This is a genomic window from Pseudomonas brassicacearum, from assembly GCF_003732175.1.
Lineage (GTDB): Bacteria > Pseudomonadota > Gammaproteobacteria > Pseudomonadales > Pseudomonadaceae > Aquipseudomonas > Aquipseudomonas brassicacearum_G.
Genome location: NZ_MOBI01000028.1, coordinates 229,233 through 285,879, shown reverse-complemented (window position 1 = coordinate 285,879; position 56,647 = coordinate 229,233). Strand labels below are relative to the sequence as shown.

Annotated in this window: 52 protein-coding genes, 9 tRNA genes and 2 pseudogenes; 22 read left to right on the top strand and 41 right to left on the bottom strand. The window is 59.2% G+C overall.

Annotation, left to right across the window (positions count from 1 at the left end; all coding sequences use genetic code 11):
* Positions 1–169: 169 nt before the first annotated feature.
* From BK658_RS25905 to BK658_RS25900, 3 genes and pseudogenes are all read left to right on the top strand, one after another.
* Positions 170–364 (top strand): annotated as a pseudogene (locus BK658_RS25905) (S24 family peptidase); the annotation flags it as partial.
* A 52-nt stretch (positions 365–416) separates the two neighbouring features.
* Positions 417–578 (top strand): hypothetical protein, encoded by a 162-nt coding sequence (locus tag BK658_RS30080; protein WP_185019896.1) that lies wholly within the window; start codon positions 417–419, stop codon positions 576–578.
* Between the two features lie 186 nt (positions 579–764).
* Entirely contained in the window at positions 765–1,310 is a 546-nt protein-coding gene (locus BK658_RS25900; RefSeq protein ID WP_123584805.1) for an NADAR family protein, read from the top strand.
* Positions 1,311–1,809: 499 nt separating this feature from the next.
* Here BK658_RS25900 and BK658_RS25895 read toward each other — a convergent pair whose 3' ends face one another.
* On the bottom strand, positions 1,810–2,391 hold the full coding sequence (locus BK658_RS25895) for a hypothetical protein (RefSeq protein ID WP_259740142.1): 582 nt from the start codon (positions 2,389–2,391) through the stop codon (positions 1,810–1,812).
* Positions 2,392–2,588: 197 nt separating this feature from the next.
* A tRNA-Val gene (locus BK658_RS25885) sits at positions 2,589–2,665 on the bottom strand.
* Between the two features lie 184 nt (positions 2,666–2,849).
* Here BK658_RS25885 and BK658_RS25880 point away from each other — a divergent pair.
* Positions 2,850–4,133, top strand: a complete 1,284-nt coding sequence (locus BK658_RS25880) for an NAD(P)/FAD-dependent oxidoreductase (protein WP_123584774.1) — start codon at positions 2,850–2,852, stop codon at positions 4,131–4,133.
* Between the two features lie 196 nt (positions 4,134–4,329).
* Here BK658_RS25880 and BK658_RS25875 read toward each other — a convergent pair.
* From BK658_RS25875 to leuC, 19 genes are all read right to left on the bottom strand, one after another.
* A tRNA-Asp gene (locus BK658_RS25875) sits at positions 4,330–4,406 on the bottom strand.
* A gap of 94 nt (positions 4,407–4,500) precedes the next feature.
* Positions 4,501–4,577, bottom strand: a tRNA-Asp gene (locus BK658_RS25870).
* 56 nt (positions 4,578–4,633) lie between these two features.
* A tRNA-Val gene (locus BK658_RS25865) sits at positions 4,634–4,709 on the bottom strand.
* A 160-nt stretch (positions 4,710–4,869) separates the two neighbouring features.
* Positions 4,870–5,646 carry an SDR family oxidoreductase gene (locus tag BK658_RS25860; RefSeq protein WP_123584773.1) on the bottom strand — a complete coding sequence of 259 codons (777 nt, stop codon included), beginning with the start codon at positions 5,644–5,646 and terminating at the stop codon, positions 4,870–4,872.
* Entirely contained in the window at positions 5,643–6,854 is a 1,212-nt protein-coding gene (locus tag BK658_RS25855; protein WP_123584772.1) for an O-succinylhomoserine sulfhydrylase, read from the bottom strand. Before BK658_RS25855 ends, BK658_RS25860 begins: the two co-directional genes overlap by 4 nt.
* Positions 6,855–6,920: 66 nt before the next feature.
* Positions 6,921–8,426, bottom strand: coding sequence for an amidophosphoribosyltransferase (gene purF / locus BK658_RS25850; RefSeq protein ID WP_054596632.1), 1,506 nt, complete (start codon positions 8,424–8,426; stop codon positions 6,921–6,923).
* A gap of 41 nt (positions 8,427–8,467) precedes the next feature.
* Positions 8,468–9,028, bottom strand: a complete 561-nt coding sequence (locus BK658_RS25845; protein WP_103319170.1) for a CvpA family protein — start codon at positions 9,026–9,028, stop codon at positions 8,468–8,470.
* Positions 9,029–9,126: 98 nt separating this feature from the next.
* Entirely contained in the window at positions 9,127–9,789 is a 663-nt protein-coding gene (locus BK658_RS25840) for an SPOR domain-containing protein (RefSeq protein ID WP_123584771.1), read from the bottom strand.
* Complete coding sequence (folC, locus tag BK658_RS25835) at positions 9,773–11,080, bottom strand: bifunctional tetrahydrofolate synthase/dihydrofolate synthase (RefSeq protein ID WP_123584770.1); 1,308 nt, start codon at positions 11,078–11,080, stop codon at positions 9,773–9,775. The genes BK658_RS25840 and folC overlap by 17 nt, the downstream gene beginning before the upstream one ends.
* Positions 11,077–11,997, bottom strand: a complete 921-nt coding sequence (gene accD, locus BK658_RS25830; RefSeq protein WP_123584769.1) for an acetyl-CoA carboxylase, carboxyltransferase subunit beta — start codon at positions 11,995–11,997, stop codon at positions 11,077–11,079. The genes folC and accD overlap by 4 nt, the downstream gene beginning before the upstream one ends.
* Before the next feature lie 218 nt (positions 11,998–12,215).
* Positions 12,216–12,839 (bottom strand): phosphoribosylanthranilate isomerase, encoded by a 624-nt coding sequence (locus BK658_RS25825; RefSeq protein WP_123584768.1) that lies wholly within the window; start codon positions 12,837–12,839, stop codon positions 12,216–12,218.
* Between the two features lie 63 nt (positions 12,840–12,902).
* Positions 12,903–13,727, bottom strand: a complete 825-nt coding sequence (gene truA / locus BK658_RS25820) for a tRNA pseudouridine(38-40) synthase TruA (RefSeq protein ID WP_123584767.1) — start codon at positions 13,725–13,727, stop codon at positions 12,903–12,905.
* Positions 13,728–14,030: 303 nt separating this feature from the next.
* The gene (locus BK658_RS25815; RefSeq protein WP_123584766.1) at positions 14,031–16,673 is read right to left on the bottom strand and encodes a motility hub landmark protein FimV; all 2,643 of its coding nucleotides are present in this window, start codon (positions 16,671–16,673) and stop codon (positions 14,031–14,033) included.
* Positions 16,674–16,879: 206 nt separating this feature from the next.
* Positions 16,880–17,890: an aspartate-semialdehyde dehydrogenase gene (locus tag BK658_RS25810; RefSeq protein ID WP_123584765.1), complete on the bottom strand. Its 1,011-nt coding sequence runs from the start codon at positions 17,888–17,890 to the stop codon at positions 16,880–16,882.
* A 251-nt stretch (positions 17,891–18,141) separates the two neighbouring features.
* Positions 18,142–19,254: an aspartate-semialdehyde dehydrogenase gene (asd, locus tag BK658_RS25800; protein WP_123584763.1), complete on the bottom strand. Its 1,113-nt coding sequence runs from the start codon at positions 19,252–19,254 to the stop codon at positions 18,142–18,144.
* Between the two features lie 67 nt (positions 19,255–19,321).
* The gene (gene leuB, locus BK658_RS25795) at positions 19,322–20,404 is read right to left on the bottom strand and encodes a 3-isopropylmalate dehydrogenase (RefSeq protein ID WP_123584762.1); all 1,083 of its coding nucleotides are present in this window, start codon (positions 20,402–20,404) and stop codon (positions 19,322–19,324) included.
* Between the two features lie 65 nt (positions 20,405–20,469).
* Positions 20,470–21,237, bottom strand: a complete 768-nt coding sequence (locus BK658_RS25790) for a class I SAM-dependent methyltransferase (RefSeq protein ID WP_123584761.1) — start codon at positions 21,235–21,237, stop codon at positions 20,470–20,472.
* Between the two features lie 144 nt (positions 21,238–21,381).
* The gene (gene leuD, locus BK658_RS25785) at positions 21,382–22,026 is read right to left on the bottom strand and encodes a 3-isopropylmalate dehydratase small subunit (RefSeq protein ID WP_123584760.1); all 645 of its coding nucleotides are present in this window, start codon (positions 22,024–22,026) and stop codon (positions 21,382–21,384) included.
* Between the two features lie 11 nt (positions 22,027–22,037).
* Complete coding sequence (gene leuC, locus BK658_RS25780; protein ID WP_123584759.1) at positions 22,038–23,456, bottom strand: 3-isopropylmalate dehydratase large subunit; 1,419 nt, start codon at positions 23,454–23,456, stop codon at positions 22,038–22,040.
* A gap of 147 nt (positions 23,457–23,603) precedes the next feature.
* Between leuC and BK658_RS25775 the strand changes: the two genes are divergently transcribed.
* Both BK658_RS25775 and BK658_RS25770 read left to right on the top strand, forming a co-directional pair.
* Positions 23,604–24,494 (top strand): LysR family transcriptional regulator, encoded by an 891-nt coding sequence (locus BK658_RS25775; RefSeq protein WP_123584758.1) that lies wholly within the window; start codon positions 23,604–23,606, stop codon positions 24,492–24,494.
* A 68-nt stretch (positions 24,495–24,562) separates the two neighbouring features.
* Positions 24,563–27,853 carry a PAS domain S-box protein gene (locus tag BK658_RS25770; protein WP_123584757.1) on the top strand — a complete coding sequence of 1,097 codons (3,291 nt, stop codon included), beginning with the start codon at positions 24,563–24,565 and terminating at the stop codon, positions 27,851–27,853.
* Between the two features lie 202 nt (positions 27,854–28,055).
* Here BK658_RS25770 and BK658_RS25765 read toward each other — a convergent pair.
* From BK658_RS25765 to gltX, 10 genes and pseudogenes are all read right to left on the bottom strand, one after another.
* Positions 28,056–28,178: pseudogene (locus tag BK658_RS25765) on the bottom strand (heat-shock protein); the annotation flags it as partial.
* Positions 28,165–29,124, bottom strand: coding sequence for a tRNA dihydrouridine synthase (locus BK658_RS25760; RefSeq protein WP_123584756.1), 960 nt, complete (start codon positions 29,122–29,124; stop codon positions 28,165–28,167). The gene BK658_RS25760 and the pseudogene BK658_RS25765, both read right to left, overlap by 14 nt.
* Positions 29,125–29,155: 31 nt before the next feature.
* A complete protein-coding gene (locus tag BK658_RS25755) occupies positions 29,156–29,599 on the bottom strand; it encodes an acyl-CoA thioesterase (protein ID WP_123584755.1) in 444 nt (147 codons plus the stop codon).
* 47 nt (positions 29,600–29,646) lie between these two features.
* Positions 29,647–30,480: an alpha/beta fold hydrolase gene (locus BK658_RS25750; RefSeq protein ID WP_123584754.1), complete on the bottom strand. Its 834-nt coding sequence runs from the start codon at positions 30,478–30,480 to the stop codon at positions 29,647–29,649.
* Positions 30,481–30,509: 29 nt separating this feature from the next.
* The gene (locus BK658_RS25745) at positions 30,510–31,049 is read right to left on the bottom strand and encodes a TetR/AcrR family transcriptional regulator (RefSeq protein WP_123584753.1); all 540 of its coding nucleotides are present in this window, start codon (positions 31,047–31,049) and stop codon (positions 30,510–30,512) included.
* Positions 31,050–31,231: 182 nt separating this feature from the next.
* Positions 31,232–31,307, bottom strand: a tRNA-Glu gene (locus BK658_RS25740).
* Between the two features lie 80 nt (positions 31,308–31,387).
* Positions 31,388–31,463: transfer RNA gene (locus BK658_RS25735), tRNA-Ala, on the bottom strand.
* Positions 31,464–31,516: 53 nt separating this feature from the next.
* Positions 31,517–31,592, bottom strand: a tRNA-Glu gene (locus BK658_RS25730).
* A gap of 79 nt (positions 31,593–31,671) precedes the next feature.
* A tRNA-Ala gene (locus BK658_RS25725) sits at positions 31,672–31,747 on the bottom strand.
* A gap of 190 nt (positions 31,748–31,937) precedes the next feature.
* Positions 31,938–33,419, bottom strand: coding sequence for a glutamate--tRNA ligase (gene gltX, locus BK658_RS25720; protein ID WP_123584752.1), 1,482 nt, complete (start codon positions 33,417–33,419; stop codon positions 31,938–31,940).
* Between the two features lie 231 nt (positions 33,420–33,650).
* On the opposite strand from gltX, the gene BK658_RS25715 reads away from it, so the two are divergent.
* Both BK658_RS25715 and BK658_RS25710 read left to right on the top strand, forming a co-directional pair.
* Positions 33,651–34,697 carry an HlyD family secretion protein gene (locus tag BK658_RS25715; protein ID WP_123584751.1) on the top strand — a complete coding sequence of 349 codons (1,047 nt, stop codon included), beginning with the start codon at positions 33,651–33,653 and terminating at the stop codon, positions 34,695–34,697.
* Entirely contained in the window at positions 34,687–36,237 is a 1,551-nt protein-coding gene (locus tag BK658_RS25710; RefSeq protein WP_123584750.1) for an MDR family MFS transporter, read from the top strand. Before BK658_RS25715 ends, BK658_RS25710 begins: the two co-directional genes overlap by 11 nt.
* A 132-nt stretch (positions 36,238–36,369) precedes the next feature.
* Here BK658_RS25710 and uvrB read toward each other — a convergent pair whose 3' ends face one another.
* Positions 36,370–38,385: an excinuclease ABC subunit UvrB gene (uvrB, locus tag BK658_RS25705; RefSeq protein ID WP_123584749.1), complete on the bottom strand. Its 2,016-nt coding sequence runs from the start codon at positions 38,383–38,385 to the stop codon at positions 36,370–36,372.
* A 349-nt stretch (positions 38,386–38,734) separates the two neighbouring features.
* Here uvrB and BK658_RS25700 point away from each other — a divergent pair, with 349 nt between their 5' ends.
* A complete protein-coding gene (locus BK658_RS25700) occupies positions 38,735–39,931 on the top strand; it encodes an amino acid aminotransferase (RefSeq protein WP_123584748.1) in 1,197 nt (398 codons plus the stop codon).
* A 134-nt stretch (positions 39,932–40,065) separates the two neighbouring features.
* Positions 40,066–40,272 carry a hypothetical protein gene (locus BK658_RS25695; protein ID WP_123584747.1) on the top strand — a complete coding sequence of 69 codons (207 nt, stop codon included), beginning with the start codon at positions 40,066–40,068 and terminating at the stop codon, positions 40,270–40,272.
* A gap of 6 nt (positions 40,273–40,278) precedes the next feature.
* Here BK658_RS25695 and BK658_RS25690 read toward each other — a convergent pair whose 3' ends face one another.
* Positions 40,279–40,512 (bottom strand): hypothetical protein, encoded by a 234-nt coding sequence (locus BK658_RS25690; RefSeq protein ID WP_019692692.1) that lies wholly within the window; start codon positions 40,510–40,512, stop codon positions 40,279–40,281.
* Between the two features lie 253 nt (positions 40,513–40,765).
* Here BK658_RS25690 and BK658_RS25685 point away from each other — a divergent pair.
* Positions 40,766–40,841 (top strand) — tRNA-Asn (locus tag BK658_RS25685).
* Positions 40,842–40,952: 111 nt separating this feature from the next.
* Here the strand turns inward: BK658_RS25685 and nadE are convergent.
* The 3 genes from nadE to BK658_RS25670 are packed head-to-tail and all read right to left on the bottom strand — an operon-like array spanning position 40,953 to position 43,672.
* Positions 40,953–41,783: an ammonia-dependent NAD(+) synthetase gene (gene nadE / locus BK658_RS25680; protein WP_123584746.1), complete on the bottom strand. Its 831-nt coding sequence runs from the start codon at positions 41,781–41,783 to the stop codon at positions 40,953–40,955.
* A 1-nt stretch (position 41,784) separates the two neighbouring features.
* Complete coding sequence (pncB, locus tag BK658_RS25675; protein ID WP_123584745.1) at positions 41,785–43,014, bottom strand: nicotinate phosphoribosyltransferase; 1,230 nt, start codon at positions 43,012–43,014, stop codon at positions 41,785–41,787.
* 10 nt (positions 43,015–43,024) lie between these two features.
* Positions 43,025–43,672 (bottom strand): nicotinamidase, encoded by a 648-nt coding sequence (locus BK658_RS25670; RefSeq protein WP_123584744.1) that lies wholly within the window; start codon positions 43,670–43,672, stop codon positions 43,025–43,027.
* A gap of 188 nt (positions 43,673–43,860) precedes the next feature.
* Between BK658_RS25670 and BK658_RS25665 the strand changes: the two genes are divergently transcribed.
* The 3 genes from BK658_RS25665 to BK658_RS25655 are packed head-to-tail and all read left to right on the top strand — an operon-like array spanning position 43,861 to position 45,636.
* Positions 43,861–44,406 (top strand): adenylyltransferase/cytidyltransferase family protein, encoded by a 546-nt coding sequence (locus BK658_RS25665; RefSeq protein ID WP_123584743.1) that lies wholly within the window; start codon positions 43,861–43,863, stop codon positions 44,404–44,406.
* Position 44,407: 1 nt separating this feature from the next.
* The gene (locus tag BK658_RS25660; RefSeq protein WP_123584742.1) at positions 44,408–45,115 is read left to right on the top strand and encodes an NUDIX hydrolase; all 708 of its coding nucleotides are present in this window, start codon (positions 44,408–44,410) and stop codon (positions 45,113–45,115) included.
* A gap of 8 nt (positions 45,116–45,123) precedes the next feature.
* Positions 45,124–45,636, top strand: a complete 513-nt coding sequence (locus BK658_RS25655; protein ID WP_123584741.1) for an NUDIX hydrolase — start codon at positions 45,124–45,126, stop codon at positions 45,634–45,636.
* A 198-nt stretch (positions 45,637–45,834) separates the two neighbouring features.
* On the opposite strand, the gene BK658_RS25650 is transcribed toward BK658_RS25655, so the two are convergent.
* Positions 45,835–47,355 carry a nucleobase:cation symporter-2 family protein gene (locus BK658_RS25650; protein ID WP_123584740.1) on the bottom strand — a complete coding sequence of 507 codons (1,521 nt, stop codon included), beginning with the start codon at positions 47,353–47,355 and terminating at the stop codon, positions 45,835–45,837.
* Between the two features lie 223 nt (positions 47,356–47,578).
* Here BK658_RS25650 and BK658_RS25645 point away from each other — a divergent pair, with 223 nt between their 5' ends.
* The gene (locus BK658_RS25645) at positions 47,579–47,860 is read left to right on the top strand and encodes a BrnT family toxin (protein ID WP_123584739.1); all 282 of its coding nucleotides are present in this window, start codon (positions 47,579–47,581) and stop codon (positions 47,858–47,860) included.
* A 3-nt stretch (positions 47,861–47,863) separates the two neighbouring features.
* Positions 47,864–48,244, top strand: a complete 381-nt coding sequence (locus tag BK658_RS25640; protein ID WP_123584738.1) for a BrnA antitoxin family protein — start codon at positions 47,864–47,866, stop codon at positions 48,242–48,244.
* A gap of 23 nt (positions 48,245–48,267) precedes the next feature.
* Here BK658_RS25640 and BK658_RS25635 read toward each other — a convergent pair whose 3' ends face one another.
* From BK658_RS25635 to BK658_RS25625, 3 genes are all read right to left on the bottom strand, one after another.
* Complete coding sequence (locus BK658_RS25635; RefSeq protein WP_123584737.1) at positions 48,268–49,107, bottom strand: arylamine N-acetyltransferase family protein; 840 nt, start codon at positions 49,105–49,107, stop codon at positions 48,268–48,270.
* Between the two features lie 14 nt (positions 49,108–49,121).
* Positions 49,122–50,021, bottom strand: coding sequence for a class A beta-lactamase (gene bla / locus BK658_RS25630; RefSeq protein ID WP_123584736.1), 900 nt, complete (start codon positions 50,019–50,021; stop codon positions 49,122–49,124).
* Between the two features lie 65 nt (positions 50,022–50,086).
* Complete coding sequence (locus BK658_RS25625; RefSeq protein ID WP_123584735.1) at positions 50,087–51,658, bottom strand: sensor domain-containing diguanylate cyclase; 1,572 nt, start codon at positions 51,656–51,658, stop codon at positions 50,087–50,089.
* Between the two features lie 207 nt (positions 51,659–51,865).
* Here BK658_RS25625 and BK658_RS25620 point away from each other — a divergent pair, with 207 nt between their 5' ends.
* Entirely contained in the window at positions 51,866–52,402 is a 537-nt protein-coding gene (locus BK658_RS25620; protein WP_123584734.1) for a demethoxyubiquinone hydroxylase family protein, read from the top strand.
* A 52-nt stretch (positions 52,403–52,454) separates the two neighbouring features.
* Entirely contained in the window at positions 52,455–53,108 is a 654-nt protein-coding gene (locus BK658_RS25615; RefSeq protein WP_123584733.1) for an HAD family hydrolase, read from the top strand.
* Between the two features lie 95 nt (positions 53,109–53,203).
* Here the strand turns inward: BK658_RS25615 and BK658_RS25610 are convergent, their stop codons facing one another.
* Positions 53,204–53,866, bottom strand: a complete 663-nt coding sequence (locus BK658_RS25610) for a ribonuclease T2 family protein (protein ID WP_123584732.1) — start codon at positions 53,864–53,866, stop codon at positions 53,204–53,206.
* Positions 53,867–53,995: 129 nt separating this feature from the next.
* On the opposite strand from BK658_RS25610, the gene BK658_RS25605 reads away from it, so the two are divergent.
* The 4 genes from BK658_RS25605 (at position 53,996) to arsH (ending at position 56,580) form a co-directional block, all read left to right on the top strand.
* The gene (locus BK658_RS25605; RefSeq protein ID WP_123584731.1) at positions 53,996–54,607 is read left to right on the top strand and encodes an RBBP9/YdeN family alpha/beta hydrolase; all 612 of its coding nucleotides are present in this window, start codon (positions 53,996–53,998) and stop codon (positions 54,605–54,607) included.
* Between the two features lie 89 nt (positions 54,608–54,696).
* The gene (locus tag BK658_RS25600; protein WP_123584730.1) at positions 54,697–55,185 is read left to right on the top strand and encodes a hypothetical protein; all 489 of its coding nucleotides are present in this window, start codon (positions 54,697–54,699) and stop codon (positions 55,183–55,185) included.
* Between the two features lie 215 nt (positions 55,186–55,400).
* Positions 55,401–55,871 carry an arsenate reductase ArsC gene (locus BK658_RS25595; RefSeq protein ID WP_123584729.1) on the top strand — a complete coding sequence of 157 codons (471 nt, stop codon included), beginning with the start codon at positions 55,401–55,403 and terminating at the stop codon, positions 55,869–55,871.
* Between the two features lie 13 nt (positions 55,872–55,884).
* Positions 55,885–56,580, top strand: coding sequence for an arsenical resistance protein ArsH (gene arsH, locus BK658_RS25590; protein ID WP_123584728.1), 696 nt, complete (start codon positions 55,885–55,887; stop codon positions 56,578–56,580).
* Positions 56,581–56,647: the final 67 nt, after the last annotated feature.

Genomic DNA, 56,647 nt, shown 5'->3' with positions numbered 1-56,647 from the left:
TTCGCGATACGTGTCGTGACCTACCCAGCCACCTCAAACCCATGCCCGCGCCGAGCCCAAGCATAAGCCACCACTCCGGCATGAATCATCACGGTGAACGCGCTCACGTAATACCCGTGAACTGCCGTAGCGAAATCCCCAAACGCACAGATGGCCACCAGGTAGAACGAATGGGGACATGTACGCCATCAATCACAATGGCCAGATGCGCGTGAAGCAGGTCTACCGCCTCCCTACCGGCATTCGTTTGCGCAGCTTCAACCGCGATGAGCATCCGGACGAGGATTACAGCTTCGCCGAGATCCAGGATCAACAGATCGCGATCTTGGGGCATGTGTTTTGGTGGGGAATGTTTTCGCGCTGAGTCGCCTGATCCAGCGCGCACTTCCGATCAACACCAAGACTGAGAAGTCATCATGGGCGAACTGCTTGACATGATTTTGGCATGGCTCAACGCCCTCAATGGCTACACTCCACCGCGCAGAAAGCGGGTGTTCTCATTGGGCTTTGTGGTTTTTTCACTGTGTATGGTCATTCTTGAGCTCGTCATACTCAATGACTGGGTGAGCCGCCGCTAGGCAAGGGGCTGGATTAACTCACCCACCACTGTATCGCCCATCCACATCTGCTAACTCATGCCTGATCAGTTAAGTTTTCCAGCGCCGGGTACGCAGCCAAGCGCAAGTAAACCCTACAATCGAGATTTACCTTGATGCGTCGTGGTAAACCTCTCACGTCAAATGCTAATTGCTGAGGAAGCCTCATTGCACGATTCTAAGTATCTAGAAGATCTCCGCTCCCGCTTCAATTCTGGAGAGGGGCTGAAATATACCTTTTTCTGGGGACACCAGCGAAGTAAGAGTGGAATTACATCTTCGTGCTTTAGCCAGTGGTTCAACGCCGAATTCATTGTCGAGGGGCAACGCTACCCAACTGCCGAACATTTCATGATGGCAGAGAAGGCAGCCTTGTTCGGCGATCAAGAAATTCGTGCTCAAGTGCTCCAAGCTCCAACCCCCGACGCAGCCAAAGCTCTTGGCCGCAACGTGCGCGGATTCAACGATCACGATTGGCTGCAACACAGATATGCAATTGTCGTCCGGGCCAACCAAGCCAAGTTCTCCCAAAACCCGGAGTTGAACGCTTTCCTCAAGGAGACCGGTTCTCGCATCATAGTTGAGGCAAGTCCGGTTGATAGCATCTGGGGCATTGGGCTCGCCCAGGACGACGAAAACGCGAGTAACCCCAACCTGTGGCGAGGCCTAAATCTCCTGGGGTTCGCACTTATGCAGGTCCGCGACGAAACCTAATTTGCCCGTTAATGGGGCGTCGAAGTGTTCCGCATTTTCGTTCTCTCCGCTGCACACAAGGCGCGGAGCAAGACCCACGGTCGACTCCACCCTTCCAGAATCTATCAAGCCGCAATATGAAGCTCGCCATGGGCGGGCTTTTTTGAGTCTCAGGATTCGCTGGGAGGTCAGCCCCGGCCACACCTGTGGGGCGAGAGAAAGTCAGGCGAACAAAATCGCGCTGCCACTACTGCCGACCGGCGACAGACAGGCACGAAAGCCTGCCCACGACGGGATACCCCATACTGTCGAGGTGTTGACCGAACTGGCGGATGACCCAGTAAGCGGCGCGAGACAGATTCAAAAATTAGCACTCCGAGCCTTGGCCATGAGGAGCGCCGGACCTCATGTGGCATGCCGTAAAAATCACCCAGGCACAGGGCTGTACGCCGCATGTTGTAGATACCCGATAAGCCCACCGCTGCACCTATGCACCGAACAATCGAAGCGATACTCGAGCCTATGAGACCGGCTTCCGAGAGGCAATCATCTCCTGACAACGATGTGCGACTTTAGGGGTTGACTCACCCAGTGCCGAAAGCACTCGATACATCTCATGCGCATGCCGAAACGGATAGACCTCAAGATTCAGTGCAATGCGCACTTTGCGGATATCGCGCCCATCAAGCAGCCAGTTCTCAACGGAGCGAGTAATCGCCGCACCGTTGTCATCTGTTTGCCAGGCAAGCAGATCGAATAAGTCGGCAATCAACTCAAAAGGAACTGATCCAGGGATGTCGACGAAAAGCCTGCCCGCAAGATCTTCCTCGCCAAGCGCAACTACAACAGCCCGCACCGCCTCAAAGGAATCAGAGTATTCACTCTCATCGCGCTCGCTCGAGATGGAGCCGGACAGCGTAAACTGCAACTTATAGAGATTTGCAAGCGCCCGCCAAGATGCCAGCGGCGCATATTGGTCAGTACCAGCAAAAAGGTAGTGAAGCCGTATCGGCCACGAAAGTGAATGGTAAGTCGATGAGTACAAACGGACCGATGAACTGCGCGAACACGTATTCACCCTTGACACCGTCATAGCAATCATACGGAGGGTTCGTAACGGCCCCAAGCCAGGCGCAGCCACTCAGTTGTGACATGGCCAAAATCAAGATGAGCTTGCGTAGCACGTAATTTCCTTATTACTTTTCCGTTGTGTTTCCCATCGACGCTATCGCGAAGCAACAAAAAAGGGCCCACCTTTCGGTGGGCCCTTCTAGACCGCCCAGCAGAGCGGATTTTGTTTGGTAGGCGCGATTGGACTCGAACCAACGACCCCCACCATGTCAAGGTGGTGCTCTAACCAACTGAGCTACGTGCCTGCTGTGAGGCGGCATTCTACGGAATTCCGGAGGGGTGTCAACACCTTTTTTTCACCTAACCCTATGAATATGCAAAATATTTAATTTTGGTACGGCAAAGAACAGATTCCGGGTAGCTGGCAGTCGATTTTTAACTCAGGTAGGATCGGAGCACTCGTAAAATATATTAAACAGAGGTTGCAGGATGGCGAACATCCCTTATCCGGAATCCTATTACGCCGCGTCGGCCAACGCCGCCCCGTCGCGCCCATCGTTACAGGATGATGTAGAGACTGATGTCTGCGTCATCGGAGCGGGCTATACCGGCCTGTCCAGCGCATTGTTTCTGCTGGAGAGTGGGTTTCGGGTGACGGTCCTGGAGGCAGCCAAAGTCGGCTTCGGCGCGTCGGGTCGCAACGGTGGCCAGATCGTCAACAGCTACAGCCGCGATATCGATGTGATCGAACGTAGCGTCGGTCCCAAGCAAGCGCAAATGCTCGGGCAGATGGCCTTCGAAGGCGGCAAGATCATTCGCGACCGCGTGGCCAGATACCAGATCCAGTGCGACCTGAAAGACGGCGGCGTGTTTGCAGCCATCACCAGCAAGCAAATGGGCCATCTGGAGTCGCAGAAGCGCCTGTGGGAGCGCTACGGCCACACTCAGCTGGAACTCCTGGACAAGCGCCGTATTCGCGAGGTCGTCGCCTGCGATCAATACGTGGGCGGCATGCTCGACATGAGCGGCGGCCACATCCACCCGCTCAACCTGGCACTGGGTGAAGCCGCGGCCGTCGAGTCGCTGGGCGGGACCATTTACGAGCAGTCACCGGCCGTACGCATCGAGCGTGGCGCCAATCCGGTAGTGCATACGCCTCAAGGCAAGGTCAGGGCCAGGTTCATCATCGTCGCCGGCAATGCCTACCTGGGCAATCTGGTTCCAGAGCTGGCCGCCAAATCAATGCCGTGCGGCACCCAGGTGATCACCACTGAACCCTTGGGCGATGAGCTGGCGAAGAGTCTGTTGCCACAGGATTACTGCGTCGAGGACTGTAACTACTTGCTCGACTACTATCGCCTTTCTGGCGACAAGCGCCTGATCTTTGGTGGCGGCGTGGTGTACGGCGCTCGGGATCCGGCGAACATCGAAGCAATCATTCGACCGAAGATGCTCAAGGCCTTCCCGCAGCTCAAGGATGTGAAGATCGATTACGCCTGGACCGGCAATTTCCTGCTGACCTTGTCGCGCTTGCCGCAGGTCGGACGCCTGGGCGACAACATCTATTACTCCCAGGGCTGTAGCGGCCATGGCGTGACTTACACGCACCTGGCAGGCAAAGTCCTGGCCGAAGCCTTACGCGGCCAGGCAGAGCGCTTTGATGCCTTTGCCGACCTGCCGCACTACCCTTTCCCCGGCGGCCAGCTGTTGCGTACACCGTTTGCGGCGCTAGGCGCCTGGTATTACGGCCTGCGAGACAAGTTCGACTTCTGATTTTTCGCGCTCGCAAAAAAACCGCCAATTGGCGGTTTTTTTGGGAGGTGAACTCAAGCGTCACCTTGATATGGCGAAAACCAAATTCCAGAAACAAAAAACCCCGGTCTTTCGACCAGGGTCTTTGCTATCGACTCGAAGTAGCCAGTGGCTTTCTTCGTAGCTTCAAGGCGTTCAGTGGGCCTTGAAGCAGATATGGCGCAGCGGACGGGACTCGAACCCGCGACCCCCGGCGTGACAGGCCGGTATTCTAACCGACTGAACTACCGCTGCGTATCGCTCAGACTTGCGTCTGTGTGAACCTTTGTCGGATTGAAGAGCTGTAAGCTTTTCAATCTCAAACCGGGAAAACCCGATCTGGAAAATATGGCGCAGCGGACGGGACTCGAACCCGCGACCCCCGGCGTGACAGGCCGGTATTCTAACCGACTGAACTACCGCTGCGCGTCGGTGGAGGCTTTTTACAGCTTCCTTCCTGCTTTCGCAAGACTCTCAAGAAGTGGTGGGTGATGACGGGATCGAACCGCCGACATTCTGCTTGTAAGGCAGACGCTCTCCCAGCTGAGCTAATCACCCTTTGCTTCTCTGAGGCCGCGAAATTTACGCAGATACCGAAGCTAAGTCAATAGCCTGCTTGAAGTTTTTCTGAAAAAGACAAATTTATGTCATCTTCCTGGGCGCCAATCAGCGACACCCTCAACCTCAAGCCCCATCCACTGCAGCCCCGGCACCTCGGTTAATCGCTATAAATCATTTTCTTGGTCATGCCACCGTCGACCACAAACTCCTGGCCCGTGACAAACCCGGCATTCCTCGACAGCAACCAGGCCACCATCGCCGCCACATCCTCGACGGTCCCTACCCTGCCCGCCGGATGCTGAGCATGATCTGCATCACTCAGCGGTTCGGCACGCCGCGTCGCTGGATCACGCGTATCGATCCAGCCGGGGCTGACCGCATTGACCCGAATCTCTGGCCCCAGACTGATGGCCAAGGCGTGAGTCAATGCCAACAAACCGCCCTTGCTCGCCGCGTAAGCCTCGGTATCCGGCTCCGACTGCGCCGCTCGGGTCGAGGCCAGATTGACGATGGCGCCGCTATGAGCACGCAAGTAAGGCGCACAGTGCTTGGCCAGCAACATTGGCCCACTGAGGTTCACCGCCAACACCCGATTCCAGTACGCCAGATCGAGGCTTTCCAATGTGATGTTGTGCGGGTCGGCGACGGCTGCATTGCACACCAGCGCGTCGATGCGACCGAACCGCCCAAGCACCTCGGCGACGCCCTGAGCCACCTGCTGTTCATCGGCCACGTCCATGCCGATGAAGCAGGCATTGTCACCCAGCACCTTGGCAACCTTCGAGCCGCGCGCACGGTCCAGATCGGTCAGCACCACCTGCCAGCCTTCGCTGACCAGCCAGGCGGCAATCCCCAGGCCTATGCCGCGGGCAGCACCGGTGACCAGTGCAACCCGACCATTAGCGCCACTCGCAGGCGCGGACAACTCGATCACAAGGCAGCCAGCCCGCGCGCCAGATCTGCTTGCAGGTCAGCCACATCTTCCAGGCCGACCGCAATGCGGATCAGGCTGTCGCGAATCCCGGCCGCCTCACGCTCTTGCGGCGCCAGGCGACCGTGGGAGGTGGTGCTCGGATGGGTAATGGTGGTCTTGCTGTCACCGAGGTTGGCGGTGATTGAAATCAAACGCGTGGCATCAATAAAGCGCCAGGCGCCGTCTTTGCCACCCTTGACCTCGAAACTCACCACGGCGCCAAAACCCTTCTGCTGACGCTGAGCCAACTCATGCTGCGGATGGCTCTTGAGGCCGGCGTAATGGACTTTCTCGATGCCGCCCTGCTGCTCCAGCCACTCGGCCAGTTGCTGAGCATTGGCGCAATGCGCCTTCATGCGCAGGTTCAACGTTTCCAGACCCTTGAGGAAGATCCAGGCGTTGAACGGGCTCAAGGTCGGCCCGGCGGTACGCAGGAAGCCGACGATTTCTTTCATCTGCTCGCTGCGACCAGCCACTACGCCGCCCATGCAACGGCCCTGGCCGTCGATGAACTTGGTTGCCGAATGCACGACCACGTCCGCGCCAAGCTTCAGCGGCTGCTGCAAGGCTGGCGTGCAGAAGCAGTTGTCGACCACCAGCATCGCGCCCTTGGCGTGAGCGATTTTCGACAACGCAGCGATATCCACCAGCTCGGCCAAAGGATTGGACGGCGATTCGACGAACAGCAATTTGGTGTTGGCCTTGATCGCCGCGTCCCAGCCGGACAGTTCAGCCAGAGGCACGTAATCGACTTCGATGCCAAAACGCTTGAAGTACTTTTCGAACAGGCTGATAGTCGAGCCGAACACGCTGCGCGATACCAGCACATGATCGCCAGCACTGCACAGGCTCATCACCACCGCCAGGATCGCCGCCATGCCGGTAGCCGTTGCCACGGCCTGCTCGGCACCTTCAAGAGCAGCAATCCGCTCTTCGAACGAGCGAACGGTCGGGTTGGTGTAGCGCGAGTAAACGTTGCCCGGCACTTCACCAGCGAAGCGTGCCGCCGCATCGGCAGCGGTACGGAACACGTAGCTTGAAGTGAAGAACATCGGATCACCGTGTTCGCCTTCCGGCGTACGGTGCTGACCGGCGCGTACGGCCAGGGTATCGAACGCTACGCCATCGAGGTCGCTGTCCAGCCGACCGGCATCCCACTCCTGACTCATGCTGTCACTCCTTGCCTTGTTCTTTATGGGTAGATACAAAACCGGCCCCTCAGGGCCGGTAGAAACTCAGTTGTTGTAAAGATCGATGATCGCACTGACTGCCTGCGTCTTGACCTTGGAGGCATCGTTACGCGCCTGCTCGATCTTGTTCAGGTAAGCCTCGTCGACGTCACCGGTGACGTACTTGCCGTCGAATACCGCGCAATCGAAGTTCTCGATCTTGATCTTGCCGCCACCGACCGCTTCGATCAAGTCAGGCAGGTCCTGATAGATGAGCCAATCAGCGCCGATCAGATCAGCCACGTCCTGAGTCGTACGATTGTGAGCGATCAGCTCGTGCGCGCTTGGCATGTCGATGCCGTATACGTTCGGGTAACGCACGGCTGGCGCTGCCGAGCAGAAGTAGACGTTTTTGGCGCCGGCTTCGCGAGCCATCTGGATGATCTGCTTGCAGGTGGTGCCGCGAACGATCGAGTCGTCCACCAGCATCACGTTCTTGCCGCGGAATTCCAGTTCGATGGCGTTGAGCTTCTGGCGTACGGATTTTTTCCGTGCAGCCTGGCCCGGCATGATGAAGGTCCGGCCGATGTAGCGGTTCTTCACGAAGCCTTCGCGAAACTTCACGCCCAGGTGGTTCGCCAGCTCAAGGGCTGCGGTGCGACTGGTGTCCGGAATTGGGATGACCACGTCGATGTCATGCTCCGGACGCTCGCGCAGGATCTTCTCGGCGAGTTTCTCACCCATGCGCAGGCGAGCCTTGTAAACCGAAACGCCGTCGATGATCGAATCCGGACGCGCCAGGTAGACGTGCTCGAAGATGCACGGAGTCAGCGATGGGTTGGTCGCACACTGACGGGTGTGCAACTTGCCGTCTTCAGTGATGTAGACCGCTTCGCCCGGCGCGAGGTCGCGAATCAGGGTGAAACCGAGCACGTCCAGGGAAACGCTTTCGGAGGCGATCATGTATTCGACGCCTTCGTCGGTATGACGCTGACCGAAGACGATCGGACGGATGCCGTGCGGGTCGCGGAAACCGACGATGCCATAACCGGTCACCATGGCCACGACCGCGTAACCACCCACGCAACGGTTGTGCACGTCAGTGACGGCCGCAAACACGTCTTCTTCGGTTGGCTGCAACTTGCCACGCTGGGCCAGTTCGTGAGCAAACACGTTGAGCAGAACTTCCGAATCGGAGTTGGTGTTGACGTGGCGCAGGTCAGATTCGTAAATCTCCTTGGCCAGCTGTTCAACGTTGGTCAGGTTGCCGTTATGCGCCAGGGTGATGCCATACGGCGAGTTGACGTAAAACGGTTGAGCTTCGGCCGAAGTCGAGCTGCCTGCAGTCGGATAACGCACATGGCCAATGCCCATGTGACCGACCAGGCGCTGCATGTGACGCTGATGAAACACGTCACGAACCAGACCATTGTCCTTGCGCAGGAATAACCGGCCATCATGGCTGGTCACGATTCCGGCAGCGTCCTGGCCGCGGTGCTGGAGGACGGTTAGCGCGTCATACAGCGCCTGATTGACGTTCGACTTACCGACGATACCGACGATGCCACACATGCGACGCAACCCCTACTTAATGAAACTGAACTGAACACATCTCACTGCGGCGTTTTGGCCGTCGGCAAGAGATGCTCCTTGAACGGTATGTCAGCGGGTACGCTGATACCGCTGGCCAGCCACTGACTGCTCCACCCTAATATGAGGTTTTTGGACCAGTCTGCAACCAATAGAAATTGTGGCACGAGCCTTGACTCCTGCCACCACTTATCCTGCTGTACCGGGCCCAGGCTCAAGAGCCCGACGGCGGTGACCACCAGCAGCGCGCCACGCGCCGCGCCGAAGGCCATGCCAAGAAAACGGTCGGTCCCGGACAGGCCGGTGACACGAACCAGTTCGCTGATAAGGTAATTGATCATTGCGCCCACTATTAAGGTGGCGACAAAGATGATGGCACAGCCCGCGATCACGCGAGCCGACGGTGTTTCGATGTATCCGGCGAGGTACTCGGACAGTGAGCCACCGAACATCCAGGCAACGGCTCCTGCGATGATCCAGGTCAGCAGCGACAAGGCTTCCTTGACGAAGCCGCGGCTCAGACTGATCAAAGCGGAGATGGCGACGATCGCGACGATCGCCCAGTCAACCCAGGTAAATGGCACAGTGCAGCCTACAGACGGATAAGGCGGCGCATTTTAGCAGAGCCCATGGCTGTCGGTAAGCTGCGATTGCAAGTGCATTTGAAATCAGTCAGTTAGCGTCAGCCGCGTTCAGGCTGAAAGCGAACGACAAAGCCCTTGAGGTTCTGCTGACGACCCAGCAGGTCACGCAGGCGATCGGCTTCTGCACGCTCGATCAACGGCCCGACAAACACCCGGTTCTTGCCATCGGCGGTACGGATATAGGCATTGTAACCCTGGCTGCGCAGGGTTTTCTGCAAGCTTTCGGCGCTTTCACGGCTCGACAGGCTGGCCAACTGCACCGACCAACTGACCGACAGGCCATTGGCATCGACGCGACTCTGGTTGGTGTCAGGCTTGCTCGGCGCCGCCGCGACCGGTTGCGCCGGAGCCGGAGCCGGTGTCGGCTTGGGCGCAGGAGCCGGCGCTACCGGCTTGGCGACAACCGGCGCTGGCGCGATAGGAGCGCTGGGGGCAACCGGCTTGGAAGGTGCTTGCTCGGCAGCAATCTCATCATCGCCTGGAACCGGCTCCTGCGGCAACGCTTGCGGCTCCGGCACCACCACGGGCTCGATCTGTACCTGCGGCATTGCCGGGGCTTGAGGTGCAGCCGGGGCATGAACCACCACCTGACGCTGCTCATCTTCCCGGGAAAACAGCATTGGCAAGAAAATCACCGCCAATGCCACCAGAACCAGAGCCCCAACCATCCGCTGCTTGTACGCGTTATCCAGCAAAGCCATGTGCAGCTTCCTCCGTGGAGCGCCGAGCCAACCATTCGAGGGCCTCGGCAACACAATAAAATGATCCGAACAGCAGAATTTCATCTTCCGCCGTTGCCAGCGCGCATTGCCCTTCCAGGGCATCCGCGACACTTGCATAGGATGTTACCGACGCCCCAAGGTTCTGCAACGCAGCCTGCAAATCCGCAACCGGACGTGCGCGCGCAGAATCTAGCGGGGCGACAGCCCAATGCTGGACACTACCACTCAATTCGCCGACAACTCCATCGAGATCCTTGTCAGCCAACAAACCAAATACCGCCAACCGTCGACCTGCTATGGGTCGGCGAGCCAAACGCTGGGCCAGATACTCGGCCGCATGCGGGTTATGACCCACATCAAGCATCAGGTTCAGGCGCTTGCCGTGCCAGTTGAACTGGCGGCGATCCAGACGCCCGACCACTTTCGTCGCCTTCAATGCAGCGACAATTTGCTCAGCCTGCCATGGCAAACCCAGCAGCGCATATGCCTGCAGCGCCAGCGCGGCGTTTTCCATCGGCAAATCAAGCAGCGGCAAGTCGTGCAACTCTATCGCACGCCCTTGAGGATCGACGCCCCGCCACTGCCAGTTCTGCTCGGTAACGCCCAAATCGAAATCACGACCCCGCAGGAAGAACGGGCAATTGAGTTCGCGCGCCTTATCCAGCAGAGGTTGAGGCGGATTGAGGTCACCACAGAGCGCAGGCGCGCCCTGACGGAAGATGCCAGCCTTTTCGAAGGCAACGGATTCGCGGGTATTGCCGAGATAATCGGCGTGGTCAACACCAATGCTGGTGACCAGTGCGACATCGGCATCCACCAGATTGACGGTATCCAGGCGTCCGCCGAGGCCGACTTCCAGCACAACCGCATCCAGACCTGCACGCTGAAACAGCCAGAACGCCGCCAGAGTACCCACTTCAAAGTAGGTCAGGGAAATTTCACCGCGTCCGGCGTCGACTGCTGCAAAGGCTTCGCACAACTGCGCATCAGTGGCTTCGACGCCATTGACCTGCACCCGCTCGTTGTAACGCAGCAGGTGCGGAGAATTGTAGACACCGACCGTGAGCCCTTGCGCCCGCAGCAATGACGCCACGAACGCACAGGTAGACCCTTTGCCATTGGTGCCGGTGACCGTGATCACCCGAGGCGCCGGCTTGCCCAATCCCATCCGGGACGCTACCTCTTGCGAGCGCGCAAGCCCCATGTCGATGGCTGACGGATGCAACTGCTCAAGGTAGGCGAGCCAGTCGCCAAGGGTACGTTCGGTCATAGGTTTGCAGGCACCGGCGGAACCACGATGGGCTCGACTGGCGCAGCCACGAATTCAGGCGTCGGCAGACCCATCAGTTGTGCCAGCAGGCTACCCAGACGCGGCCGCAATTCATGACGCGCGATGATCATGTCGATCGCGCCGTGCTCCAGCAGGAACTCGCTACGCTGGAAGCCTTCCGGCAGTTTTTCACGCACGGTCTGTTCGATAACGCGCGGACCGGCGAAGCCGATCAGGGCTTTCGGTTCGCCGACGATGACGTCGCCGAGCATCGCCAGGCTAGCGGAAACACCGCCGTAGACCGGGTCGGTCAGCACGGAAATGAACGGAATGCCTTCTTCGCGCAGACGCGCCAGTACCGCAGAGGTCTTGGCCATTTGCATCAGCGAGATCAACGCTTCCTGCATCCGTGCACCGCCGGAAGCGGCGAAGCAGATCATCGGGCAACGGTTTTCCAGCGCGTAGTTGGCCGCACGCACGAAGCGCTCGCCGACGATCGCGCCCATCGAACCGCCCATGAAGGAGAATTCGAATGCCGACACCACCACCGGCATGCCCAGCAGGGTACCGCTCATGGAGATCAGTGCGTCTTTTTCACCGGTCTGCTTCTGCGCAGCGGTCAGGCGATCCTTGTACTTCTTGCCGTCGCGGAATTTCAGACGGTCAACCGGCTCCAGGTCAGCACCCAGTTCGGCACGGCCTTCGGCATCCAGGAAAATATCGATCCGCGCACGCGCGCCGATGCGCATGTGATGGTTGCACTTGGGGCAAACATCCAGGGTCTTTTCCAGCTCCGGACGATACAGCACCGCCTCGCAGGACGGGCACTTGTGCCACAGACCTTCAGGCACCGAGCTTTTCTTCACCTCGGAACGCATGATCGAAGGGATCAGTTTGTCTACTAACCAGTTGCTCATGCTTTCTTTCTCCAGTACCAGCGGCCCGAACGCTTTGGTTCGCAGCCCCGTGTATGCCCTTGAGCTAAATTCATGTGTGCGGCGATGATCGATGGATGGCCGGGTCAGCAAGACTGACCTTCGTACAACCCAACAACCCTCAGCCATGCCTGCCTTATGCAGTACACCTGTTTCGTACAGTGCAATGGACGGCGGCAGACTGCCAGCCGTCACATCAACTACACGCTACTGCGCACTGCCTGTATAAACGCGCGAATCTTCGCGTGATCCTTGATGCCCTTGCTCTGCTCTACCCCACCGCTGACATCCACCGCGTAAGGGTGAACCCGGGCAATGGCCTCGGCCACATTGGCCGCCGACAGCCCACCGGCAAGGATGATCGGCTTGCTCAAACCTTGCGGTATCAATGACCAGTCAAAGGCCTCGCCGGTTCCGCCGGGAACACCTTCGACATAGGTATCGAGCAAAATGCCGCTGGCTTTAGCGTAAAGATTGCAGCCGGCAGCGATGTCGTCGCCCGCCTTGACTCGCAATGCCTTGATGTACGGCCGATGGTAACCCTCGCAATCGGCCGGGGTTTCGTCGCCGTGGAACTGCAACAGGTCCAGCGGCACCGCGTCGAGAATCTCACCGAGTTCGCAGCGGCTGGCATTGACGAACAAACCCACCGTGGTCACGAATGGTGGCAACGCGGCGATGATCGCCCGGGCCTGCTGCACCGTCACTGCTCGCGGGCTTTTGGCATAGAACACAAAACCAATCGCGTCCGCCCCGGCATCAACTGCTGCCAACGCATCTTCAATGCGGGTAATCCCACAAATTTTGCTGCGAACGGCTGACATGTCGTTTGAACCTCAGGGCAAATCCGGGAAAGTCCCGGATGGTAGCAAATGCATTCGAGGGCGTCAGCCGTCAAGTTCCGAGAAGCCGGTCAGGAAGTGCGGACCGATGTAACGCTCGGGCAACTCGAACTCGTCGCGATACTCGACCTGGACCAGGTACAGCCCGAATGGATGAGCCGTGACGCCACCCGTACGGCGGATCCGGCTTTCCAGCACTTCTTTGGCCCATTCCACCGGACGCTCACCGGCACCGATGGTCATCAGCACACCGGCGATGTTGCGCACCATGTGATGCAGGAACGCACTGGCGCGGATATCCAGCACGATCATCTTGCCGTGCCGGGTGACGCGCAGGTGATGGATTTCCTTGATCGGCGACTTGGCCTGGCACTGTCCGGCGCGAAAAGCGCTGAAGTCGTGGGTACCGATCAGATGCTGCGCCGCGTCGGCCATGCGCTGGACGTCCAGCGGCCGGTGATTCCAGGTGACCTCTTCGTTGAGGTGCGCCGGACGGATCTGATCGTTGTAGATCACATACCGATAACGCCGGGCAATCGCCTTGAAACGCGCATGAAAGTGCGCCGGCATGACCTTGGCCCAACTAACGCTGATGTCGTGGGGCAAGTTGATGTTAGCGCCCATGACCCAGGCCTTCAATGAACGGTCGACCTGGGTATCGAAATGCACCACCTGGCCACAGGCGTGCACGCCGGCGTCGGTGCGACCCGCGCAGTGCAAGGACACCGGCGAGTCCGCGACCTTCGACAGGGCCGTTTCGAGGGCTAGCTGCACGGTGGCCACACCGGACGCCTGACGCTGCCAGCCGCGATAGCGCGAGCCTTTGTATTCAACGCCCAACGCGATCCGGAAAAAGCCGTCGGCCGCCATTTCGGCGGCCGGGTTATCTATATTTGCCAAGGAGTGACAGCCTGCTGATCTACGCAAAGGCGGGCATTATAAGGCTGCAGTGCCGGGACGCCATGTTCATGGTGCTTTTTGTTCGAGCCCCGATAAGCAATTTGACATTTGCACGCGTCGCCGCAGTTTCGCTATATAGATAAACACATAACGGCAAGCCGGATAAAACCCGGCATGCTGGAGTCCGAAGCCCCGTTTTATGAGGACTTGCTGACCTGAAACAAAAACGGCAGCCTCAATGGGCTGCCGTTTTCGTTATGCGTTACTGGTCAATCAGGCCATACGCGTCAGCATTTCCTTGGCTTCGCTCTTCTGACCGTCATTACCCTCGCTGAGCACCTCACCAAGGATGTCCCGTGCGCCGTCGTTGTCACCCATGTCGATGTAAGCCTGCGCGAGATCCAGCTTGGTCGCGACTTCGTCGGTGCCCGAGAGGAAATCGAAATCGGGCTCACCCATCTCCATCTCCATCCCCGCCGCCGCATCTTCAGCGGTGAAGCTTGGTTCGGCGATAGGCGGGTGCTCCAGGCTACCGGACAGACGATCCAGCTCGGCATTGACGTCGTCCAGCTCGGACATGAAATCGTCCGGCTCAGGCTTGGCGTGAGCATCGATTTCATCCGCCAGCGACAGATCGAAATCGGCCGGCAACTCCAGATCATCAAGCGCCGCTTCGGTGACCGCAGGCGACTCGACCACTGGCAGGTCTTTCAGATCGTCGTCGAGGTTGAGCAGGAACTCGTCGTCGGCCAACGTCGAATCCGGCACGTCGCCGCCCAGATCAAGGTCGAAATCCGACAGATCATCCAGGCTGTCCTTGGCTTCGGTCTGCTGTTGCAGAACAGATTCGAAGCTCAGATCGTCATCGAGCGGAAAAGCCTCCAGATCCAGCGCCGGCTCTGACTCCGGCTCTGGCTCTGGCGTAACGACCGTTGGCGATGCTGCTTCCAGATCATCCAGACTCAGATCGAAGGCACTATCGAAGTCATCATCGGCCGGTGCAGCTTCAGGCTCCGGCGCCTTGGGCTCCTCGTGCAGCAGGTCCTTGACGTACTGCGCATCCAGCTCGGCGGCAACCGCTGCGGCGGCGATGCCGCCAACAGCTGCCACGGCAACCATCGCCGGAAAGCGGCTTTTCAGCTGTTCAACGTCAGCATGATTTTTGCCATTGGCAACCAGCTGACGCTCTTGCGCCACGAACGCACTGCGATCGCCTTGCTGGCCGTAGACTTCCATCAGCTTCAAGCGCAGATCACTGCGTTGCGGCTCTTGCTTGATACCGTCTTCAAGCAGGCTGGCTGCCTGATTCAAACGCCCGGCATTGATGTGCGACTGGGCTTGCGCCAGAACGTCATCCGAACGCTCGGCCGCAGGCGCCACCAATGGCGCGGCAATCGGCGGTGTCACTACCACCGGCGCTACGACTGGAGCTGGAGCTGGAGCTGGAGCTGGAGGCGTTGCAAGTTTGACGACTGGCGCCGGCACTTCAAGGCCCTCGAAGCTGCTTTCCGGCAGATCGAGGTCTTGCGTCAAGTCCGACTCTTCAGCCAGCGCCTTCGCCATGCGCTTGTGCTTCTCGGCTTCCTGTTGAGCCTTGCGCCGACGCGCCAGCAACAACAGCAGCAACAGCACCACCACCGCACCGCCACCCACCAGCCCCAGGAGTACCGGATTGGTCAGCAGTTCGTTGTACTTTTGCTCGTCACTCGCTGCCGGAGCTGCCTGAATCGGCGCCTCGGCAGGCACTGCGGCCGGCGTTGCATCCGAGGCTAGCGCGGCTGCAGGCGCCGCCGCTGGCTGGGCAACCAGATCAGCCGACATCGCCGCCGAAGGTTGAGCAGCAGAATCCGCCCCCGCGCCTTCTGCCTGCATCTTGGCCAATTGATTATTTTTCAGCTCGATCAAGCGCTGGAGTTTGTCCATCTGACTCTGCAAGTCAGTTATGCGGCTTTTCAGCTCGGCATTGTCGCGACGGGTCGTATCGAGGCCTTCCTGGGCTACCGCCAGCTTGTTGCCGATGGCCTTGCTATCGCCCGCTGCGCCTTTACCACCTTTCTTGCCGGACTCGGCCGAGACCAGGCTCAGCTTGTCCTTGGCAGTGCCTTGCGGCGCGACCACATCATGCCCGCGCTTGGTTGCATCAAGCTGTTGCGCTTGCACCCGGTGAACCGAGCGACGCCCTTGACGCCAGGCCGTGTTCTGCGCGGCGACTTCGGCGATGGCTTTAGGTTGCGGCAGGCTGGCGCTTTGTGCAGCGTCCGGCAGACGCAGAACCTGACCGGTTTTGAGCCGATTGATGTTGCCATCGATAAAGGCGTCCGGGTTCAGCGCCTGAATCGCCAGCATGGTTTGCTGGATCGAGCCGCCATTGCGCGCTTTCGCGGCAATTTCCCACAAGGTGTCGCGCGGCGTCGTGACGTGCTGCACAGGCTTGCTCGCGCCAGTCACTGGTGCGTTGACCGCTGGCGCTTGAGCCGGTGCGGGTTGTGCAGCAGCGTCAGCCGTCTGCGGCGAGAATTTGGACGGATCGAGCAGCACGCTGTAGTCGCGCAGCAGTCGGCCGCTTGGCCACATCACCTGAACCAGGAATTTCACCATTGGCTCGGAGAGTGGCTGACTTGAAGTCACCCGCAGGATGCTTTTACCGTTGGCATTGAGCACTGGCGTGAACGTCAGGTCATTGAGGAACGCCTGACGATCAACCCCCGCCTTGGCAAAATCGTCGGCCGACGCCAGGCTCGGCACCACTTCGGCAGCGGTGAGGTCCTTGACGTCGAGCAATTCGATTTCTGCCACCAGGGGCTGGTTCAGGGTCGACTTCAGGGTCAATTCCCCAAGCCCGAGGGCATGCGCCATACCGGAGGACAGCGCCGAGGCGGCCGCTATTGCTAACACCAGTTTGCGAACTTGAACCATAGCCTCATCCTTTGTTGAACTTTCCTCGGCAAGCGAGAAGGTGTTGATACCGCTGCCGTAAGGCATTGCGCGCAGCCTCGAAGAGTCTCTGCGCGCGCTTATTTCACTGATGCCCTTGGAAGCCCCTGATGGCGGCTCGCCTCCAGCATTCAGGCCTTGCGGCCTGTACGACTAGAATAAATTTGCAAATTGTTGCCAAGTATCTTTTACACAAGGTCTTTTATCAACAACTCAGCCACCTGCACCGCATTGAGTGCGGCGCCTTTGCGTACGTTATCTGACGTCAGCCACACATTAAGTTCCGCCGGGTCGTCGATACCGCTGCGAACCCGACCGACGTAGACCACGTCCTGCCCTACCGCATCACCTACCGGCGTCGGGTAATCGCCCGCCTCGACCAGCTCGACACCCGGCGCCGCCTCAAGCGCAGCATTCACCGCCGCCAGGTCGACAGCCTTGGCTGACTGCAAGGTCACGCTAAAGCTATCGCCGAAAAACACCGGGGCTTGAATGCAAGTGACAGAAATCTTTAATAAAGGCTGCGCCATGACCTCGCGCAGCTCTCGAACCAGGCGTTTTTCCAGCAGCGTATGGCCCTGAGCATCCGGGGTGCCGACTTGTGCCAGCAGGTTGAAGGCCATTTGCCGATCAAAGAAACGCGGTTCCAGTGGGCGAACATTCAGCAGTTCTGCTGTCTGCCGTGCCAACTCGGAAACTGCTTCGCGGCCCTGCGCGGAAACGGCCAGGCTGGCAGTGACGGTCACTCGCTGCAGGTCGAGCAATTCGCGCAATGGCGCCAGCACCACGGCCAGGGTGGTGGCCGATGCACTTGGACTGCTCACCTGAAACGGCTTTTTCAAACCGGCCAGCACTTGGCTGTTGGCTTCCGGCACCACCTGCGGTGCTTGTTCCGCTGGCAAGGCGCCGGACAAATCGATCAGCGCGCAACCGGCGGCCGTGGCACGCGGCGCAAAGCTCAGGGTGACCGCAGGGCCGGCGGCGAAGAACACCAGCTGGACCTTGCTGAAATCAAATTCGTCGACTTCCCGCACCCGTACGTTCTTGCCACGAAACGGCACCGAATGCCCTGCCGACTCACTGCTGGCCAGCAGGTGCAGGTCGGCTACAGGGAAGTCGCGCTCTTCAAGAATCTGGACGAGTGTTTCGCCGACAGTACCGGTGGCGCCGACGACGGCGATATCAAAGGACTGGCTCATGGATCTACCTCAGGCGAAACGGGGGGAGCGGCACTTTACCGGTCGACGGATGCCTAGGCAATTCGTCACAACACCGATCGTTCCCACGCTCTGCGTGGGAACGCCTCAATGGACGCTCTGCGTCCGCTGTTGGGACGCGGAGCGTCCCGGGCTGAATTCCCACGCGGAGCGTGGGAACTATCAACGATCATATGCTCATAAAAAAACCCGCAGCTCTTTCGAGATGCGGGTTTATTCATTACATCAGCGAATCAACGCTCCAGCAGAATCCGCAGCATGCGACGCAGCGGTTCGGCCGCGCCCCACAGCAGTTGGTCGCCAACGGTGAAAGCACCGACGAACTGCGACCCCATGTTCAGCTTGCGCAGACGGCCAACCGGTACGTTCAGGGTGCCGGTGACCTTGGTCGGGCTCAGCTCCTGCATACTGATTTCGCGCTGGTTCGGCACCAGCTTGACCCAAGGGTTATGCTGGCTGATCAGCCCTTCGATATCGGCGATCGGCACATCTTTGTTCAGCTTGATGGTCAGCGCCTGGCTGTGGCAGCGCATGGCGCCGATACGTACGCAGATGCCGTCCACCGGAATCGGGTTCTTGAAGCGACCGAGGATCTTGTTGGTCTCGGCCTGGGCCTTCCACTCTTCGCGGCTCTGACCGTTCGGCAGCTCTTTGTCGATCCACGGGATCAGGCTGCCGGCCAATGGCACGCCGAAGTTTTCGGTCGGGTACGCGTCGCTGCGCATGGCTTCGGCGACACGACGATCGATGTCGAGGATGGCGCTGGCCGGATCGGCCAGTTGATCGGCAACAGCGGCGTGGGTCACACCCATTTGCTTGATCAGTTCACGCATGTGCTGCGCGCCGCCACCGGAGGCTGCCTGATAGGTCATGGCGCTCATCCACTCCACCAGACCGGCTTCGAACAGACCGCCCAAACCCATCAGCATCAGGCTGACGGTGCAGTTGCCGCCGATGTAGTTCTTGGTGCCCGCGTCGAGTTGCTGGTCGATGACCTTGCGGTTCACCGGGTCCAGAACGATGACCGCGTCATCCTGCATGCGCAGGCTGGAAGCGGCGTCGATCCAGTACCCCTGCCAGCCGGCTTCGCGCAGTTTCGGGAAGACTTCGCTGGTGTAGTCGCCACCCTGGCAGGTCAGAATCACGTCGAGGGTTTTCAGCTCTTCAATGCTGTAAGCGTCCTTGAGCGGAGCAATATCCTTACCCACGGACGGGCCTTGGCCACCGACATTGGAAGTGGTGAAAAACACCGGCTCAATAAGATCGAAATCCTGCTCTTCCAGCATCCGCTGCATGAGCACGGAACCGACCATACCGCGCCAACCGATCAGACCTACACGTTTCATCGCAACTACACCTTTTACAAAAAGTGGGCTCGCTTGCCAGCATCAGCGACAAGCGGGGCCAGAGAGATTACAGATTCCGCAGCGCTGCGACTACTGCGTCGCCCATTTCCTGCGTACCTACTTTCGCGCAACCCGGCGACCAGATGTCCCCTGTGCGCAGCCCTTGGTCCAATACCAGGCTGACAGCCTTTTCGATAGCGTCAGCGGCCACCAGCTGATTGAAGCTGTAACGCAGCATCATCGACACCGACAGAATCGTCGCCAACGGGTTGGCGATGCCTTTGCCTGCGATGTCCGGCGCCGAACCGTGGCACGGCTCGTACATGCCTTTATTGTTGGCATCCAGCGAGGCCGACGGCAACATGCCGATGGAACCGGTGAGCATCGAGGCTTCGTCGGACAGGATATCGCCGAACAGGTTGTCGGTGACGATCACGTCGAACTGCTTCGGTGCACGCACCAGTTGCATGGCGGCGTTGTCGACGTACATGTGGCTCAGCTCGACGTCCGGGTAGTCCTTGGCCACTTGCTCGACGATTTCACGCCACAGCTGGCTGGACGCCAGAACGTTGGCCTTGTCGACCGAGCAGAGCTTCTTGCCGCGTACACGCGCCATGTCGAAACCGACGCGGGCGATACGGCGGATCTCGCTTTCGCTGTATGGCAGGGTGTCGTAAGCCTGACGCTCGCCATTTTCCAACTCACGCACGCCACGTGGCGCGCCGAAGTAGATACCGCCGGTCAGTTCACGGACGATCAGGATGTCCAGGCCCGCGACGATTTCCGCTTTCAGGCTCGACGCTTCAGCCAGTTGCGGGTACAGAATCGCCGGACGCAGGTTGCCGAACAGGCCCAGTTGCGCACGAATCTTCAACAAGCCGCGTTCTGGACGGATGTCACGCTCGATGGTGTCCCATTTCGGACCACCCACCGCACCCAGCAGCACCGCATCGGCAGCACGCGCGCGGGCCAGGGTTTCGTCGGCCAACGGTACGCCGTGCTTGTCGATGGCTGCGCCGCCGATCACGTCGTGGCTCAACTCGAAGTCCAGTGCGAACTTGTCGTTGGCCAGTTCCAGCACCTTGACCGCTTCGGTCATGATTTCCGGGCCAATACCGTCACCTGGGAGAATCAGAATCTGCTTGCTCATGCGTTCCTCATGTCATCAGTCGGCGCGCTCATGGGCGCGCCCGGAAAAATTCCAGCGCTCGGCGCTTATCGTTCAGCCATCAGCACCAGCACATCGGTGCTGAACGAACCATCGGCTTCTATCTCGAAATACTCGCGAACTTCATTGCCCATCGCCTGCTGCAACTCGCGGATCGCCACGCGCAACGCTTGGGGTGTACGCATGCGCTCGACCCAGGAGTTGTACTCCAGGCGCAACCGCTGGCGCGTGGTGCTACGGGTATGCAACCCCGCCTCGCTGACCTGACGCAACCACTCCCCGGCGGAATAATCACGCACGTGGCTGGTGTCGCGCAGCACTTCAACACTTTGCAGGTAAGTGTCGAACAACGGACTGCCCGGCGACAAGACATCAATAAATACTGCTACCCCACCCGGCTTGAGCACTCGACGCACTTCGCGCAGGGCCAGGCCGAGATCGCTCCAATGGTGCGCCGAATAACGGCTGAAGACGAAATCAAATTCACCCTCGGCAAACGGCAGGCGCTCCGCCGCACCGAGCACCGTGGTCACATTGTTCAGACCACGATCAACCGCGGCGCCAGCCACCACATCGAGCATCTGCTGCGACAGGTCATAGGCGACCACTTCCTTGACCAGCGCAGCCACATGAAAACTCACATGACCGGCGCCACAGCCCAGGTCCAGCACTCTTGCATCACCGCGACCCGCCAGTTCGGCCTGTAGCAGTGCGAATTCGGTGCCCTGGGCGTGTACTGCGCTGCTCAGGTAGGCGGCAGCCTGTTCACCGAATTGCTTTTGTACTACGTCGCTGTGCTGGGCAGTGCTGGTCATGGTGACCTCCTTAAGGAGTGAGTCTTGTGTTGTCCTGGCTGCCGTCTTCGCGAGCAAGCCCGCTCCCACACTGGATCTCCAGTGTTCACAACCCCCTGTGGGAGCGAGCCTGCTCGCGATGGCGTCATTACGCCTTACTCAAAATCACGCGTCGCGGAACAACCATGGCTGGCTGGCGCGGTGCTTGGCTTCGAACGCGGCAATCGCATCGCCGTCCTGCAAGGTCAGGCCGATATCGTCCAGACCGTTGAGCAGGCAATGTTTGCGGAAAGCATCGATTTCAAAGCTCAGGACCTTGCCGTCAGGACGGGTCACGGTCTGGGCCTGCAAGTCGATCTGCAACTGGTAACCCGGATTGGCTTCCACTTGCGCAAACAACTCGTCGACTTCAGCGTCGCTCAGGATGATCGGCAGCAAGCCGTTCTTGAAGCTGTTGTTGAAGAAGATGTCGGCGTAGCTCGGCGCGATGATGCTACGGAAACCGTACTCTTCCAGGGCCCATGGCGCGTGCTCGCGACTCGAACCGCAGCCGAAGTTTTCCCGGGCGAGCAACACGCTGGCACCTTGATAACGCTCGGCATTGAGCACGAACTCCTTGTTCAGCGGACGCTTGGAGTTGTCCTGATACGGTTGCCCGACATCCAGGTAACGCCACTCATCGAACAGGTTCGGACCGAAACCGGTGCGCTTGATCGACTTCAAGAACTGCTTGGGAATGATTTGGTCGGTGTCGACGTTGGCACGATCCAAAGGCGCGACAAGACCAGTGTGCTGGGTAAAAGCTTTCATGCTGCGCTCCTTCAGATCAATTCACGGACGTCGACGAAACGACCGTTGACAGCGGCGGCGGCGGCCATGGCCGGGCTCACCAGGTGCGTACGGCCACCGGCGCCCTGACGGCCTTCGAAGTTACGGTTGGAGGTCGATGCGCAATGCTCGCCGGACTCCAAACGGTCCGGGTTCATTGCCAGGCACATCGAGCAACCAGGCTCGCGCCATTCGAAACCGGCCTCGAGGAAGATCTTGTCCAGCCCTTCAGCTTCGGCTTGAGCCTTCACCAGGCCCGAACCCGGCACCACAATGGCTTGCTTGATGGTCGAAGCCACTTTGCGGCCCTTGGCGATCACCGCCGCAGCGCGCAAATCTTCGATCCGCGAGTTGGTGCAGGAGCCAATGAACACGCGGTCCAGTTGAATGTCGGTGATCGCCTGATTGGCGGTCAAACCCATGTATTTCAAGGCGCGGACGATCGAGTCGCGCTTGACCAGATCCATCTCTTTAGCCGGGTCCGGCACGTTCTGATCGACGGCGAGAACCATTTCCGGGGACGTGCCCCAGCTGACTTGCGGCTTGATCTGCGCAGCATCGAGCTCAACGATGGTGTCGAACTTCGCGTCCGCATCGGAAACCAGGCCTTTCCAGGCTTCGACAGCCAAGTCCCACTCAGCGTCTTTCGGTGCGAACGGACGACCCTTGACGTAGGCAACGGTCTTTTCGTCAGCGGCAACCAAACCAACTCGCGCACCGGCTTCGATGGACATGTTGCAGATGGTCATGCGGCCTTCGACCGACAGATCACGAATCGCGCTACCGGCGAACTCGATGGCGTGGCCGTTACCGCCGGCAGTGCCGATCTTGCCAATAACAGCCAGAACGATGTCCTTGGCGGTCACGCCGAACGGCAAGGTGCCTTCAACGCGGACCAGCATGTTCTTCATTTTCTTGGCGACCAGGCACTGGGTGGCGAGCACGTGCTCGACCTCGGAAGTGCCGATACCGTGAGCCAACGCGCCGAAAGCGCCGTGGGTCGAGGTATGGGAGTCACCGCAGACCACGGTCATGCCCGGCAAGGTTGCGCCCTGCTCCGGGCCAATGACGTGGACGATGCCTTGACGCACGTCATTCATCTTGAATTCGACGATGCCGTATTCGTCACAGTTGTCATCGAGGGTCTGAACCTGCAAACGCGAGACTTCGTCAGCAATGGCAGCAATGCCGCCCTTGCGCTCAGGAGTCGTCGGTACGTTGTGGTCCGGGGTCGCGATGTTGGCATCGATGCGCCATGGCTTGCGCCCGGCCAGACGCAGACCTTCGAAGGCCTGCGGCGAGGTCACTTCGTGAATGATGTGACGATCGATGTAGATCAGCGCCGAACCATCGTCGCGCTGCTTGACCAAATGCGAATCCCAGAGCTTGTCGTAGAGCGTTTTGCCGGCCATCAGACGTTTCCTCATCAGCTTGTTTCTATGCCCTGGGCTTGAAGCAATTCAATAACCCCTTGGCTTGTGAGGTCGATCCTATGGGGTTACATTAAATAACTCAAATTCATATTTTTTATGCTTTGGATAACCAACTGGAATACGACCATGGACCTGGCCAACCTCAATGCTTTTATAGCCATCGCCGAGACAGGCAGCTTCTCCGGTGCAGGCGAACGACTGCACCTGACCCAGCCTGCCATCAGCAAACGCATCGCCGGGCTGGAGCAGCAACTGAAGGTGCGGCTGTTTGATCGACTGGGCCGCGAAGTCAGCCTGACCGAGGCCGGACGCGCCCTGTTGCCGCGCGCTTATCAGATTCTGAATGTGCTGGATGACACCCGCCGGGCGCTGACCAACCTGACCGGCGAAGTGACCGGCCGCCTGACACTGGCGACCAGCCATCACATTGGCCTGCACCGCCTGCCGCCCTTGTTGCGGGCGTTCACCCGGCGCTACCCCGAGGTCGCGCTGGATATTCAGTTCCTCGATTCGGAAGTCGCCTACGAGGAAATTCTTCACGGCCGCGCCGAACTGGCGGTGATTACCCTGGCACCCGAGCCACACACGCTGGTGAAGGCCACGCCGGTATGGGACGACCCACTGGACTTCGTGGCGGCACCCGAACACTCGCTGATCAGTAACGGTGCGGTCAGCCTGGCCGATATTGCCCGCCATCCGGCGGTTTTCCCCGGCGGCAACACCTTTACCCACCACATCGTGCAACGACTTTTCGAAGCTCAGGGGCTGACGCCGAACATCGCGATGAGCACTAACTATCTGGAAACTATCAAGATGATGGTTTCCATTGGCCTGGCCTGGAGCGTGTTGCCGCGCACCATGCTCGACGATCAAGTGGCACGCATTCCTTTACCGGGCATACAACTCACTCGCCAGCTAGGCTATATCGTGCACACCGAACGGACGCTGTCGAATGCTGCACGGGCTTTCATGGCCTTGTTGGACGCACAAATCGAATTGCCACGGACTCACGGCTAAGTTGTGCTAATCCTTTAAGGTTGAAAATCCCAGCGCCAAACACCAATTCAGCCCAAGGCTTGTTACCCATGCCCAAATCTGCTGACCACACTCGCTCACGCACGCCCCCAATGCCGCGCATTCAGGCGCTCGACCCGCGTACCTCGGAGCAGATTTGGGAGAGTGCGCCACAACTGCTCGCCGCCTTGAACGGTGCACGCTTGGGCGCCTGGTACTGGGACATTGAACGCGGGCTGATCAGCTGGTCGCGGGGGACTCAAGCCCTGTTCGGGTTTGACCCAAAAAAGCCACTGCCGGCCGACCTGGAATACCTGGATCTGTTGCCGGTGGAGGATCGCGCCAAAACCCTGCGGGCCTTTAACGCCGTGGTGGCCGGCGCACCGCTGGAACAGGCGATGCATCACCGGATCCGCTGGCCCGACGGCAGCCTGCACTGGCTGGAGATCAACGGCAGCCTGATACCGGACAAACAAGGCCGGCCACGGATGATCGGGGTGATCCGCGAGATCACCCATCAACGCCAGCGCGAACAGGCCCTGAGCAGCTCTGAGAAACGTTTCGCAACACTATTTCATCTATGCCCGAACATGGTGCTGCTGACCCGCCAGGAAGACGGCCTGATCAGCGAAGCCAATCAATACTTCGAAAGCCTGTTTGGCTGGCCCGTGCACAGCGTGATCGGCCGCACGACACTGGAACTGGGCCTTTGGGTGAACCCGGAACAACGCGCCAAACTGGTCAAGGCAACCAAGGCCAAGGGCGAACTGGTCAGCATGGAGGTGCAGTTTCGCGCCAGCAACGGCCAGGTCCACGATGGCATTCTCAGCGCGCAAAAGGTTGAACTCGAAGGCCAGCCCTACCTGCTCAGCACATTCCTCGACACCAGCGAACGCAAACTCGCCGAGCAAGCGCTCAAAGACAGTCAGGAGCGCCTGGACCTGGCCCTCGACTCGGCGCAACTCGGCACCTGGGACTGGCACATTCCCAGCGGCATGCTCTATGGCTCGGCCCGCGCCGCACAGTTGCATGGCCTGGACCCGGTCCCCTTTCACGAGCCCTTCGATGCGTTTTTCGAAGGCGTGCCCGACGATGAGCGCGACAGCATGCGCAACGCCTATCGCAGTTTGCGCGAAGGCCCGGCCGGCAATTATCAATTGACCTACCGCGTGCAATTGCCCGACGGCAGCTCGCGCTATCTGGAAAGCCGTGCACGCCTCTATCGCGATGAGTCCGGCGTTCCCGTGCGCATGGCCGGCACGTTGCTCGACATCACCGACCAGGTGGAGCGCGAGCAGCGCCTGATCACCTCCGAAGAAAAATTCGCCAGCCTGTTCCAGGTCAGTCCGGACCCGATCTGCGTGACGCACCAGGACACCGGCCAGTTCATCGAGATCAACTCGGCCTTCACTCAGACCTTCGGCTGGAGTGCCAGCGATGTCATCGACCGCAGCGCCGACGAGATCGGCCTCTGGGACGCCTCGGGGAAGCGCCAGCAACGCATCGAACAGGTGATTCGCGAACAAGCGCTGAACAACGTCGCGATCATCGCTCACCACAAGGACGGGCACCCCTTGACGTGCGTGATATCCAGCCGACAAATCAGCGTCGGCAACGAGCCGTGCATTGTCACCACCTTGCGTGACATCACCCAGCAGCAGCGCTCCGAGGCTGCACTGAAGGCCAGTGAAGAGAAATTCGCCAAGGCGTTTCACTCCAGCCCCGACGCCATCACCATCACCGAGCGCGACAGCGGACGCTACCTGGAGGTCAACGACGGCTTCTGCCGCTTGACCGGCTACAGCGCCGACGAAGTGGTGGGTAAAACGGTGTATCAGATCGGCATCTGGGCTGAAGAAAAACAACGCTCAAACCTGCTGGCCGCGCTGAAGGCCAAAGGCCGTGTGCATCACCAGGAAATGATCGGCCGCAACAAGCGCGGCGAAATTCTCACGGTCGAGGTGTCGATCGAGCCCATCACCCTGAACGAGACCCCCTGCCTGCTGATGACCGCCCGGGACGTCAGCCTGCTGAAAAATGCCGAAGCGCAGATCCGTCACCTCGCCTACCACGACCCACTGACCAACCTGCCCAACCGCGCCCTGCTGATGGATCGCCTGAGCCAGCAGATCGCCCTGCTGAAACGCCACAACCTGCGCGGCGCCTTGCTGTTCCTCGATCTCGACCACTTCAAGCACATCAACGACTCGCTCGGTCACCCGGTGGGCGACACCGTGCTGAAAATCATCACTGCGCGCCTCGAAGCCAGTGTGCGCATGGAAGACACCGTGGCGCGCCTGGGTGGCGATGAGTTTGTGGTGCTGTTGAGCGGCCTGGAAGGTACGCGCAATGAGGTCAGCGAACAGGTTCGCGAGTTGGCCGACACACTGCGCGAGCTGTTGTCCGAGCCGATGTTCCTCGACGGTCAGCGCCTGCAAGTCACACCGAGCATCGGCGTGGCCTTGATTCCCGATCACGGTTCAACCCCGACCGACCTGCTCAAGCGTGCCGACATTGCCCTGTACCGAGCCAAGGATTCGGGACGCAATACCACGCAGATGTTCCACAACACCATGCAAAAAGCTGCCAGTGAACGCCTGCGGATGGAAACCGACCTGCGCCTGGCCCTTTCGCGTGGCGAGTTCAGCGTGCAATACCAGCCTCAGGTGGACGCCCTGGACGGTCGCATTATTGGCGCCGAAGCCTTGCTGCGCTGGCGCCACCCGCGGCTGGGGGAGCAATCGCCCAGCGAATTCATCAAGGTACTGGAAGACAGCGGGCTGATCCTTGAGGTCGGTGCCTGGATCCTCGATGAGACCTGTCAGGCCTTCAGGCAATTGATCGATAGAGGCCTGATCGATCCGCTGAACTTCAGCCTTTGTGTGAACATCAGTCCACGGCAATTTCGCCAGAACGACTTTGTCGAACGGATTGAACAAAACCTGAGCAGCCATGGACTGCCGTATTCGCTGCTCAAGCTGGAGGTCACCGAAGGCATCGTGATTCAGAACCTGGACGACACCATCAGCAAGATGCGCCGCCTGAAGAAACTTGGCGTCAGCTTCGCCATGGACGACTTTGGCACCGGCTACTCCTCGCTGACGTACCTCAAGCGCCTGCCGGTGGACACCTTGAAGATCGACCAGTCGTTCATCCGCGATGCGACCAGCGATCCGAACGACGCGGAAATCATCCGCGCCATCGTGGCCATGGCCCGCAGCCTTGAATTGACGGTGATTGCCGAAGGTGTCGAAACCACTGAACAGCTCGAGTTCTTGCAGGGGCTGGGCTGCCACTTGTATCAAGGCTACCTGCACAGTCAGCCGCTGCCGCTGGAGGATTTCCTCAAACTGCTGAAATGACGGGCACAAAAAAGGGCGCCAGTGGCGCTAATGCCGGTCAGTTAAGCGCAATCCATGTGGGAGCGAGCCTGCTCGCGATAGCGGTGGGTCAGTCAACATTGATGTTGAATGTTATGCCGTCATCGCGAGCAGGCTCGCTCCCACAGGTTGGTGCCTTAACTGACTGGCATTGGCCAGTGGCGCCCTTCTTCATTGCGATGACTCAGTGTTCCAGAGCCGGTTTTTGCATCCCGTTGATCGGGATGCGTTTGGCTTTCGCTTCTTCCGGTACGACGCGCAACAGGTCGATATTCAACAGGCCGTTGCGCAGGTCAGGCCGCTTCAGTGACCTGAACACCCAGTAAACGCGACACTTGATCCAGTTCGGTCTCACGACGCAGGACCGTGAACAGCTCCACCGCTTCGGGATAATTGCGGGTCAGCATCGCCAGCCACTGCTTCAAGCGACCCGGCGACTGGCGCGGCGTCATTTGCGCCTTGGCTTGCAGCCAGAAGTCCTGGATCAGCGGCAACAGCTCGGCCCAGGTCATCTCGACCACCTCTTCACCGGCCCGTGCGGCTGCGATTTGCCGCGCCAGGTCGGGGCGCGACACCAGGCCACGACCCAGCATGATGTCTTCCACGCCGCTGATTTCGCGGCAACGGCGCCAGTCTTCAACGCTCCAGATATCGCCGTTGGCGAACACCGGCACCTTGACCACTTCCTGCACCCGCGGGATCCATTCCCAATGCGCTGGCGGCTTGTAGCCGTCCGTCTTGGTCCGTGCATGCACCACAATGTGCGCAGCACCGCCCTCAGCCAACGCAGTGGCACAGACCAGCGCGCCGTCGGGGCTGTCAAAACCCAAACGCATCTTGGCGGTCACCGGGATATGCGCCGGCACTGCGCGGCGCACATGTTCGACGATTTCGTTGAGCAGCTCCGGTTCTTTGAGCAGTACTGCACCGCCGCGCGATTTGTTCACGGTCTTGGCCGGGCAACCGAAGTTCAGGTCGATCACCTCCGAGCCCAGCTCACAGGCCAGCGCCGCGTTTTCTGCCAGGCACACCGGATCGGAGCCGAGCAATTGCACGCGCAACGGCACGCCTGAAGCGGTTTTGGCGCCGTTCAGCAGTTCAGGGCCGAATTTGTGGAAATAGGCAGGCGTGAGCAGTTGATCGTTGATCCGAATAAACTCGGTCACGCACCAATCGATACCGCCAACACGGGTCAACACGTCCCGCAGGATGTTGTCGACCAACCCCTCCATGGGCGCCAAAGCAATTTGCATGGAAAACACTCAACGAAAAACGTGCAGCAGTTTACTGGATTTGTGCGACTTGTAATGCCGGGCCGTAGCCTTCGATGAATTCCGCCGGCATACGCTTGGGCTTGCCGCTGGACAGCTCGATGCAGACAAACGTGGTTTGCGCCCGCAGCAGCGTGGCGTTATCGCTCGGGCGTTTGAGCTGGAAGTGCCGGGTCATCTTCAGGCGCTGGTCCCAGTCGACGATCCAGGTCGCCAACTGCAACTCATCACCTTCATAGGCGGCAGCCAGGTAATCGATCTCATGGCGCACCACGGCCATCGCCCGATCCAGCCGCCGATATTCGGTCAGGTCCAGCCCTAGACGCTGCGAGTGGCGCCAGGCGCAACGCTCGAGCCAGGTGACGTACACCGCGTTATTGGCGTGCCCCAACCCATCGATGTCCTCGGCAGCAACCTGCAGGTCAATGATAAACGGCGTTGCCCGATCCCAGCCCATGCCCCACTCCCGGTCAGATTACTCGACCGGGGCAGTGTAACGGATGATCAGGCCGATTGGCGCGCCTGCAAGCTACGACCGGACAGCAACGACAGAACGCCTTCGATCACTCGGGGATCGGCCAGCACCCGCTGATGACCGCCCTCTTCCAGGCGCAACAGGCGGCTGTCGAACCAGGCATCGTGAATCAATTGCGACTCATTGACCGAGACAAAGACGTCGTCTTCGGCGTGCACGATCAGCCCTGGCATATCCAGTTGATAGTGGGCGACGTCGAGTCGTGAAGCCTGGATACCCACGTCCCGTTCGACCTTGCGGATAAACGCCGAACGCGCCTTGGGTGGCATGCGAACGTGGCGCGCAAAACCGCGCAACACGGCGAGAATCCGTGCCGGTGCGGCGATACTGACCAGGGTTTCAGTACGCAACCCCAGTTGAACGGCAAGCATCGCACTGGCGCCGCCCATGGAGTGGCCGATGACCGCTTGCAAAGGTGGTAGCTCCGCCGCCGCTTCGAGCATCGCCCGAGCAAAAAGCACAACGTTGGCCTCGCGGCCAGGCGAGCGACCGTGAGCCGGACCATCCAGCGCGACCACGGTGTAACCGGCGTCTACCAGCGCCGTGATCAGGCTGGCGAATTGTGTCGGCCGACCTTCCCAGCCGTGCATCAGCAGCACTGTCGGGCCCTGCCCCCAGCGCAACGCTGAAAGGCCGAAGCGCAAGGTGATCCGCTCGGACTTCGCCAGCAGCGGCATTTCCCAATCACGCGGAGGCAGCTCGCGCGGCGTCATGAATACCGAACGCATCTTGCTCGCCACCCATTGCGGTGCAACCCAGCCCAAGGTGCCGTTAACGCCACGAACCCAACTTAACGTGCTCATCGCTCATCTCCAAAGGCTTGCGCTTCAGGTCATAGCACCGCCGACTTGGCGGCACGCAGCAATCGATCGGACAACTCACCGGTACCCAGCGCCCGCGCCAGGGCCAAACCACCGACCATCAGCGCCAAGTCAGCCAGCGCTTTGTCGGTGTCTTCCGGGCTGGCGGCCAATTGCGCGACCATCAGCTCGATGTGTTCATTCAAGGCCAGACGGAAATCGTCCGGCAGACGCCCCAGCTCCCCTATCGACGCCGGAATCGGGCAGGCGTGCCCGGTGGAATCACGGTGTTTGCGTGACAGGTAAAACGCAGCGACCAGCGCCCGGCGTTCTTCGCCGGTCAGCGTGGCGTCCATTTCGGCGATCATCGCCCGGCGCTGGCCGAGCAATTGCGTGAAGGCCTCCAGCATCATGGCGTCCTTGCTTTCGAAGTGCGCGTAGAAGCCGCCAACGGTAAGGCCCGCAGCCCCCATCACTTCACCCACGCTAGGCTCTGCCGGGCCGCGCTGAATCAGCGCAGAGCTGGCGGCCTGGAGAATGCGTTCACGGGTTTGAGCTTTTTTATCGTTCATCGTTGCCTCCGAATATTACGAATAGAATATTATTCTCATAATAATTTTTCACAAGTCGTTGATGTGACCGTTGGTCAGAAGAACAGCGCGGGGGAAAAGAGAGGATTGGCCAAACGCCAGACAAACAAAAGGGCCATTCAATAATTGAATGACCCTTATAAATCCCGCAGAGCGGGTAATCGTGGCGTCCCCTAGGGGACTCGAACCCCTGTTACCGCCGTGAAAGGGCGGTGTCCTAGGCCACTAGACGAAGGGGACGCAAACCCTTCTATACAACTGATCAGTGCTGAGTACTGATCGATTCAAGGCCGGTGTGGCCAGACCTTGAACTGTAAAATTGGTGGAGCTAGACGGGATCGAACCGTCGACCTCTTGCATGCCATGCAAGCGCTCTCCCAGCTGAGCTATAGCCCCGGATTTTTCGCCTCGCGGCGGAGTGACATCTTGCAACATCACTTCTGTAAAACTGGCGTCCCCTAGGGGACTCGAACCCCTGTTACCGCCGTGAAAGGGCGGTGTCCTAGGCCACTAGACGAAGGGGACGCAAACCCTTCTATACAACTGATCAACGCATAGTGTTGATCGCTTCAAGACCGGTGTGGCCAGGCCTTGAAGTGTAAATTGGTGGAGCTAGACGGGATCGAACCGTCGACCTCTTGCATGCCATGCAAGCGCTCTCCCAGCTGAGCTATAGCCCCTCATCGCTGAGGACGGGGCGAATCTTAATGGCGCTTCGGAAAGCTGTCAAACTTATTTTTAACAATTTTCAAAATTTTTTGCCGCCATAACAATCACTTACCGCCCTCCCCCCGAAAAATGGGGGGTGGCGCCGAAGAGCGAGATCAAAAGATCGCAGCCTCCGGCGACTCCTGCACGGGGTCAAACACCTCAGGCGATAGCGCCCAGGAGCTTTTCCCACTCTTTGTTTTCTTTCTTCGACACGCCACCGAGCAAGTCGATAGCCTGGCGCAGACGGAAACGCGTCAGGTCCGGGCCAAGGATTTCCATCGCATCCAGCACCGACACCGAGCTGGCCTGGCCGGTGATTGCCGCGAACATCAGCGGCATGGCATCACGCAGCTTCAGCTCCAGGGATTCGACCACCGCCTGAATGGTCGCCGTGATGCTGTCCTTCTCCCACTGACGCAGGCTTTCGAGCTTCCACAGGATCAACTGCATCAACTGGCGAACCTGATCGCCCGAGAGCTTCTTGGATTCGAACAGCTTGGCATCCGGGGTCACGCCACCGGCGAAGAAGAATCCGGCCAACGGTGCAATCTGGCTGAAGGCTTCAACCCGACCCTGCACGTGCGGCGCGATCTTCATCATGTATTCAGGGTTCAGCGCCCACGCCTGCACACGGCTGGCGAACTCTTCCACCGGCAGATCACGCAGCCATTGGCCGTTGAGCCACGACAGCTTCTCGATGTCGAAAATCGGCCCGCCGAGGGAAACGCGCTTGAGGTCGAAATTGTCGACCATTTCCTGCAATGAGAACTTCTCGCGCTCGTCCGGCATCGACCAGCCCATGCGACCGAGGTAGTTGAGCATCGCTTCCGGCATGAAACCCATGCGCTCATAGAACGTAACCGAGGTCGGGTTCTTGCGCTTGGACAGCTTGCTCTTGTCCGGGTTACGCAGCAGCGGCATGTAGCACAGTTCTGGTTGTTCCCAGCCGAAGTATTCGTAAAGCAGGATCAGCTTCGGCGCCGATGGCAGCCACTCTTCGCCACGCAATACATGGGTGATACCCATCAGGTGGTCGTCGACCACGTTGGCGAGGAAGTAGGTCGGCAGACCGTCGGTCTTCATCAACACTTGCATGTCCATGCGATCCCACGGGATCTCGACATCGCCACGGAGCATATCCGGCACCACGCAGACGCCTTCGGTCGGGACCTTCATGCGGATGACGTGCGGCTCGCCAGCGGCCAGACGGCGCGCCACTTCTTCCTTGGAAAGCAACAGCGCACGGCCGTCGTAACGCGGGGTTTCGCCACGGGCCATTTGTTCGGCGCGCATCTGGTCCAGTTCGTCGCTCGTGCAGAAGCACGGGAACGCGTGACCCAGATCGACCAGCTGCTGGCAGTACTTCTGGTAGATGTCGCCACGTTCGCTCTGGCGATACGGACCGTGCGGGCCGCCCACATCCGGGCCTTCGCTCCAGTTGATGCCCAACCAGCGCAAGGCATCGAAAATCTGCTGTTCGGACTCGCGGGTCGAACGCAATTGGTCGGTGTCTTCAATCCGCAGGATGAACTCACCGCCATGCTGCTTGGCAAAGCAGTAGTTGAACAAAGCGATGTAAGCGGTGCCGACATGGGGATCGCCGGTAGGCGATGGCGCGATGCGAGTGCGGACGGTGGTCATGGCATGTCTCGAAAGAATATAAAAAGCGGAGATGAAACAAAGGGCGAATGGTAACAGGCGTTGCCCGCCCGGCTCCAGTGAGCAGGGCATTTAAGCCAACGTTGGGGCTACAAAAGGCTCCGGCAGCGTTCAATGGCTGATTATCAATAAGTGGCATTTACCGCTTATCGGCTATATGACAGATTCGAGTACTGATAAATCTCCTTACACTTTCTCGACTACAGTCTGCTCATGCCTGCCCAACTCAAGCGTCGCCTGTTTACTTTCCTGCTGATCGTCCTGCTGGTTGCCGGAGGCTTCTTCGCTCAATGGTTCTTCAAGGGACGGTTTTACGAAAGCACCGATAACGCTTATGTCCAGGGTGAAATCACCCGTGTCTCCAGCCAGTTGGGCGCGCGCATTGAGGAAGTGCTGGTACAGGACAACCAGCATGTCGAAAAAGGCCAGCTGCTGATCCGACTTGAAGGCGATGACTTTCATCTCGCCGTCGACCGCGCCAACGCGACCCTCGCCACTCGCGAAGCCGAGCGCCTGCAAGCCCAGAGCAAACTGACCCAGCAAGCCAGCCTGATCGCCGCCAGCGAAGCTCAGGTCGCTGCCAGCCAGGCCACCCTCGGCCGCTCGCAAATCGATTTGTCCCGCGCGCAAACCCTGCGCAAACCGGGCTATGTCTCGGAAGAACGGGTGACCACCCTCTCCGCCGACAACCGCATCGCTCACTCGCAAGTCGCCAAGGCCCAGGCTGACGCCCAAGGCCAGCGTCAACAGGTCAACGCCTTGACGGCCGAGATCAAGCGCCTGGACGCCCAGATCGCCAACGCCAAAGCTGATCTGGCACAAGCCCAACTGAACCTGACCCGCAGCGAAATTCACGCACCGATCAGCGGCCTGATCGGCCAACGCGCAGCCCGCAATGGCCAATACGTGCAGGCTGGCGCTTACCTGCTGTCGATCGTCCCGGACCAGGACATCTGGATTCAGGCCAACTTCAAGGAAACCCAGATTGGTCACATGCAGCCCGGCCAGAAAGCCGAACTGACCTTCGATGCCTACAGCGACACACCGATCGAAGCCCGGGTCGACAGCCTGTTCGCTGCCTCGGGTGCGCAGTTCAGCCTGCTGCCGCCTGACAATGCCACCGGCAACTTCACCAAAGTCGTCCAACGGATTCCGGTGAAACTGACGTTTGCTGCCGACAATCCGCTGCACGGCAAGATCCGCCCGGGCATGTCGGTCACCGTCAAAGTCAACATTAAAGACCCTGGCGATGGCCGGTGATCAACTGATCCGCCCGGTCGGCGAACCGACCCGACGGGACTGGATTGCGGTGATGAGCGTGATGCTCGGCGCCTTCATGGCGGTGCTCGACATCCAGATCACCAACGCCTCGCTCAAGGACATCCAAGGCGCGCTGTCAGCGACCCTGGAGGAAGGCTCGTGGATTTCCACCTCGTACCTGGTGGCGGAAATCATCATGATTCCGCTCACCGCGTGGCTGGTGCAACTGCTCTCGGCACGACGCCTGGCGGTGTGGGTTTCACTGGGTTTTCTTGGCGCTTCCCTGCTCTGCTCGATGGCCTGGAGCCTGGAGAGCATGATCGTGTTCCGCGCCTTGCAGGGGTTCACCGGCGGCGCGCTGATCCCGCTGGCGTTCACCCTGACGCTGATCAAACTCCCCGAGCACCATCGCGCCAAAGGCATGGCGATGTTCGCCATGACCGCGACTTTCGCACCCTCCATCGGCCCGACCCTCGGCGGCTGGCTGACGGAAAACTGGGGCTGGAAGTACATCTTCTACATCAACATTCCGCCGGGGCTGATCATGATCGCCGGCCTCATGTATGGCCTGGAGAAGAAAGAAGCCCACTGGGAGCTGCTCAAAAGCACCGACTACACGGGCATTCTCACGCTGGGGGTTGGCCTCGGGTGCTTGCAGGTGTTTCTTGAGGAAGGCCATCGCAAGGACTGGCTGGAGTCGAACCTGATCGTGACGCTGGGTTGCATCGCCCTGTTGAGCCTGATCACCTTTGTGATCGTGCAAGTGTCCAAACCCAATCCGCTGATCAATCTGGGCATCTTGCGCAACCGCAACTTTGGCTTATCGAGTATTTCCAGCCTGGGCATGGGTGTAGGGCTGTACGGCTCGATTTATCTGCTGCCGCTGTACCTGGCGCAGATCCAGAACTACAACGCCTTGCAGATCGGCGAAGTGATCATGTGGATGGGCGTGCCGCAGCTGTTCCTGATTCCGCTGGTGCCGAAACTGATGAAGTTCGTTTCGCCGAAGTGGCTGTGCACCCTCGGTTTTGGCCTGTTTGGCTTGGCGAGCATTCTTTCGGGCGCGCTCAACCCCGACTTCGCCGGACCGCAGTTCAATCAGATCCAGCTCGTCCGCGCACTGGGCCAGCCGTTGATCATGGTGACCATTTCGCTGATCGCCACCGCCTACATCCTGCCGCAGGATGCAGGCTCCGCTTCGAGCCTGTTCAACATTCTGCGCAACCTCGGCGGCGCGATTGGCATCGCCCTGCTCGCCACCCTGCTGGATGCGCGAACCAAGACCTACTTCGACTATTTACGCGAGTCGATCGTGCCAACCAACCCGCAGGTGGCCGAGCGCATGGCGAGCATGACCGATCGATTTGGCAGCGAAATGGCCGCGCTGGGCAAACTCAGCGAGATCACCCATCAACAAGCCTTGATCATGGCCTACAACGATGCGTTTCACTTTGTCGGGATTGCGCTGGGGGTGAGCATGCTGGCGATCCTGCTGACCAAGGCGTTGCCGCCCGGGTTGAAGGCTGGCGAAGCCCACTAGTCGCTGCTGATCGTTCCCACGCTCCGCGTGGTAATGCATCCAGTGACGCTCTGCGTCACAGCGGACGCGGAGCGTCCGGGGCGGCATTCCCACGCAGAGCGTGGGAACGATCAAGTCCAGCCACTGCAAAACTCAGACGGTCAACAACCGCTCGCGCATCTTGGTGATTTCGTCGCGTGTCTGTGCGGCGGCTTCGAACTCCAGGTCGCGGGCGAGCTGGTACATCTTCTCTTCCAGCTGACGAATGCGCTTGGCGATTTCGCTCGGCGAACGCAGCTCGTTTTCGTACCGGGCACTTTCCTCGGCAGCCTTGGCCATGCCTTTGCGCTTCTTGCTGCGCGAACCCGGCACGACGGCGCCTTCCATGATGTCGGCAACGTCCTTGAATACGCCTTTAGGGGTGATGCCATTGGCCAGGTTGAAGGCGATTTGTTTGTCGCGACGACGCTCAGTCTCGCCAATCGCCCGCTCCATCGACCCGGTGATCCGGTCGGCATACAGAATCGCCCGGCCATTGAGGTTCCGCGCCGCACGACCGATGGTCTGGATCAGCGAACGCTCGGAACGCAGGAAGCCCTCCTTGTCGGCATCAAGAATCGCCACCAGCGACACTTCCGGCATGTCCAGGCCTTCACGCAGCAGGTTGATCCCCACCAACACATCAAAGGTACCCAGGCGCAAGTCACGGATAATCTCGACCCGCTCCACGGTATCAATATCCGAGTGCAGATAACGTACCCGCACACCGTGGTCCGCGAGGTAGTCGGTCAAGTCTTCGGACATGCGCTTGGTCAACGTAGTGACCAGCACCCGCTCCTCCAGCGCCACACGCTTGGTGATTTCCGACAGCAAGTCGTCGACCTGAGTCAGCGCCGGACGAATCTCGATTTGCGGATCGACCAGACCGGTCGGCCGCACCAGCTGCTCGATCACTCGACCGGCGTGTTCCGCCTCGTAGTTGCCCGGGGTCGCCGAGACGAAGATCGTCTGCGGGCTGATGCTTTCCCATTCATCGAAACGCATCGGCCGGTTGTCCAGTGCCGAGGGCAGCCGGAAACCGTATTCGACCAATGTCTCTTTACGCGAACGGTCACCCTTATACATCGCGCCAACCTGCGGCACGCTGACGTGGGATTCGTCGATCACCAGCAAGGCATCGGCTGGCAGATAGTCAAACAAGGTGGGTGGCGGCTCACCGGACTCTCGGCCCGAGAGGTAGCGAGAATAGTTTTCGATACCGTTGCAGTAACCCAGCTCCAGAATCATCTCGAGGTCAAAACGGGTGCGTTGCTCCAGCCGTTGGGCTTCCACCAGTTTATTGTTGGAGCGTAGGTATTCCAGACGCTCCTGCAGCTCGACCTTGATCCCTTCGATAGCCCCCAGCAGGGTTTCTCGCGGCGTTACATAGTGGCTCTTCGGATAAAAGGTGAAACGCGGCAGCTGGCGAATCACTTCGCCGGTGAGCGGATCGAAAGCGGAAATCTTCTCTACTTCATCATCGAAGAGCTCAATACGGATCGCTTCAAAATCGGATTCCGCCGGGTGGATATCAATCACGTCGCCGCGCACGCGGAAGGTCGCGCGGGCAAAATCCATGTCGTTACGGGTGTATTGCAGGTCGGCCAAGCGGCGCAGCAAGGCGCGCTGATCGAGCTTGTCGCCACGATCGACGTGCAGCACCATTTTCAGATAGGTTTCCGGGCTGCCCAGACCGTAGATGCACGAGACCGTGGTGACGATGATCGCGTCCTTGCGCTCCAGCAACGCTTTGGTCGCCGACAGACGCATCTGCTCGATGTGGTCGTTGATCGAGGCGTCTTTCTCGATGAAGGTGTCCGACGACGGCACGTAGGCTTCGGGCTGGTAGTAGTCGTAGTAGGAAACGAAGTACTCCACCGCGTTGTTCGGGAAGAATGCCTTGAACTCACCGTACAGTTGCGCGGCCAGCGTCTTGTTCGGCGCCAGCACCAGCGTCGGTCGCTGCACCTGGGCGATCACATTGGCGATACTGAAGGTCTTGCCCGAACCGGTCACACCAAGCAACGTCTGGTGCGCCAGCCCGGCCTCGATGCCCTCGACCATCAGACGGATGGCTTCCGGCTGATCGCCGGCGGGCTCGAAGCGGGTGACTAGCTGGAATTCAGACATATCGTACCTATTGGTTTCCAAGGAGCGACGCACTCCGGCGCTGGCGGGCGCGCCAGAACGGTGAAGGTCGCTCACGACGAATGTCGCAGGGAAAAATCATGATAACCGTTGATGTGGTACCGAATACCTCTAGTTTCAAGGCAAACGTCCTACATACCCCTAAGCCATTGACGTGACAATAAGGCTAACGAGCAAAAAATAATCCGAAAAAACCTGCCCGAAAAGCGGAAACGCCTGTCGCCGCGCCCGGCGTAGGCCTCTATACTAGCTCCCCGTTTGTGCACCGCTCTAGTGCATTCGGCTGGAGCGCTACACGTCCCTCCACATTCCATTCAGAGCCGCCGCAATAATGAGCCTCTTCTCCGCTGTCGAAATGGCACCACGCGATCCAATCCTGGGCCTCAACGAAGCATTCAACGCTGACGCCCGTACCAATAAGGTCAACCTGGGGGTCGGTGTTTACTGCAACGAGGAGGGGCGAATTCCACTCCTGCGAGCCGTTGTCGAAGCCGAGACGATTCGTGCTGCTCAACATGCTTCCCGTGGCTACCTGCCGATCGACGGCATTGCAGCCTACGACCAGGCCGTGCAGAAGCTGCTGTTCGGTAAAGACTCGCCACTGCTTGCAGCGGGCCGGGTTGTCACCGCCCAGTCCGTCGGCGGTACCGGCGCACTGAAAATCGGCGCTGACTTCCTCAAGCAACTGCTGCCGAACGCCGTCGTTGCCATCAGCGACCCAAGCTGGGAAAACCACCGCGCACTGTTCGAAACCGCCGGTTTCCCGGTTCAGAACTATCGCTACTATGACGCCGCGACTCACGACGTGAACCGCGCCGGCCTGCTGGAAGACCTGAATGCCCTGCCGGCTGGCTCCATCGTTGTGCTGCACGCTTGCTGCCACAACCCGACTGGCGTCGACCTGAGCCCGGCGGACTGGAACAACGTGCTGGACGTGATCAAGGCGAAAAACCACGTGCCGTTCCTCGACATGGCCTATCAGGGCTTTGGCGACGGTATCGACGAAGACGCCGCTGCCGTGCGCCTGTTCGCTGAGTCGGGCCTGAACTTCTTCGTTTCCAGCTCGTTCTCCAAATCGTTCTCGCTGTACGGCGAACGTGTTGGCGCGCTGTCGATCGTCAGCGAATCGAAAGAAGAAAGCGCTCGCGTGCTGTCGCAAGTCAAACGCGTAATCCGCACCAACTACTCCAACCCGCCGACCCACGGTGCAGCGATCGTTGCGGCCGTGTTGAACAGCCCTGAACTGCGCGCCCAATGGGAACAGGAACTGGCCGAAATGCGTCTGCGCATTCGCGGCATGCGCCAGCAGATGGTCGATCTGCTGGCGAAAAACGCGCCTCACCAGGACTTCAGCTTCGTCGGTCGTCAACGCGGCATGTTCTCGTACTCCGGCCTGACGGTTGAGCAAGTGACCCGTCTGCGCAACGAGTTCGGCATTTACGCCCTGGACACCGGCCGCATCTGCGTTGCCACGCTGAACCAGAGCAACATCGACGTGGTGACCAAGGCCATCGCTCAGGTGATCTAAACCACACGCGCAACAGAAAAGGGGAAGCCGCTTGGCTTCCCCTTTTCGTTGAACAACAGATAATTATCAACACTGCGAACGAGCACTCTAGACTGCACACGTACTGCGTATTTCCGATACTTCAGAGAACCGACATGAAAAACGATGATTTACGCGCTGACCGCGATGAAGACCTGGATCACTTCGTGCCGCGCAACCAGAAGACCAAACGCAGCAGCGGGCTGGTGTGGCAGGTTGCCCTGGGCGTATTTCTTGGCGGCCTGGCCCTGTGGCTGGTGCAACTGGCCGCCACGTCGCTGTATGCCAAGCTCTTGCTCGGCACCTTCACCTTCGGCGGTTAAGGTCGATCAGCCCGCCAGTTCGGTCGAACGCTGACTGGCGGCGTCGTCATAAGCCACATACAGCGATTCAGCGACCTGGCTCTTGATCGCTTTGGTGCTTTCCAGCCCCAGCACAAACCCTTCAGCCTTGCCGCCAGCGCGATTCAACTCATCAGCGGTGCTCGCCTGAGTGATCGCATCGAAGAGCTTCTCGGCATGCGGCCCGACGCCTTTTGGCAGGCTGATCTGAGCAATGCTCATACGAACACCTCGCGCAGCATTGACGACGTGAGCAGTGATTGGTGAGTCATGACGCGTACCTTTTCGGCTGAGGGCCGGTAGCGCGTGAAACCACTTCCGGGGGGCCATGGTAGACCTCTGCCACGATTCTGGTAACCGCCAATGGCAGACAACGCCCTTCTCGCCTGCAAAATCATCACCGCCCACCTGAAAATCTGCCATTCGTGCAATTCACGCTTGACTTGTCCTTTTTAATCAGTAACATACGGCGCATTCCGCGATAGCTCAGTTGGTAGAGCAAGTGACTGTTAATCACTGGGTCCCTGGTTCGAGTCCAGGTCGTGGAGCCAGACAGCAATATTAAAAAGCCCCTGAATCGAAAGACTCAGGGGCTTTTTTGTGGCTGATGGAAAATCAAAAGATCGTCCGAACGCGGCCCGAACCTGCGGCAGCTTCAACGCCTATGGCCGGGGGACACGAGGCAGTTCGCGTTTGTGAGCGGTTTTGATGTAGGCGCTTTCGATAATCTGCTGCGCCTGCTGCGACACCGTTTCGCCCATCAGATACGCATCGATTTCCTCGTAACTGCAACCATATGCCGCTTCATCCAACTTGCCCGGTGCCAGGTCTTCCAGGTCCGCGGTCGGCGCCTTGTGCACTAGATGCGCCGGTGCGCCCAGGGCGTCGGCCAGCAACCGTACCTGGCTTTTGATCAATCCGGACAGTGGTGCCAGATCGCAGGCGCCGTCGCCGAATTTGGTGAAGAAACCCATTAGTGCTTCCGCACCATGATCGGTGCCGACCACTAACCCGTTGCAAAAGTTGGCGATAGCGTATTGCGCCAGCATCCGCGCCCGGGCCTTGACGTTGCCTTTGGCAAAGTCGATGAGTTCGGCTGAAGGCTGCAAACCGTCGATGGCGATATTGGCCATCAGGCCGTCGACACAGTCGGCGATGTTGCTGGTGGTGATCAGGTCCGGCTGGATGAAGTCCAGGGAGGCCTGGGCGTCACGCTCATCGGCCTGGGTCTTGTACGGCAGGCGCACGGCGATAAAGCGCGCCTCATGATCCTCGGCGCGCAGTTGCTCCACCGCCAACTGGCACAGGCGGCCGGCGGTCAAGGAGTCGACGCCGCCGCTGATACCGAGCACCAGGGCCCTGCAGCCCGACTCGCGCAGCACCTGTTTAATGAAATCGACACGACGGATGATTTCAGCGGCCTCGCCGCCCCGGGCGAGTTGCCGGTCGATGCCCAGTTCCCGGGCGATGCGCTCTTGCTGTTGCATCGTCATATCAGGCTCCCAGTTGTGGATTGATCAGTTTGACGTTAAATACCTGGGCCGCGTACCGCAGGAACGAGGCGTCTTCACAGACGTTCTTGATCGGGTCGTCGGAGAACTTCACCACCGGCTCGCCATGCACCCGTACCAGCTTCATGACGATGCTCAACGGCTCGACACCCTCGACATCGCAGGCCAGGCTGGTGCCCATGCCGAAACCGAATCTGGCCTTGCCACGCACGTGGCGCAGGATCGGCAGGCACTTCTCGAAATTGAGACCGTCGGAGAACATCAGGTCCTTGGTTCTTGGATCGATGCCCAGCTCCTTGTAACGCCCCAGCACCTTGTCGGCCCAGACGATCGGGTCACCGGAATCCTGACGCAGGCCGTCATAGAGCTTGGCGAAGTACAGGTCGAAATCCTTGAGGAAGAAATCGGTGCTGATGCAGTCGGTGAGCGCGATCCCCAGCCTGCCACGGTACTCGCGCACCCAGTTTTCCAACGCGGCGTTCTGGCTCTCGCGCAACCGCCCGAGTTGTTGGTGGACCATTAGCCATTGGTGGGCCATGGTGCCGATCAGCGGCAGGTCGAACTCGTAGGCCAGGTGAGCGTTGCTGGTACCGACGAACACCCCGGGGAAGTCACTGCGCATGACGTTGACCACTTCGCGCTGAGCCCTGAACGACAGGCGCCGGCGGGTGGAGAAATCCGAAACCCGAAACTCGGCGAGCTCTTCGCGGCTGGCGTTTTTTTCCAGCCATTCGAACTTCTGGTAGAGCTTGCGGGTAACGTCGGCCAGCTCGACTTCCGGGTACTTCTCGCGGTTGCGCAGTTCACTGACCATCGCCAGCACCGGCTGCTCGAACATGATGCAGTGCAACATCGGACCGCGGACGCGGATGTGCAGTTGGCCGTCGACTTCCGACACGTGGATGTAGCGCAGGTTGAAGCGAAACAGACCGAGGAACTGTTCAAAGTCCGGTGTCAGGTACTCACGGAAACGCTTGTTGAACAGAAACCGCTGCTCACCCTCGCGCAACTGCAGGCCAGCGAGCTTCTCCAGCTCATTACGAATGTCCGGGATCAAGTGCCCGAGCCGCTCTTTCGAGCGCACGATGAACTGATATTCCACGTCGACGTTCGGGTGCTGGTGCAGCACCGCCTGCATCATGGTGAAGGTGTAGTAATCGGTATCCAGAAGACTCTGGATGACGCCGTTGCTGCTATCGAATGCACTTTCCATGTTTTCTTCCTTATGCGCTTGCCAGACTGGCGGTTTCTTCGCGGGTCGCGGTGACCGAGACTCCCGCTTGTTGCATGTCTTGAATGGCTTGAGTGGCGCCCTCCTCACTGATGGCCCGGCAGGCCGGCAAGTGGATGATCACCTTGAAACCGGCGGCGGCCAGTTGCAGGGCGGTGGTCTTGACGCAAAAATCCAGCGCCAGGCCGCCGACGATGACCTGCTTCACACCCTGACTGTTCAGGTACTCGATCACGCCGGTGGAGAGCTTGCCGTGCAGGTCGTGGTAGCAGGCGCCGTAAGGGTGCAGATCCGGCTCGACACCCTTCCAGACGAAGTAGTCGTAATCGTATGGGGTCGGCAATTCGTCCAGCAGGGTGAAGCCTTCGGTGCCAGGGACACAGTGACTGACCCAAGTGATATCGGCGTGTTCGAGGCCGGTCGACTGGAACATTTGCGAGTGCTTGGCCACCACCCACGGGGCCTGAGCCGTATGAGCGTCCTTGCTGCCGACACGCAGGCTGGCCAGGGTGGCCATGAAGTTCAGTTCACTGCCGATCTGCTCGCCGCCCGCCACGGGCAGCTCATCAGGGCACAACGGCGTGAAGCTCTTTTGCGCATCGACATCGAAGGAAGCGGTTTTCAGGGTCTGGCTGCTCATGCTGGGTCTCTCCTCTGCATGGATCAAAAGTACATGTGATGTACTTTCATTGCAACACCCGGCCATGAAAATATTTTATCGCGAAGAAACCCACCTATTTTCTATATGCATGAGGGCAATTGGAGATGGTTTCGTCTGAACGGATTCGGTGATAAGGTACACGTCATGTACCAATAGGGAGATCAGCCATGTTTGAAATAGCCCTCTATGGCGGCGCCTTCAACCCTCCTCACGCCGGGCACGCCCAGGTGATGATCGAGGCCTCACGCCAGGCCAGGCGTCTGCTGGTGGCCCCCAGCTTCAGGCACCCTTACGGCAAACGAATGGCCGACTATGAACTGCGCCTGAACTGGCTGGAATCGATCGCCGAGCACGTACAGCCGCTGTGCTGCACCGAAGTGCGTGCCAGCCGGGTCGAACAGATCGTGGCGCGCGGCGTCGAAGGTCCGATCTACAGCTACACCCTGCTCGCTCATCTCGCCGACAGCCTGGCCATGGACGGTAAACAGATTGCCCTGGTGGTCGGCCAGGATGTGGCGGACCTGTTGCCAACCTTCTATCGCGGCCCGGAGTTGCTGGAGCGCTTTTCCATCATCTGCGTCGAGGAACAGATCCATGTACGCAGCACGGTGCTGCGCGAACGGCTGGCCTTGGGCGAGTCGCTACCCACCCACTGGATGGCACCCGGCATGGATCCGGTAAACTATGGCCTCTACGCTGCCCACGGAAGCTGACATGCCAGACCGCACTCCCCATCCAAGCGCCTACCTGCATACCATCGACCTTTGTGTGCTGTGCTACTGCCGGGAAACCCAGGCGCTGGAAATCCTCCTGAACCGACGCGAAACCGAACCGTTCGCCGGTCATTGGGCGCTGCCAGGGATCGTGGTCAATGGTGGGGTCGAAGACCTCACACTGAACGATGCCGTGGAGCGCCTGCGCGCCTCGAAAAAAGTCGGCATGCCGCTGGCCTGGATTGAGCAGGTCGGTACTGTCGGCGACGCGTTCCGCGATCCGCGCTGCTGGTCGTCGTCGACCTTCTACCTCGCCATCGTCAGCGATGCGGTCCAGCCGGCCGAACAGCAACGATTTTTCCCGCTCAAGGACGTGGCCGAAGCCTCGACCAAACTGCCCTTCGATCACAACAGCCTGGTGGCCTCGGTGCAGGAGCGCCTGTTCTCCAAGTCGTTGTACAGCAGCCTGCCGCTGATGTTCCTCGGCAACGAGTTCAGCGCGCCTGAAGCGGTGAGCATTTTCTCCCTGGTGCTTGAACGACCGGTGCTCAAGACCAGCATCCGCCAGCGCCTGCTGAAGATGATCGAGGCCGGCTACCTGCAAGAGACCGGGCGCAAAAAAAGCGGCGACGGCGGTCGCCCGCAAGCCACGGTAGAAAACCTCAAACCCGCCAATCTCTACCTTTTCGATCGCTGCTTTCTGGAGTAATACCGCGCATGAAGCCCGTCACCGAATCCCAGTGCCTGCTGCAAACCCCATACTTCAAAGTGGTCCGCGAGAACGGCTACTTCATCATCAAGGAAGCCCGGGCTATCAATGGCGTGGTGGCCGTACCGACCCTGGAAGACGGCCGGTTGATGCTGGTCAACCTCAAGCGCCGGGCCATTGGCGGGATGTCCATCGAATTCCCGCGAGGCGCCATCGACGAGGGCGAATCCGCCAGCGACGCGGCGGCCCGCGAGCTGCTGGAAGAGACGGGCTGGCAGGCGCTGAAGGTCAAGGAGCTGGGCTTGCTGCACAGCAACACATCGTTGATAGCCAGTGCGGTTGCGGTGTGCCAGGTCTACCTCGATACACAAGCCACCGACGAAACCGATGGCGAGGTGGATGATCTTTTGTTCATCACCCGCCAGGAACTGATGGCAATGATCACCGCCGGCCAGATCACCGATGGCCACACGCTCTCGGCGGCAATGATGCTGATCGCCTGCGAGGCCGGTCGCCCCTAGCGCCCCCGGCGAACTCGATAAAGCGGCGCAGCGTGGGCAAGCGCTTGGGGTCGCGCAATGACTCAAGGCCGCTGCAGGTTGTCGACTGTCAGTCGGAACATGCCATGCAAAAAGGGCAGAAGGGATGCAATCCCCTCTGCCCTTCTGTTTATCGGTTGTGAGCGTGAGGTCGGTCAGGCGCCGCTCTGCACAGTGTCGTCAGACATGCTCACTGCTTTTGGAATGCTCCGCATGATGCTCCGTCGGGCCGTGGGACGAATCCACCACCACCGGCACTTCATTACCATCGCAGTCATGCAGCTTGCCGTGACTGAAGTAATCCCCTTCACGCAGCGCCGCCAGATCCTGGAAACGCAAGGTCCGTTCGGTACCGGCAGCGAAGACCGATTGTTGGTCCGAGTTGCCGGCAGTGAAGTGGTTGAAGGTCAGGTTGAGCGCGATCGCCATGATCGCCGACGAGCTGATGCCGGAATGGAAGATGGTTGCGAACCAGTTGGGGAAGTGATCGTAGAAGTTGGGGGCGGCGATGGGGATCATGCCAAAACCGATGGAAGTAGCGACGATGATCAGGTTCACGTTGTTGCGGTAATCGACCTTGGACAGCGTACGAATACCACTCGCCGCCACGGTGCCAAACAGCACGATACCGGCACCGCCGAGGACGGATGTCGGCACGGCGGCAATCACTCGCCCCATCACCGGCAACAGCCCGAGCACCACCAGGAACACCCCGCCCGTGGCCACCACGTAGCGGCTCTTGATCCCGGTCACCGCCACCAGCCCGACGTTCTGCGCAAAGGCACTTTGGGTGAAGGAGCCAAAGATCGGCGCGATCATGCTCGACAGCATGTCGGCCCGCAGACCGTTGCCCAGACGCCTGGAATCAACCTTGGTGCCGATGATTTCACCAACCGCCAGGATGTCCGCGGAGGTTTCCACCAGCGTCACCATGATCACAATGCACATCGACAGGATCGCCGCGAAGTGGAAGGTCGGCATGCCGAAGTGGAACGGTGTCGGGAAGCCAAACATCGGCCCTTGAGTCACCGTCGAAAAGTCGGCCATACCAAGGAACACCGCAATCACGGTGCCGATCACCATGGCCAACAGAATCGACAAGCGGGAGATCGTGGCGCTGCCGATCTTGCTCAACATCAGCACCAGTGCCAGCGTCAATGCCGCCAGCCCGATGTTCGCCATGCTGCCGAAGCTCTCGGCGTGGCTGTTACCGCCCATGGCCCAGCGCGCTGCCACCGGCATCAGTGTCAGGCCGATGGTGGTGATCACGATGCCGGTGACCAACGGCGGGAAAAACTTGGTAATTCGAGAAAACACCGGCGTGATCAGCAGCCCAATCAACGAGGCAGCGACCACCGCCCCCAGAATCGACTGAAAACCACCCTCACCGCCGCTGCTGACAATCGCCACCATGGTTGCGACGCCCGAGAAGGAAACACCCTGCACCAGCGGTAACTGACAGCCAAAAAATGGCAATCCGAGGGTTTGCAGTAATGTCGCCAAGCCCCCCGCAAACAGTGACGCCGCAATCAACAGACCGATGTCTGCCGGAGAAAGCCCGGCCGCCTGGCCGATGATCAGTGGTACCGCAACGATACCGCCATACATGGTCAGAACGTGTTGCAGGCCGTAAGCCATATTCGCGCCGACCCCGAGGTTTTCATCCTCAGGCCGTTGGTGTGAAACAGAGGGCGTTTTCATCGTGAGGGGGTTCCCTGGTTTTTGTTATGCGCACACTGTATTCAATACTCAAGACAAATGTCTATAGAGTTGTATACAGTTTGCCGGCCAGTATTTGCGGCGCCACATCAAGATCTTGAAATAGTTCTTCCCTCAGTCTCTCCCCCACGACGACTAACCTTCAAGTCTCTTCAGCGATCAACGGCTCACTCGCTGCCTTTTTTATGCATATAAAGTATGCATAATGAAGACGTTCGACATTCAGTACGACGAAGTAAAAAATGCTGCAAACAAAAGGAAGCACAAGGGCATCAGTCTCGCCGACACAGAACCGGTGTTCTACGACAACAATGCCCTGACGCTCCCGGACAGCGACCATGATGAGCAACGGTGGATCGTTATGGGTAAAGATGCTTTGGACCGGGTACCAGTGGTTGTCTACACCTACCGCGATCCGAACTTCGTTCGAATCATTTCCGCTCGCATCGCTACCCACCATGAGCGCCGCCAATACCTGGAAGCTTGAGCCATGAAAGAAGAATACGATTTCAGCAGTGCCAAACGCGGGCCGGTTGCTGCCAGCAAAGGCAAGACCCGCATCACCATCATGCTCGACGACGCCGTGATAGAGGCAGCACGCGAACTCGCAGAGAGTGCAGGATATGGCTATCAGACCGTGATCAACAACACCTTGCGCCAAGCCTTGCTGAACGCAAAAGGTCAGGGTCCGACGCCTGCCTCCGCCATTGATGCAGGCATCAAACACCTGAAGAAGGGAATTACCGCTGCTGAAATGAAATCACTGGAGCTGACGTTGAGTGCGGCAGCCAGTGAAATCAACCGGATGCTCGAAGCTGAGCACAGCCCGAAGGCAAAAGCCAAAACGACTCGAACACTGAGCCGTGCCTGACGCGCGCTTACCGCACGCAGTGCTCAGTCTGGCCTTTCACTTGAGCTGACCAACTGCGTCAGCACCTGCCTCAACTGCGGATGCTGCGGCACGCAAATGTCGAACTCGCGCTCCAGCACCGCAATCACTTCATCAGCATCTGTGAGCTGCCGGCGTTCGCTCTCCTGACCCATCCGGTGAATGGTATAGCTGCCGTTGTTGAGCGTGCGGCGCATCCCTGGCCCGGTGCGCGCCACTTTCAATTGCCCACGAAACGGAGAATCGGGGTGGGTCGAGACATACCAGTTGCCGATCTGGTAATCGATGTCTGACTGAGCCTGCAGATAGAACACATACATCGGCCGCCACTCGCCCGCGACCTTCGCGCGCAAAGCGTAGCTGCTGTCCTGCCGAACGATGCGATACGGTTCATGGCCCGTCGGTTGCTCCTCTTCAGTATCGAGGCGCAGTGGCGCCGTGGGTACCATGCCGCCAAAGCCGACATCCGAGATATAACGAACCCCGTCCAGGGTGACCAGGCTCAAGCGGTGAGTACGCGCGGTCAACGCGTCCTCAGGGCCACCCAGCACCGCCCGCCCGGTGATCCCTCGGGCTTCGAACCCCAGCTGCTGAAGCAGGGCGAGGAACATGTTGTTGAGTTCGTAACAGTAACCGCCTCGCCCCTCGTGCAGGACTTTGCGCTCGACCGAAGGCAAGTCGATGGGCACCGGAACCCACAGCATCGTCGACAGGGTTTCAAAAGGAAACGTTGCGGTATGACGCGACTGCAACTCGCGAAGGGTGTCGAGCGTGGCCGGCGGCGGCGTGTCATAACCGAGGCGCTTCAGGTAGAGGTCAACATCCGATAGTTCAGCCTGAATCATCAATGACTCCTTGCTCAGGACACGTGCGCCATCACCAAACGGGTGGCAGTAGCCAGAACATCACGACGCGCTTCTGCGTCTTTTTGATGCTGGGTGAAGTAAACCGCGAGCACCACGGGTGCGCCTGTCTGTGGCCAAAGCACCGCCGCATCGTTTGTGGTGCCGTAGTCGCCGCTACCGGTTTTATCGCCGACGATCCACCCGGCCGGTGTGCCAGCCCGAATGCTCGCATCGCCGGTGGTATTGCCCTTGAGCCAGGTCGCCAACTGCTCGCGCTGCGGCGTTGCCAACGCGCCACCCAGCACCACCTTCTGCACGCTGGCGGCCATCGCTGCCGGTGTCGTAGTGTCACGCGGATCATCAGGAATCGCCGTATTCAACTCCGGTTCCTGGCGATCAAGCCGGAACGCCGGATCACCCAGGCCTTTGACAAACAGGTTAACCGCTGCCACTCCACCTAACTCCTTGATCAACAAGTTGGCGGCAGTGTTATCGCTGTATTGCAACGCGGCGGCGCACAACTGCGCAACGCTCATGCCCTGTTTCAGATTCTGTTTGGCGATGGGGGCGTAAGACAGCAGGTCGGCTTCAGCATAGGCAATATGCTTTTCCAGCAACCCCGGCTCAGCCATGCTTTTGTGCAACACCGCTGCGGCCAACATCAACTTGAAAGTACTGCAGAACGGAAAACGCTCACCGCCCCGATACTGAATCTCGTGGCCATTGGCAGTGTTGATCAAAGCAACGCCCAATCGACCTTTCGCACTGTCCTCCAATTCGGCAAGTTTCTTGTACAACTCGGCCAGCGGTTTATCCGCAGCTGAAGCGTTAGCCCAGGCCGGAACTACCAGTGTGATCAATGGCAGTGTCAGACCTGCCTTCAACAATGAACGTCGCGAAGGTGAATACTTCATGCAGTGCCTCGTAAAAAACAAACATTACAGACGGATCCGCTGTGCAACCGCGCCCCGCCCCTTCATCAGACTTCCGGATGCACTACCCCTTCAGGATTTCCTTCCATCGACACCACCACCGTGCGGTTTCGACCAAAATTTTTCGCCTGATACAACGCCGCGTCTGCCCGTTCGATAAACACTTCGATGCTATCCCCGTCTTTGGGCACAAACGCATAACAGCCCAGGCTCACCGTCAGATGCCCCGAAGGCGCTCCTGAATGGATGATGTGCTTGTCCTTGACACTGTGGCGGATCTGCTCGGCAATCGTAAAGGCGCCGTGAATGTCAGTGTCGGGCAACAGCACCGCAAACTCTTCACCGCCATAACGCACCGCCAGGTCGGATTTGCGCAGACAACAACTGTTTACCGCGCGCGCCACTTCCGCCAGGCACTGATCCCCCGCCACATGACCGTAGGCATCGTTGTAACGTTTGAAAAAATCGATATCGAGCATGATCAGGCTCAACGAACTCTGTTGGCGCGCACCCCGTGCAAATTCGATGTCCAGCGCCCGCTCGAACAGCCGACGATTTGCCAACCCGGTCAGGCTATCGTGAGTCGCGATCACTTCCAGCTGCTCTTGCGCAGTCCGCAAATCCGCCTCGATAAGCTCACCATTGCGAACCTGCAGCACAAATACCCAACCGAACAAACCCACACCGAGCACCACCAGGGCAACGACGACGCTGGATTGATAGGCGTTGGCGTACCAGCCCCGAAGAATCGTCTCCTTCGGGGTCGCCGCGGCAACCACCAGCGGGTAGGCGTCCAACTGACGATAGCCATACAGCCGGATCACGTTATCCACTACCGAACGGATCATCCCATTGCCGAAACTGGCATGGGGCAGGTACTTCTGGAAAATATCCCCATGCGCCAGCGACTCGCCTATCCGCGCTTCCTCGAACGGTCGCCTGGCCAGCAGCGTACCGTCCGACAACGCCAGAAACATCACGCCATTGTCATCGAGGCTGAAGCTTTTGAAGAACTGATCGAAGTACGACAGCTTGATCCCCACCAGCAGCACGCCCTGGAACTCGCCATGCTGGTCGTTTATCCGCCGGGAAATCGGAATGATCCACTCGCCATTCTGCCGGCTACGAATCGCCGGCCCGATGTGCGCGAGCAAGGTAGGATTCTGCTGATGGAACTTGAAGTAGTCGCGATCCGCCACCCCCTCGCGACGCGGCAGGTCATCAAACGATGTCACCACCCACTGGCCGTTTTTATCGAACAGAAACAGCCCGTGTAACTGCTCAAGCGCCTGCACCCGCCGCGCAAAGGTCTGTTGCAACCGCGGGTTCTGCAGCACGCCAAAACCCTCTGCCTCAATCCAGTCGACCAGGCTGGTCATCACCAGGTCCGCGCTCAGAAACGTGTCCTGCGCCTGCTGCGCCATCGCCCGCGTCAGGTTCGACGACGCCACCTCAGCCAACGACAAATCGTAGCGCCGGGACTGTTCCAGTTGCAGGTAAAGCAAACCACACAAACACAGGCAAACCGCCGCAACAAACATCATCGCAGCCTTGCGCAGCGGCAGGCGTTTAAGCGGGCCGCCGGGGGTGTAATGAGGGTCGTGAATGGGGGTAGGCAAAAGGGTCATCCTTGAAGGGTAAGGCATGAGCAAAAGCCCAGATCCCTTAATGCCGCGGAGCTTAGCCTACAGGGGTGATGAGGAGCAATTGTGGTGCGAGTCATAAACCCGCTTCTTCTTTTCTCCTGTAATGTTCAACGCATTTGTTGATGCCCTTTGAAACGTCAATGCCTCCCACCAATACTGCCCTGCGAATGTCCACGCCCGATGAAATATAAAGACAGCTCTGCATCGCTGGACACCGCCAGAAAGATTCTCAAGGTGAACCACGCCGGGGAATTCGGCGCTATCAACATTTACCGATCGCAGATCTTTGTATCCCGGCTGCTGCGCAAGGACTACGTGCCCCTTCTGGAAAGCTTCATGGAGGACGAAAAACGTCACATGAACCGGTTCTGGGAAGAGATACAGCGCCGCAACGGCATCAAGTGCAAGAGCTACTGGCTCTGCGGCGCCGGGGGCTGGTTCATGGGTTTTATCTCGGCGCTACTCGGGAAAAGCGGCGTCATGGCCTGCACCTGGGCGGTGGAGTCAGTCGTGGTGAGCCATCTAAAAAACCAGCTCGCCTACCTTGAAAGCCGGAACGATCTGGCCGCCTATGAAACGGTCCAGTCGATTCTGGAAGATGAGGAAAACCACCGCGATACCGGTCGAATCGAAGGCGGCAGCACGCTGTTGTATGGGCCGTTCAGATGGATGATCAGTTTGTTTACAGAGGGTGTTATTCGGTTTGGGATGCGGTAAAAACAGAAGCTCCCTATCACCGTCTACAGAAGCCAATCCATGGAGGAAAAGCATGAGCACGCTGAACCACCCGACAACCATCGACACCGTAGTGTTCGACCTCGGCAATGTCCTGATTCGCTGGAACCCAAGAAACCTCTACCGAAAAATCTTCGGCAATGACGTACAGGCCATGGAGACCTTTCTTTCCGAGGTCTGCCCTCCCGAGTGGAACGAGCGCCAGGACGCGGGCCGGTCGTGGCAGGAAGGAATCGAGGAGGCCATCGCGCGGCATCCGTCACAAGAGACGCTGATTCGTGCGTACCACGAGCGCTGGGAAGAGACACTCGGCGGCGTACTGGAAGAGAGCGTGCAGATCCTCGATGAACTGCACGCCAAAGGCGTCCGCCTGCTGGCCCTGACCAACTGGTCCGCCGAAACCTTCCCGATTGCCCTTCAACGTTTTCCCTTTCTGCACACGTTCGAGGGCATTCTGGTGTCCGGCGAAGTAGGTCTCATCAAGCCCGACCCGGCGATCTTCCAGCTACTGAAATCTCGCTACCAGCTCGAAGGTCACCATGCGGTGTTTATCGATGATCACGCGCCGAACATCGCAGGTGCACGCCAGGAAGGCTTCAATGCGCTGCAGTTCACCAGTGCAGCGCAACTGCGCAAAGACCTGGCGGCGATGGGTTTGCCGGTGCAGGCACTGAACGAGCCGGCATAACGAACCGACAGGCAACACATTTACAAGGCAACGAACACACAAAAACGGGCGACCGAGGTCGCCCATTTTTGCCAATAAATCGACAACGATCCCAATCAACGCATTGGTGGAACCCGAATATCACCCGCCCGACACTGACTCTTCACGCCCTTGCCGCAAGCCCCGAACGACAAGTCCTTACCCAGGCACACGCGCACTTCCGACAACTCGGGTCCGTTGCAGACAATCGCGATACCATTCTCTGGAATCCCTGGATTGCTCTGACGGAACATCTGCGCAATTTCCTGGGCCGGGAAGTAAATCTCGGTGCTCAAGGGCTTCAGCTTGTCCGGGATTTTCACCGTGCCAACCGCCTTGTCCGCCATATCCAGATAACCCGAGGCGCCAAGACCGCTGCACGTGCCGTGTTTTGACCATTCATGCTGAAGCAATTTTGGCGTCACAAACAGCGTCAGCCCTTGTTTTTGCTCCGCTGGCGACAACGGCACCATCGGCGGACACGACTCCGGCCAACCGCCCTTGGCGTACTGCGGCCATAGACCGTGGAGCACAAAGCCGTAGCCTTTGCCCGAGCATTGCGGGTTGTTCTGATGAGTCAGGCAAAACGTCGGCGACCAGGACAGCGTCAGCAGGTAGTAATCAAACACCCCCGCCACCGACTCGGTCTGCTGCTTATCGCGATGGGACCGAGCGTCGCTCATGCCGACGCTGCCAATCGTCAGCGCAAAGAGCGCGACCAGTGCATACAGTTTTTTCATAAACCCTCTCCTTTGGGGCAAATCGGCTGGTTGTCTCATTCTGGTGATTGGCCGGTCAAGTACTGTCTGAGGCGACCTTGCTGAATCCACGTCGAGGCTTCTATGCTCAATAGCTTTTGAGGTTGCCTTATGTTCTCTATTGATCAACGAAGCCCCCCAAACCCCGGCGATATTCAGGTGTATGTCGTCCACGGCTACCGCGCCTCCCCACAGGCCCATTGGTTTCCCTGGCTGAAAGACCGCCTTGAAACCCAAGGGATACGGGTCGACATCCTGGAGATGCCCAGCCCCCTGCAACCGAACGTCGAGGAGTGGGCGCATTACCTGGACGAGCACATCACCCGTCACGACCCAAACACCTATTTCGTCGCCCACAGCCTGGGCTGCATCAGCCTGCTTGCGCACCTGGCTAAACAAGCAGCATCGACCCGATTGGGTGGGCTGGTGTTGCTCTCAGGCTTCGTAGAAACGCTGTCTGTGCTGCCAAGCCTCAATGGATTCGTTGAACAGGGATTCGATTCGCATCAGATCATCCAGATGTCGGCGCAACGCTCCGTCATCGCCGCGCAAGACGACACGATTGTGCCGTTCACCCACACTGAAAAACTGAGCCAGATACTGGAGGCGCACTTCCACGCGCTAGAGCACGGCGGACACTTCCTGGCCAGTGACGGGTTCACCGAACTGCCGCTGGTGGAAGAGATTCTGCTGGACATGATCAACGAAAAAACGAACCGCTAATGGCGACGGATTGCGACTAGTCATCACCCGCCAAGGTGAAGTACCTTGAAGTCGCTACGCCTACACTTACATCACGATAGGGAATCGAAATGAGTAAGGCAGATGAGCTCGCTGTAAAACTGAAACAGAAACAACAAACCCGTGCGGACGCGGAAGCCTGCGCGGATACGGCAATTGAGCATTGGCCGATACAGGTCTATGCGATGTACCACCAGCTTGAAGCATGGCTGGAGCCACTGACCGAAGTCGGCTTGAACATTCGCCGCATCCCTACACACGTTTTCGAAAGCCTCCCCTCCGGCGAGACTTTCAACTATGCCATCGACAAACTGTTGATCGAGGGCAACCACCACAGCATCACCCTCGACCCCATCGCTCGCTTCGTCATTGGCAGCATGGGCCGTGTCGATATCCTCTGCAAAGGCCAAGAGCGGTATTTACGCCGGACCGAGACCGTACACGGTGAAGCGCATTGGCAGATCCAGACGATCCCGCGCAACGGACAACCTCGACAGGATCCGGTCGAACTCAATGAGGACAACTTTCTCTCGGTGATACAGGAAGGCCTGGCGCTCTAAAGCCGAGCGCCATTTGGGGATGCATCGTGGCGTGTCCCCCTTCCCTGCCAATTCCCAAAAAAATGGGCGACCCGTTGCGGTCGCCCATTTTCGTTTCAGCCATGAAATCTGCCCCCACCCCTGTCACTCACCGCGCTTTACCTGATATCCGACAATCCGTATATTCGCCAAACCATATATTCATACCCCCGGCCCGGCGCCCTACGGAGAAATCGATGAAAGTCCTGTTCATGTGCACGGCCAACAGCTGCCGCAGCATCCTGTCCGAAGCCATGTTCAACCACCTCGCCCCGGCAGGTTTCGAAGCCGTGAGCGCCGGCAGCTTTCCCAAAGGCCAGGTCCTGCCGCGTAGCCTGACCACCTTGCAGGCCGCCGGCGTTGCCACTGACGGCTTGAGCAGCAAGGGCAACGACGCCTTTGCAGACAGCCCGCCAGACATCGTCATCACCGTGTGCGACAAGGCCGCCAGTGAAACTTGCCCGGTGTATTTCGGCCCCGCGCTCAAAGCGCATTGGGGGCTTGAAGACCCGTCTGACGTCAGCGGTAGCGAAGAGCAAATCAACGCCGCCTTCAACGCCACGCTGGCCACCATCGAAACCCGTTGCCGCACCTTCCTCCAGTTGCCCTTCGAACGCCTCGACGCCGCTGCACTCCAGCGCGAACTCGAGCGCATCGCCACCCTTTAGCCTGGAGCGCCGCATGAGCGATCAACTGCCAAACCTCGACACACTGCTTTCCGACACCTTGCACCACTCCGCGGTCGACAACCCCAAGCCACGCATTTTGCTGCTCTACGGCTCGACCCGCCCGCGCTCGTTCAGCCGCCTGCTGGTGGAAGAAGCGGCCCGGTTGCTGGAGCACTTCGGCGCCGAAACGCAGATCTTCAACCCCTCCGGCCTGCCGCTGCCGGACGACGCGCCCAGCGACCACCCGAAAGTCCAGGAACTGCTGACGTTGATGCAGTGGTCAGAAGGCCAGGTGTGGTGCTCGCCGGAACGCCACGGCTCGATGTCCGCCGTGTTCAAAGCGCAAATAGACTGGGTGCCGCTGGCGATGGGCGCCGTACGCCCGACCCAAGGCAAAACCCTGGCAGTGATGCAGGTCTCGGGCGGCTCGCAGTCGTTCAACACCGTCAACCAACTGCGCGTACTGGGGCGCTGGATGCGCATGTTCACCATCCCCAACCAGTCCTCCGTGCCGAAGGCCTTCATGGAGTTCGACGAGCAGAACCGCATGAAACCCTCCGCGCTCTACGACCGCGTGGTCGACGTGATGGAAGAACTGGTGAAATTCACCCTCCTGCTACGCGACCGCCCCGACCTCGTCGACCGCTACTCGGAACGCAAGGAAAGCGCAGAGGAATTGAGCAAGCGGGTTAATCAGCGTTCGATATAAAGCCTCGAAATAAACAAGGAGCGACCGCGATGGCCGCTCCTGCACACTTCCTACAACTTCTGTAACA

What these genes read in the sequence shown, in the direction of transcription:
- BK658_RS25645 (WP_123584739.1), top strand. Translation starts at nt 47,579, where the DNA reads ATGAAGACGTTCGACATTCAGTACGACGAAGTAAAAAATGCTGCAAAC.
- BK658_RS25605 (WP_123584731.1), top strand. Translation starts at nt 53,996, where the DNA reads ATGTTCTCTATTGATCAACGAAGCCCCCCAAACCCCGGCGATATTCAG.
- BK658_RS25690 (WP_019692692.1), bottom strand. Translation starts at nt 40,512, where the DNA reads ATGAGCATTGCTCAGATCAGCCTGCCAAAAGGCGTCGGGCCGCATGCC.
- BK658_RS25855 (WP_123584772.1), bottom strand. Translation starts at nt 6,854, where the DNA reads ATGAGTCAGGAGTGGGATGCCGGTCGGCTGGACAGCGACCTCGATGGC.
- BK658_RS25595 (WP_123584729.1), top strand. Translation starts at nt 55,401, where the DNA reads ATGAAAGTCCTGTTCATGTGCACGGCCAACAGCTGCCGCAGCATCCTG.
- asd (WP_123584763.1), bottom strand. Translation starts at nt 19,254, where the DNA reads ATGAAACGTGTAGGTCTGATCGGTTGGCGCGGTATGGTCGGTTCCGTG.
- leuC (WP_123584759.1), bottom strand. Translation starts at nt 23,456, where the DNA reads ATGGCCGGCAAAACGCTCTACGACAAGCTCTGGGATTCGCATTTGGTC.
- BK658_RS25660 (WP_123584742.1), top strand. Translation starts at nt 44,408, where the DNA reads ATGCCAGACCGCACTCCCCATCCAAGCGCCTACCTGCATACCATCGAC.
- BK658_RS25760 (WP_123584756.1), bottom strand. Translation starts at nt 29,124, where the DNA reads ATGCAAATTGCTTTGGCGCCCATGGAGGGGTTGGTCGACAACATCCTG.
- BK658_RS25810 (WP_123584765.1), bottom strand. Translation starts at nt 17,890, where the DNA reads ATGAGCCAGTCCTTTGATATCGCCGTCGTCGGCGCCACCGGTACTGTC.
- leuB (WP_123584762.1), bottom strand. Translation starts at nt 20,404, where the DNA reads ATGAGCAAGCAGATTCTGATTCTCCCAGGTGACGGTATTGGCCCGGAA.
- BK658_RS25750 (WP_123584754.1), bottom strand. Translation starts at nt 30,480, where the DNA reads ATGAGCACGTTAAGTTGGGTTCGTGGCGTTAACGGCACCTTGGGCTGG.
- BK658_RS25880 (WP_123584774.1), top strand. Translation starts at nt 2,850, where the DNA reads ATGGCGAACATCCCTTATCCGGAATCCTATTACGCCGCGTCGGCCAAC.
- BK658_RS25665 (WP_123584743.1), top strand. Translation starts at nt 43,861, where the DNA reads ATGTTTGAAATAGCCCTCTATGGCGGCGCCTTCAACCCTCCTCACGCC.
- BK658_RS25600 (WP_123584730.1), top strand. Translation starts at nt 54,697, where the DNA reads ATGAGTAAGGCAGATGAGCTCGCTGTAAAACTGAAACAGAAACAACAA.
- bla (WP_123584736.1), bottom strand. Translation starts at nt 50,021, where the DNA reads ATGAAGTATTCACCTTCGCGACGTTCATTGTTGAAGGCAGGTCTGACA.
- BK658_RS25790 (WP_123584761.1), bottom strand. Translation starts at nt 21,237, where the DNA reads ATGACCAGCACTGCCCAGCACAGCGACGTAGTACAAAAGCAATTCGGT.
- BK658_RS25615 (WP_123584733.1), top strand. Translation starts at nt 52,455, where the DNA reads ATGAGCACGCTGAACCACCCGACAACCATCGACACCGTAGTGTTCGAC.
- BK658_RS25635 (WP_123584737.1), bottom strand. Translation starts at nt 49,107, where the DNA reads ATGATTCAGGCTGAACTATCGGATGTTGACCTCTACCTGAAGCGCCTC.
- BK658_RS25755 (WP_123584755.1), bottom strand. Translation starts at nt 29,599, where the DNA reads ATGGGCTGGGATCGGGCAACGCCGTTTATCATTGACCTGCAGGTTGCT.
- BK658_RS25715 (WP_123584751.1), top strand. Translation starts at nt 33,651, where the DNA reads ATGCCTGCCCAACTCAAGCGTCGCCTGTTTACTTTCCTGCTGATCGTC.
- BK658_RS25815 (WP_123584766.1), bottom strand. Translation starts at nt 16,673, where the DNA reads ATGGTTCAAGTTCGCAAACTGGTGTTAGCAATAGCGGCCGCCTCGGCG.
- BK658_RS25840 (WP_123584771.1), bottom strand. Translation starts at nt 9,789, where the DNA reads ATGGCTTTGCTGGATAACGCGTACAAGCAGCGGATGGTTGGGGCTCTG.
- truA (WP_123584767.1), bottom strand. Translation starts at nt 13,727, where the DNA reads ATGGCGGCCGACGGCTTTTTCCGGATCGCGTTGGGCGTTGAATACAAA.
- BK658_RS25745 (WP_123584753.1), bottom strand. Translation starts at nt 31,049, where the DNA reads ATGAACGATAAAAAAGCTCAAACCCGTGAACGCATTCTCCAGGCCGCC.
- BK658_RS25620 (WP_123584734.1), top strand. Translation starts at nt 51,866, where the DNA reads ATGAAATATAAAGACAGCTCTGCATCGCTGGACACCGCCAGAAAGATT.
- BK658_RS25640 (WP_123584738.1), top strand. Translation starts at nt 47,864, where the DNA reads ATGAAAGAAGAATACGATTTCAGCAGTGCCAAACGCGGGCCGGTTGCT.
- BK658_RS25670 (WP_123584744.1), bottom strand. Translation starts at nt 43,672, where the DNA reads ATGAGCAGCCAGACCCTGAAAACCGCTTCCTTCGATGTCGATGCGCAA.
- leuD (WP_123584760.1), bottom strand. Translation starts at nt 22,026, where the DNA reads ATGAAAGCTTTTACCCAGCACACTGGTCTTGTCGCGCCTTTGGATCGT.
- uvrB (WP_123584749.1), bottom strand. Translation starts at nt 38,385, where the DNA reads ATGTCTGAATTCCAGCTAGTCACCCGCTTCGAGCCCGCCGGCGATCAG.
- nadE (WP_123584746.1), bottom strand. Translation starts at nt 41,783, where the DNA reads ATGACGATGCAACAGCAAGAGCGCATCGCCCGGGAACTGGGCATCGAC.
- gltX (WP_123584752.1), bottom strand. Translation starts at nt 33,419, where the DNA reads ATGACCACCGTCCGCACTCGCATCGCGCCATCGCCTACCGGCGATCCC.
- purF (WP_054596632.1), bottom strand. Translation starts at nt 8,426, where the DNA reads ATGTGTGGCATCGTCGGTATCGTCGGTAAGTCGAACGTCAATCAGGCG.
- accD (WP_123584769.1), bottom strand. Translation starts at nt 11,997, where the DNA reads ATGAGCAACTGGTTAGTAGACAAACTGATCCCTTCGATCATGCGTTCC.
- BK658_RS25700 (WP_123584748.1), top strand. Translation starts at nt 38,735, where the DNA reads ATGAGCCTCTTCTCCGCTGTCGAAATGGCACCACGCGATCCAATCCTG.
- folC (WP_123584770.1), bottom strand. Translation starts at nt 11,080, where the DNA reads ATGACCGAACGTACCCTTGGCGACTGGCTCGCCTACCTTGAGCAGTTG.
- BK658_RS25895 (WP_259740142.1), bottom strand. Translation starts at nt 2,391, where the DNA reads ATGATTGCTATGACGGTGTCAAGGGTGAATACGTGTTCGCGCAGTTCA.
- BK658_RS25710 (WP_123584750.1), top strand. Translation starts at nt 34,687, where the DNA reads ATGGCCGGTGATCAACTGATCCGCCCGGTCGGCGAACCGACCCGACGG.
- BK658_RS25610 (WP_123584732.1), bottom strand. Translation starts at nt 53,866, where the DNA reads ATGAAAAAACTGTATGCACTGGTCGCGCTCTTTGCGCTGACGATTGGC.
- BK658_RS30080 (WP_185019896.1), top strand. Translation starts at nt 417, where the DNA reads ATGGGCGAACTGCTTGACATGATTTTGGCATGGCTCAACGCCCTCAAT.
- BK658_RS25655 (WP_123584741.1), top strand. Translation starts at nt 45,124, where the DNA reads ATGAAGCCCGTCACCGAATCCCAGTGCCTGCTGCAAACCCCATACTTC.
- pncB (WP_123584745.1), bottom strand. Translation starts at nt 43,014, where the DNA reads ATGGAAAGTGCATTCGATAGCAGCAACGGCGTCATCCAGAGTCTTCTG.
- BK658_RS25695 (WP_123584747.1), top strand. Translation starts at nt 40,066, where the DNA reads ATGAAAAACGATGATTTACGCGCTGACCGCGATGAAGACCTGGATCAC.
- BK658_RS25650 (WP_123584740.1), bottom strand. Translation starts at nt 47,355, where the DNA reads ATGAAAACGCCCTCTGTTTCACACCAACGGCCTGAGGATGAAAACCTC.
- BK658_RS25775 (WP_123584758.1), top strand. Translation starts at nt 23,604, where the DNA reads ATGGACCTGGCCAACCTCAATGCTTTTATAGCCATCGCCGAGACAGGC.
- BK658_RS25770 (WP_123584757.1), top strand. Translation starts at nt 24,563, where the DNA reads ATGCCCAAATCTGCTGACCACACTCGCTCACGCACGCCCCCAATGCCG.
- BK658_RS25825 (WP_123584768.1), bottom strand. Translation starts at nt 12,839, where the DNA reads ATGTCAGCCGTTCGCAGCAAAATTTGTGGGATTACCCGCATTGAAGAT.
- arsH (WP_123584728.1), top strand. Translation starts at nt 55,885, where the DNA reads ATGAGCGATCAACTGCCAAACCTCGACACACTGCTTTCCGACACCTTG.